45 protein-coding genes and 1 pseudogene (1 of these 46 only partly in view) are annotated in these 51,741 nt (G+C 57.3%); 34 read left to right on the top strand and 12 right to left on the bottom strand.

Annotated features, from left to right (window positions below):
• From AC3WOK_RS06980 to AC3WOK_RS06925, 12 genes and pseudogenes are all read left to right on the top strand, one after another.
• Positions 1-672 (top strand): type VI secretion system Vgr family protein (locus AC3WOK_RS06980; protein WP_492354216.1); only part of this gene is annotated, 672 nt, incomplete at its 5' end.
• A 75-nt stretch (positions 673-747) separates the two neighbouring features.
• A complete protein-coding gene (locus tag AC3WOK_RS06975; protein WP_059311640.1) occupies positions 748-1,188 on the top strand; it encodes a DcrB-related protein in 441 nt (146 codons plus the stop codon).
• Positions 1,189-1,191: 3 nt separating this feature from the next.
• Positions 1,192-5,592 carry an RHS repeat-associated core domain-containing protein gene (locus AC3WOK_RS06970; RefSeq protein WP_492354215.1) on the top strand — a complete coding sequence of 1,467 codons (4,401 nt, stop codon included), beginning with the start codon at positions 1,192-1,194 and terminating at the stop codon, positions 5,590-5,592.
• A 5-nt stretch (positions 5,593-5,597) separates the two neighbouring features.
• A complete protein-coding gene (locus tag AC3WOK_RS06965) occupies positions 5,598-5,918 on the top strand; it encodes a hypothetical protein (RefSeq protein WP_242658889.1) in 321 nt (106 codons plus the stop codon).
• A gap of 133 nt (positions 5,919-6,051) precedes the next feature.
• Positions 6,052-6,415, top strand: a pseudogene (locus AC3WOK_RS06960) (RHS domain-containing protein); the annotation flags it as partial.
• Positions 6,416-6,495: 80 nt separating this feature from the next.
• Positions 6,496-6,681, top strand: a complete 186-nt coding sequence (locus AC3WOK_RS06955; RefSeq protein ID WP_063431320.1) for a hypothetical protein — start codon at positions 6,496-6,498, stop codon at positions 6,679-6,681.
• 380 nt (positions 6,682-7,061) lie between these two features.
• Positions 7,062-7,268, top strand: coding sequence for a hypothetical protein (locus tag AC3WOK_RS06950; protein WP_063431322.1), 207 nt, complete (start codon positions 7,062-7,064; stop codon positions 7,266-7,268).
• 354 nt (positions 7,269-7,622) lie between these two features.
• A complete protein-coding gene (locus tag AC3WOK_RS06945) occupies positions 7,623-7,868 on the top strand; it encodes a hypothetical protein (protein WP_063431324.1) in 246 nt (81 codons plus the stop codon).
• A gap of 56 nt (positions 7,869-7,924) precedes the next feature.
• A complete protein-coding gene (locus tag AC3WOK_RS06940) occupies positions 7,925-8,401 on the top strand; it encodes a hypothetical protein (RefSeq protein WP_063431326.1) in 477 nt (158 codons plus the stop codon).
• 81 nt (positions 8,402-8,482) lie between these two features.
• Positions 8,483-8,863: a hypothetical protein gene (locus AC3WOK_RS06935; protein WP_063431328.1), complete on the top strand. Its 381-nt coding sequence runs from the start codon at positions 8,483-8,485 to the stop codon at positions 8,861-8,863.
• 16 nt (positions 8,864-8,879) lie between these two features.
• Positions 8,880-9,245, top strand: coding sequence for a hypothetical protein (locus AC3WOK_RS06930; RefSeq protein ID WP_032674986.1), 366 nt, complete (start codon positions 8,880-8,882; stop codon positions 9,243-9,245).
• A 101-nt stretch (positions 9,246-9,346) separates the two neighbouring features.
• Positions 9,347-9,640, top strand: coding sequence for a YciI family protein (locus tag AC3WOK_RS06925; RefSeq protein ID WP_032674984.1), 294 nt, complete (start codon positions 9,347-9,349; stop codon positions 9,638-9,640).
• A 54-nt stretch (positions 9,641-9,694) separates the two neighbouring features.
• Here the strand turns inward: AC3WOK_RS06925 and ychF are convergent, their stop codons facing one another.
• Together ychF and pth are read right to left on the bottom strand one after the other, a co-directional pair.
• Complete coding sequence (ychF, locus tag AC3WOK_RS06920) at positions 9,695-10,789, bottom strand: redox-regulated ATPase YchF (RefSeq protein WP_010432886.1); 1,095 nt, start codon at positions 10,787-10,789, stop codon at positions 9,695-9,697.
• A 126-nt stretch (positions 10,790-10,915) separates the two neighbouring features.
• Complete coding sequence (gene pth / locus AC3WOK_RS06915; RefSeq protein ID WP_023336005.1) at positions 10,916-11,500, bottom strand: aminoacyl-tRNA hydrolase; 585 nt, start codon at positions 11,498-11,500, stop codon at positions 10,916-10,918.
• Positions 11,501-11,774: 274 nt separating this feature from the next.
• Between pth and ychH the strand changes: the two genes are divergently transcribed.
• Both ychH and AC3WOK_RS06905 read left to right on the top strand, forming a co-directional pair.
• Positions 11,775-12,050: a stress-induced protein YchH gene (gene ychH, locus AC3WOK_RS06910; protein ID WP_047348210.1), complete on the top strand. Its 276-nt coding sequence runs from the start codon at positions 11,775-11,777 to the stop codon at positions 12,048-12,050.
• A 119-nt stretch (positions 12,051-12,169) separates the two neighbouring features.
• Positions 12,170-13,183 (top strand): MerR family transcriptional regulator, encoded by a 1,014-nt coding sequence (locus tag AC3WOK_RS06905; RefSeq protein WP_492354214.1) that lies wholly within the window; start codon positions 12,170-12,172, stop codon positions 13,181-13,183.
• 29 nt (positions 13,184-13,212) lie between these two features.
• On the opposite strand, the gene dauA is transcribed toward AC3WOK_RS06905, so the two are convergent.
• The 4 genes from dauA to lolB form a co-directional block, all read right to left on the bottom strand.
• Positions 13,213-14,892, bottom strand: coding sequence for a C4-dicarboxylic acid transporter DauA (gene dauA / locus AC3WOK_RS06900; protein WP_492354213.1), 1,680 nt, complete (start codon positions 14,890-14,892; stop codon positions 13,213-13,215).
• 124 nt (positions 14,893-15,016) lie between these two features.
• Positions 15,017-15,964, bottom strand: coding sequence for a ribose-phosphate diphosphokinase (gene prs, locus AC3WOK_RS06895; protein ID WP_003856663.1), 948 nt, complete (start codon positions 15,962-15,964; stop codon positions 15,017-15,019).
• A 125-nt stretch (positions 15,965-16,089) separates the two neighbouring features.
• Positions 16,090-16,959, bottom strand: coding sequence for a 4-(cytidine 5'-diphospho)-2-C-methyl-D-erythritol kinase (ispE, locus tag AC3WOK_RS06890; RefSeq protein ID WP_059311627.1), 870 nt, complete (start codon positions 16,957-16,959; stop codon positions 16,090-16,092).
• A complete protein-coding gene (gene lolB, locus AC3WOK_RS06885; RefSeq protein ID WP_059311626.1) occupies positions 16,956-17,567 on the bottom strand; it encodes a lipoprotein insertase outer membrane protein LolB in 612 nt (203 codons plus the stop codon). The genes ispE and lolB overlap by 4 nt, the downstream gene beginning before the upstream one ends.
• A 201-nt stretch (positions 17,568-17,768) precedes the next feature.
• Here lolB and hemA point away from each other — a divergent pair, with 201 nt between their 5' ends.
• Genes hemA through kdsA form a run of 6 tightly spaced genes read left to right on the top strand, consistent with a single transcriptional unit; the run spans position 17,769 to position 23,072 of the window.
• The gene (gene hemA, locus AC3WOK_RS06880; RefSeq protein WP_028018745.1) at positions 17,769-19,025 is read left to right on the top strand and encodes a glutamyl-tRNA reductase; all 1,257 of its coding nucleotides are present in this window, start codon (positions 17,769-17,771) and stop codon (positions 19,023-19,025) included.
• 41 nt (positions 19,026-19,066) lie between these two features.
• Positions 19,067-20,149: a peptide chain release factor 1 gene (prfA, locus tag AC3WOK_RS06875; protein WP_021240360.1), complete on the top strand. Its 1,083-nt coding sequence runs from the start codon at positions 19,067-19,069 to the stop codon at positions 20,147-20,149.
• Positions 20,149-20,979, top strand: a complete 831-nt coding sequence (prmC, locus tag AC3WOK_RS06870) for a peptide chain release factor N(5)-glutamine methyltransferase (protein ID WP_063431336.1) — start codon at positions 20,149-20,151, stop codon at positions 20,977-20,979. Before prfA ends, prmC begins: the two co-directional genes overlap by 1 nt.
• A 2-nt stretch (positions 20,980-20,981) precedes the next feature.
• Entirely contained in the window at positions 20,982-21,368 is a 387-nt protein-coding gene (sirB2, locus tag AC3WOK_RS06865; protein WP_492354246.1) for an invasion regulator SirB2, read from the top strand.
• Positions 21,369-21,371: 3 nt separating this feature from the next.
• Positions 21,372-22,181 (top strand): invasion regulator SirB1, encoded by an 810-nt coding sequence (sirB1, locus tag AC3WOK_RS06860; RefSeq protein ID WP_047348217.1) that lies wholly within the window; start codon positions 21,372-21,374, stop codon positions 22,179-22,181.
• Between the two features lie 36 nt (positions 22,182-22,217).
• Positions 22,218-23,072, top strand: coding sequence for a 3-deoxy-8-phosphooctulonate synthase (kdsA, locus tag AC3WOK_RS06855; protein ID WP_047348218.1), 855 nt, complete (start codon positions 22,218-22,220; stop codon positions 23,070-23,072).
• A 93-nt stretch (positions 23,073-23,165) separates the two neighbouring features.
• Here kdsA and chaA read toward each other — a convergent pair whose 3' ends face one another.
• On the bottom strand, positions 23,166-24,266 hold the full coding sequence (chaA, locus tag AC3WOK_RS06850; protein WP_047348219.1) for a sodium-potassium/proton antiporter ChaA: 1,101 nt from the start codon (positions 24,264-24,266) through the stop codon (positions 23,166-23,168).
• Positions 24,267-24,536: 270 nt separating this feature from the next.
• On the opposite strand from chaA, the gene chaB reads away from it, so the two are divergent.
• Positions 24,537-24,767, top strand: a complete 231-nt coding sequence (gene chaB, locus AC3WOK_RS06845) for a putative cation transport regulator ChaB (RefSeq protein WP_492354212.1) — start codon at positions 24,537-24,539, stop codon at positions 24,765-24,767.
• 177 nt (positions 24,768-24,944) lie between these two features.
• On the top strand, positions 24,945-25,640 hold the full coding sequence (locus AC3WOK_RS06840; protein WP_023344362.1) for a gamma-glutamylcyclotransferase: 696 nt from the start codon (positions 24,945-24,947) through the stop codon (positions 25,638-25,640).
• 30 nt (positions 25,641-25,670) lie between these two features.
• Here AC3WOK_RS06840 and AC3WOK_RS06835 read toward each other — a convergent pair whose 3' ends face one another.
• The 3 genes from AC3WOK_RS06835 to AC3WOK_RS06825 form a co-directional block, all read right to left on the bottom strand.
• Positions 25,671-25,910 carry a DUF1883 domain-containing protein gene (locus AC3WOK_RS06835; RefSeq protein ID WP_010432930.1) on the bottom strand — a complete coding sequence of 80 codons (240 nt, stop codon included), beginning with the start codon at positions 25,908-25,910 and terminating at the stop codon, positions 25,671-25,673.
• 211 nt (positions 25,911-26,121) lie between these two features.
• Positions 26,122-27,906 carry a methyl-accepting chemotaxis protein gene (locus AC3WOK_RS06830; RefSeq protein ID WP_492354211.1) on the bottom strand — a complete coding sequence of 595 codons (1,785 nt, stop codon included), beginning with the start codon at positions 27,904-27,906 and terminating at the stop codon, positions 26,122-26,124.
• A gap of 106 nt (positions 27,907-28,012) precedes the next feature.
• Positions 28,013-28,366: a DsrE/DsrF/TusD sulfur relay family protein gene (locus AC3WOK_RS06825; RefSeq protein WP_047348221.1), complete on the bottom strand. Its 354-nt coding sequence runs from the start codon at positions 28,364-28,366 to the stop codon at positions 28,013-28,015.
• A 72-nt stretch (positions 28,367-28,438) separates the two neighbouring features.
• On the opposite strand from AC3WOK_RS06825, the gene nasR reads away from it, so the two are divergent.
• From nasR to AC3WOK_RS06790, 7 genes are all read left to right on the top strand, one after another.
• Positions 28,439-29,623 (top strand): nitrate regulatory protein NasR, encoded by a 1,185-nt coding sequence (gene nasR, locus AC3WOK_RS06820; protein ID WP_059311621.1) that lies wholly within the window; start codon positions 28,439-28,441, stop codon positions 29,621-29,623.
• 228 nt (positions 29,624-29,851) lie between these two features.
• Positions 29,852-31,099, top strand: a complete 1,248-nt coding sequence (locus AC3WOK_RS06815) for a CmpA/NrtA family ABC transporter substrate-binding protein (protein ID WP_492354210.1) — start codon at positions 29,852-29,854, stop codon at positions 31,097-31,099.
• 2 nt (positions 31,100-31,101) lie between these two features.
• Positions 31,102-31,980: a nitrate ABC transporter permease gene (ntrB, locus tag AC3WOK_RS06810; protein ID WP_063956666.1), complete on the top strand. Its 879-nt coding sequence runs from the start codon at positions 31,102-31,104 to the stop codon at positions 31,978-31,980.
• Between the two features lie 9 nt (positions 31,981-31,989).
• Complete coding sequence (locus AC3WOK_RS06805) at positions 31,990-32,778, top strand: ABC transporter ATP-binding protein (RefSeq protein ID WP_047348225.1); 789 nt, start codon at positions 31,990-31,992, stop codon at positions 32,776-32,778.
• Positions 32,779-32,788: 10 nt separating this feature from the next.
• On the top strand, positions 32,789-36,778 hold the full coding sequence (gene nirB / locus AC3WOK_RS06800) for a nitrite reductase large subunit NirB (protein WP_074170320.1): 3,990 nt from the start codon (positions 32,789-32,791) through the stop codon (positions 36,776-36,778).
• The gene (locus tag AC3WOK_RS06795; protein WP_492354209.1) at positions 36,775-39,252 is read left to right on the top strand and encodes a nitrate reductase; all 2,478 of its coding nucleotides are present in this window, start codon (positions 36,775-36,777) and stop codon (positions 39,250-39,252) included. The genes nirB and AC3WOK_RS06795 overlap by 4 nt, the downstream gene beginning before the upstream one ends.
• 210 nt (positions 39,253-39,462) lie before the next feature.
• On the top strand, positions 39,463-40,869 hold the full coding sequence (locus AC3WOK_RS06790; RefSeq protein WP_492354208.1) for a YchO/YchP family invasin: 1,407 nt from the start codon (positions 39,463-39,465) through the stop codon (positions 40,867-40,869).
• A 3-nt stretch (positions 40,870-40,872) separates the two neighbouring features.
• On the opposite strand, the gene narL is transcribed toward AC3WOK_RS06790, so the two are convergent.
• Positions 40,873-41,523 (bottom strand): two-component system response regulator NarL, encoded by a 651-nt coding sequence (gene narL / locus AC3WOK_RS06785; RefSeq protein WP_008499531.1) that lies wholly within the window; start codon positions 41,521-41,523, stop codon positions 40,873-40,875.
• Entirely contained in the window at positions 41,516-43,312 is a 1,797-nt protein-coding gene (gene narX / locus AC3WOK_RS06780) for a nitrate/nitrite two-component system sensor histidine kinase NarX (protein ID WP_059311616.1), read from the bottom strand. The genes narL and narX overlap by 8 nt, the downstream gene beginning before the upstream one ends.
• A gap of 309 nt (positions 43,313-43,621) precedes the next feature.
• On the opposite strand from narX, the gene AC3WOK_RS06775 reads away from it, so the two are divergent.
• The 5 genes from AC3WOK_RS06775 to narI all read left to right on the top strand — a co-directional run.
• Positions 43,622-45,019, top strand: a complete 1,398-nt coding sequence (locus tag AC3WOK_RS06775; protein ID WP_492354207.1) for a NarK family nitrate/nitrite MFS transporter — start codon at positions 43,622-43,624, stop codon at positions 45,017-45,019.
• 379 nt (positions 45,020-45,398) lie between these two features.
• On the top strand, positions 45,399-49,142 hold the full coding sequence (locus tag AC3WOK_RS06770; RefSeq protein ID WP_492354206.1) for a nitrate reductase subunit alpha: 3,744 nt from the start codon (positions 45,399-45,401) through the stop codon (positions 49,140-49,142).
• Entirely contained in the window at positions 49,139-50,674 is a 1,536-nt protein-coding gene (gene narH, locus AC3WOK_RS06765) for a nitrate reductase subunit beta (RefSeq protein ID WP_492354205.1), read from the top strand. Before AC3WOK_RS06770 ends, narH begins: the two co-directional genes overlap by 4 nt.
• Positions 50,671-51,381 carry a nitrate reductase molybdenum cofactor assembly chaperone gene (gene narJ / locus AC3WOK_RS06760; protein ID WP_059311614.1) on the top strand — a complete coding sequence of 237 codons (711 nt, stop codon included), beginning with the start codon at positions 50,671-50,673 and terminating at the stop codon, positions 51,379-51,381. The genes narH and narJ overlap by 4 nt, the downstream gene beginning before the upstream one ends.
• Positions 51,381-51,741, top strand: the 5' portion of a protein-coding gene (gene narI / locus AC3WOK_RS06755) for a respiratory nitrate reductase subunit gamma (protein WP_047348232.1). Its footprint extends 317 nt past the window's final position; 361 of the gene's 678 nt are visible here — the first part of the coding sequence; its start codon is at positions 51,381-51,383; its stop codon lies off the right edge, out of view. Before narJ ends, narI begins: the two co-directional genes overlap by 1 nt.

The following is a 51,741-nucleotide window of genomic DNA, read 5'->3' as shown; positions in this document are numbered from 1 at the left end:
GGCGGGGTGCAGATCCCGCGCGTGGGCGATGAGGTGGTGGTGGACTTTATCAACGGCGACCCGGACCGGCCGATAATTACCGGTCGCGTGTACAACGACGCGAGCATGCCGCCTTGGGCGCTGCCGGCGGCGGCGACGCAGATGGGCTTCATGAGCCGGACGAAAGACGGCTCGGTCGACAACGCCAACGCCCTGCGCTTCGAGGACAAGGCGGGCGCGGAGCAGGTGTGGATCCAGGCCGAGCGGAATATGGACACCAGCGTTAAAAATGATGAAACGCACAGCGTCGGCGGCGAGCGCAGCCACTACGTGAAGAAAAACGAGCTGCATCGCGTGGAGGCGAATCAGATCCAGGCGGTGAAAGGCGGAACCGAGATCCTGACGGGGAAAGGCAAGCTGGATGCGGCGGTGGAACAGTACGTTATCGCTTCCGGAACAAAGCTGAGGCTGGTCTCCGGCGAGAGTGCCATTGAGCTTAACGCGAACGGCAAAATTAGCCTGATCGGCAAAGAGTTTAACTTCTTTGTTGAAGGGGATGGCCATATCACGACGGGCGGTAAGCTGCACCTGAATACTTCTGGCACGAAACCGGGCACCACGGCGCCGGGCGCGGGGCACAAAGGAGATATTGATGCGGCAGTTCAGGCGAAATTCACGCCGCCGAAAGAATAACCGCTTACTGTCTACCGCCATGTTGTCCATAACGGCCCTTAAAATCCTTCAGCAATCTTAGACGCGGATTCCCCAATGAAATATACCCTCCAGGAAGGTTCGTTTTCCCTTTTCCCTGCGGCCTGGCAGGATAACAGCATGAACATTATTCGCGATGACGAAAGCGGGTTGTCCGTGGTGGTCAGCCGCGGCGTTATCCCGGATGGCAGCGATTATGAGAAAGAGTTCCATCGCCAGTGGGACGTGATGCGCCCTCAGATGGGCGAGGTCGTTCAGAGCGAGTTCCAGCGTGTGAAAGCCGGGCCTGACGGCACCATCAGCGGTCTGGAAGTTGAAACCAACTTTGACCATAACGGCCAGCGCCTGTGGCAAAAACAGCTGGCAGTCCAGACGCCGGGCAAACCGGTGTTGATGATTTTTACCCTCTCAGCGCTCCGAGCATTCACTGAAGAGGATGAGGTGCGCTGGAGCGCGCTTAAGCAGAGTCTGACGCTGAACGACAACCGGAATGTGTAAGGCATGAGCGATAACAACGCGGCCCGTAAGGGCGACGAGATTATTCACTCCAGCATTTTTGCGGACATCACCAGCATTGTGGCGGAAGGCGCCGCTTATGCGGTGATCGGCGCGGCGGTGGGGGCAGCAGCTACCGTGGCAGCGCCATTGCTGGGGGCAGGGGCAGCCGCCGCAGGCGTGGCGGCGATTGGCTCCAGCTGTCTGTTAAGCGGCATCATAGGCGGCGTGCTGGCAAACGTGGCGGGGATCACAGACGATATCAGCAGTGCCGCCGAAGGGTTAGGCAACGCGATTTTCCCGCCGTCGCCTGCGGGTAAAATTACTACCGGTTCGAATAACGTTCTGACCAATGCGATCCCCGCCGCGCGCGCGGCCGGGACGCTGACGCCAGCAGATACCCCTTCACCTGAGCCGCAGTCTCCGGGCAGCTTTGCCGATTACGCGGGCATGCTGCTTTCCGCTGCCGGACAGTTTGGCAGCGAAATGTGGCAGCCGAGCGTGGCGTCTGCCGCCGCGGGGACCTCACCGCTGGAAGAAGACAAGGTGGCGTGTGAAAAGCACTCCGGACCGCAGTATCTGGCTGAAGGTTCGAAAAGCGTCTTCATCAACGGCCAGCCTGCGGTGCGTGCGAAAGATCGCACCACCTGCGAAGGGACCGTTTCCGACGACGTCTCTCCGAACGTGATCATCGGCGGCGACACGCTCACGGTTCGCGATATCAAAAGCGGCAAAACGCCGGGGCTGGCGCTGGGGATGATTGCGCTCTCTCTGCTGCGCGGCCGTCCGGGCAAGATTTTGAAAAACATGCCCTGCGCGCTGGCGGCGGCCGGCGGCGGGATGCTGGCCGATATGGCCGTCAATGCCGTGTTTGGCTCCTCGCACCCGGTGCATGCCGCCACTGGCGTGAAGGTGCTGAATGACGATGATGAACTCGATTTCTCGCTGCCGGGCCGCTTCCCGCTTCGCTGGCAGCGCAGCTACAACAGCCTGACCACCCGCGAAGGGCTGTTTGGCCTGGGCTGGGCTACCGCCTTTGACAGCTATCTGACGCTGGAAGAAAACAACGCCACCTGGTACGACGAAACCGGGCGCGAGCTGAGCTTCGAGCTGCCGCCTGTTGACCGCGCGTTTTACAGCGTCAGCGAAGGCATCATTATCCGCCGTAATGAGAGCGGCGACGTGGCGATTGCTGACGATGACGGCGCGGTGTGGCGTCTGTATAAACCTACCCGAGCGAATCCATCCATCCTGCGTCTGGCCTCCCTCAGTGACGAGTACGGCAACGCGCTGCTGACAGAGTGGGACGAGCACGGCAGGCTGGTTGGTCTTCACGACGAGCCGCGGGCGATAGACGTCACCCTGCGCTATGAAGACGAACGATTCCCGCAGCGCGTGACCGCCGCCAGCCATTTTGACGGCAGTCGTACCTGGCCGCTGATGCAGTGGGGCTACGATGCGCGCGGCCAGCTGGCGAGCGCGACGGATGCCTCTGGCGTCGTCACCCGCGAATACCGCTATAACGACCACGGCCTGATGGTCTGGCACCGCCTGCCTGGCGGGCTGGAGAGCGAGTACCGCTGGAAAAAATTTGACCACTGGCGCGTGGTGGAAAACCGCACCAGCACCGGCGACGGCTGCCGCTTTACCTATGATTTAGCCGCCGGGCTAACGACCGTCGAGCACTATGACGGGCAGACGCGTCGTCACTACTGGAACGCACAGAGCCTGATCGTCCGCTACGTTGACGAACGCGGTGAAAACTGGCGCTACGAGTGGGATGACAACGAGCTCCTGACCCGCCGCATCGATCCGCTCGGGAATGCCGTTACCTTCGTTTATGACGAGATGGGCAACCGGGTGCAGGAGATCGACGCCGACGGCAATGCCCGCGCAACGAACTGGCTTGAGCACCGCGCGCTGCCGTCAGCCATCGTTGAAGCCGACGGCAGCGCCACCCGGTTCTGGTACGACGAACATCACGGCCTGAAGCGCGTGGTGGACCCGATGGGACAGACCACACAGCTGCGCCGGGACGAGTTTGGTCAGGTCGTTGAGGAGGTCGATGCCGCCGGCAACAGCCGCTACCAGGAGTACAACGAGGCGGGAAAGCTGGTGCGCGCGACGGACTGCTCTGGCCGCACGACCCGGTATCACTATCATCCGCTGGGCTGGCTGGTGACCGAGACTGGGGCCGACGGTGAAGAGACGCGCTATCGCTACGACGCCGCTGGTCGCCCGGTGCAGCTCGATCGCCCGGAAGGCTGGACGGAGTCGCTCAAATGGAACGAACGCGGCCTGCCGGTGAAGCATGCTGGCGCGGATGGTAAAGAAAGTGAGTTCAGATACGATGAGGCAGGACGCTTAACCGCCACGCGTAATACTCAGGGTGAGGAGGTTCGCCGCCGCTGGGACAGCCGGGGGCGTCTGGTTGCTCTTGAAAACGAAAACGGCGAAGCGTATCAGTTCCGCTGGGGGGCTGACTCGCTGCTGCTGGAAGAGACGGGGCTCGATGGCGTGGCCTCGCAGTATCGCTACGACGCCTGCGGGCGCACGATAGCGCGTACCTTTGCCGCCGGTCATCCCGAAGCCATTACCCACGCCTTTGCATGGAGCGCGAGCGGCCAGCTGGTCGCGCGCACCACGCCGGAAGGACAGACCCGCTACCACTACACGCCGTCAGGGCTGTTAAGCCGGATTGGGCTGCACCCTGCGCTTTCAGCGGACGCGTGGAGCACCGAGGCAGAGCAGGAGCTTGCCTTTGACTATGACGCGCTCGGTCGCGTGACGCGCGAAGCGGGCGAGCACGGTGAGCTGGCGTGTGAGTATGACACGCTTGGCAACCGCACCTCCGTCACGCTGCCCGATGGCCGTGAGCTGAAGCAGTTCTACTACGGCAGCGGACATCTGCTCAGCATTGCTCTCGATAAGCTGTCGGTCTCCGATTTTACCCGCGACGAACTCCACCGGGAGACCAGCCGTACCCAGGGGCTGCTGACCACCCGCAGCGAGTACGACCGTCTCGGCCGCCTGCATCGCCGTGACGTCTTTACCGGCAATGCCCAGCGCCCGTCTCCGCGCCGCTGGTCCCGACGCTGGGATTACGATTACCGCAATAACCTGGTGCGGGAAGAGCGGGACGATAACCCGTTCAGCTGGTACCGCTGGCAGTACGACAGCGCCGGGCGTCTGCTCGTTCAGGACGGTACGCTGCCCGGCCAGGAGCAGTGGCGCTGGGATGCGGCCGGTAACCCGCTCGAAGGCTCTGCTGAGAAGGTCACGCACAACCGCCTGACGCAGTTGAACGGCATTCGCTGGCGTTATGACATCCACGGCCGCACCGTGGAGAAGGATAACGGTCAGACGCGCTGGCACTACCGGTACGACGGCGAGCACCGCCTGACGGAAGTGATTAGCCAGCCGCGGGACCGCAACAGGCCGCAGACGCAGGTCAGCTTCCGCTACGATCCGCTTGGACGCCGCATCAGCAAAACGCGCCAGCAGATGTTGGGCGGTCAGCCAGCCGGCAAGCCGGTCACTACCCGGTTTGTCTGGGAAGGGTTCCGCCTGCTGCAGGAGCTGCACGGGGATGTGCCGCTGACCTACGTCTACAGCGACCAGGACAGCTACGATCCGCTGGCGCGTATTGACGGCGTTGATACCCCGGAGATCTTCTGGTTCCACTGCCAGCCCAACGGCACGCCGGAGCGGATGACGGATGTCGAAGGGCAGGTGCGCTGGGAAGGCGTTAACAGCGCCTGGGGCAAGCTGTTGCGGGAAAGCGAGACGCAGCTATCAGGATATTCCCAGAACCTGCGTATGCAGGGGCAATACCTGGACCGTGAGACAGGGCTGCACTACAATCTGTTCCGGTATTATGACCCGGACTGCGGAAGGTTTACGCAGCAGGACCCGATAGGGCTGGCGGGGGGGATAAACCTTTACCAGTATGCGCCGAATGCGCTCAAGTACATTGACCCGCTTGGATTATGTAAGGCTGAAAGAGCAAGAGCGCGCCAAGCTAAAATGCTAAAAGATGATGTAGGATATAATATTAGTCCAAAAAGTTGGGACCAATATCCTGCAATCGGTCGAGATGGTACATTTATTACAGACAAAAAAGGGGCGTTGAAATATTTCAATGGAATTGAAGATGGAGATGTAACTATATCTAAATCTCTTGCTTCAAAAATTGAAAAAGACATGGGTTTATACCCAGGATCTTTAAGTGAAGGATTTAATATAAGAAAGATTGGCGGCATCTCTAATATGCAGCCACGAAGCCCATTAAGTGGTAATGATTATTTCTTAGGTCCAGGCCAACATTTACCTGGCGGGGCTCCAGAAATGGTGATAAATTCCGTACCAACATCAACTCCAGTAGCTATAAGGGTGAATGTAAATTGAATAAGATGCCAAATGAAGCGATTATCGTTATTGATATAGCTGGGAACATTATTAAAACTCGGGTTTTTGGCCAGCATTTTATTAAAAAAATGCAGATGATAGGTTTTTCATTAAAAGATGAGTTTATGGTTAGACCTGTAAGCGATGATCTGGATAAACAAAGGATTATAAAAATTCTAATTGGCGATGGTGCTCTTTTTTTATATGGGAATGGTTGGTATCCATCAGAAGTGATGGAATATTACAAAGATCAAGGCATAAATTTTGGCAAATATAAGGTTATATATTGGAGTGATAAAGATACGTACCATATAGAGGAAAGATAATCCTCCAGAATAAAAGATGTAAAATATATCCAAGGTATTTATGGATTTTATTTTATATGCCACTCATTTCGCCTGATTTCCTTCTCTTGATTTTATTCACCATCCGCTCGCCGCTTAGTATAACCTGCTCTAAGGGGGGATTGAGAAAATTATCCATAACCGCCTGACGCAGCTGAACGGCATTCGCTGGCGTTATGATATCCACGGCCCCATCGTGGTGAAGGATAACTGTCAGACCCACTGGCATCACCCGGTTTGTCTGGGAAGGGTTCCGCCTGCTGCAGGAACTGCACGGGAACGCGCCGCTGACCCACGTCTACAGTAACCAGGACAGCTACGACCCGCTGGCGCGTATTGACGGCGCTGATGCTCAGGAGATCTTCTGGTTCCACTGCCAGCCGAACGGCACGCCGGAGCGGATGACGGATATCGAAGGGCAGGTACGCTGGGAAGGAGTTAACAGCGCCTGGGGCAAGCTGCTGCGGGAAAGCGAAACCAATAAAAAACAGCACCTCTATTCATTATATCTATAATTGATTCTGATTTGTTGCGTTTTAATTAAGAGTTTATATGAAAAATGAAAATAACTAATCAACTGAAAAAGAAGATATTAGTTCTGGATGGCATTGATAATGACTTTATAGATTATAGCGCAGAAATAGCATACCCTGAAGGCGGCCAAGGTAATGTTCAACAGCGGCATGCTGAAAACAGAGTTATTAATTTTGACAAGATTGATATTCTGTCAGAGGAACCATGGTAAATTTACAATCTTATAATGAAGTGTTAGATTTCCTGGAACTGTTTTTTCAAAAAATATATTCTTGATTCTAATTCTCTTCAGGATATGCAATCTATTTTAGATGGTTGTCGAAAAGAAAAAATAGTGGCTATTCGAGCTATAAACTCATGTTTTTTGGAATATAGGCGAAAGACTCATGATTATAGAGTCCCTACTCATGAGGAACAGGAGATATGGAAACAGTTGTTCAATATATGGCAGTAAAATATTAAATAAAAAACGGCTGGATGGGTTTTTACTTAATATCCCGTATTAATTTTCTAAGGTTATGCTATTACCATCGATGTCAGGAGGTGATCTGTTTTTTTTGAATGTGTTATTATAATTCAGGAGTAAAATGAATGACAGAAGAAGAGCTACGAAGGAATCTTGTTTTTTTAATAAAACAATATGTTCGGAAGGAACAGTGGGAGGTATTTTATGATGAAATATCAAAGCCTTATGTGCCAGTAAAAGGTATTTTAGCTGACTTTAATAAAGTCAAAACAAGAACCGTTGATGAAGCGGATGGAAATTTGATACGTGAAATTTACTTTTATTTTTGCTGACAAATAAATAAATGGGATATGAAATTTTTCAGATTGTTTATTATATTTTTTTGTGGCGAATGAACCGGTTGAAGCATGGCGCAGGGTAATTGACTCTTGACTCGCCCCAATCCTTACCTTCCTCTCTGAGAGATATTGTAATTATATTAATTACAGTTTTTATATATCACGCATTACGCCTGATTCCCTTCTTTTCACTTTATTCACAACCTGTTTGCCGCTGATGATAATTCGCTCGAAGGGGCGAACGGAGCCTGCAATAAGCTACTGCTGGAAAGCGAGACGTAGCTATCAGGATATCCACAGAATTGGATGTGCCAAACAAATCAGTGTATGAAGTCAGGAATGCCTATCATGAATTACGATTCATATAATGAAGTACTCGATTATCTCAATGTTTTTTTCAACGAAAGAGTGGATTCATCAATTTATTTAGAAAAACTAATGACTTTGATTGAAAGTTCTCGCTCTGAAAACACCGTGACTATAAGAGATATTTATGAAACGTACATGCAGTATGTAAAAGAAAATAGGGATAATATTAAAGTTATCTCTGGAGAAAAAGAAATGTGGATTGATTTATTGCACCATTGGCAATAAGGCTTTATTGTCATGTAGATTAGATTGAAATCACTTCCAGACAAGGTGGTTTAGATATGTTAGAAATGAACCTTGATGTTCATACTGGTTTTGCGGCAATTAACAATTACCCTCTCGAATTAAAAGATGTTGATACTTTTAAAAATTCCGCATTTTACAAGTTCTTCTCGCCACTGACTAAAATAGGTTATTTTTATTACTCTATCGATAATATTAAATGGAAAGATCAAATTTTCATTTTGGAACTGAGGCCTTCAGTATTTTCTTTTACTCCATCATTATTCCTTACTAGTAAGGATGGGAATTTTTATAAAACGCTAGAGGATTGGGATAAAAGGGCTAGCCTGAGTAATTTATCGGATGAGCAGCAGCGTTTGACAGCATGGGTTGAGAGTGAAATAACCTCAAAGCCTAAGCTTAAAATTACAACCCCCCCATATGGAATTCAATGGGAGCATGAATGGGGAAGTATTGTTGTACAGTCTAATGAAAAAAGCTTCGATTGTGGTATTTATATCGAATGGAATGTTTGACTAAACAATGTTATTAATTAATAAAACCCCTCATTTTCTTCTCGCCTTACTTTTTTATTAATAAAGTTAAAATATAAAAAAATGAAAATAACTAATCGACTGAAAAAGAAGATATTAGTCCTGGATGGCATTGATAATGACTTTATAGATTATGGCGCAAAAATAGCATGCCCTGAATGCGAGGGTGTAATAGTCTATTCCATCGTAAACTCATATGAGTTTGACTCGCTCTCTGAAGAGGTAAAATATTTTTTGGTTAAGAAAATGAGAGGAGTGAAGCTTGTTAGCGAACATAATGAATTTAGCTATGATGAAAGCCAATTACATGTTTCGAAAAAAGCTTGTTCAAATTGTTTAAAAGAATTTTCTATTGTATTAACGTATAAAGAGGTACAGCCAGCCCGATACCGGGTATATCTTATGGGGCTTTTTAAAGGTGACTTGAAACAGATCAAACTTTAAAAATTGAGGTTTACCAATGATTACAAATCTCATTTGCATTAAAGAAAATGACCTGGTTCAATGGGCGTGTGGTGAAAGTAACATAATGGTTAGTATGCCATTTTTAGACTATGCAATGGTCGACTCAACTCGCCAGTTAGTCTTTACGTTAAGCGAGCCAAAGCCACTACCAACCGTTTTGACCATCTTCAATGCGCAGGGTGAACAACTATTTTGGTCTGCACCCCCTGAAGGCGCATTTTTCTATTACTTAACTTTCAACCTGTCAAAGGAAGTGGTTGTAGTCTGTAGCTATGCGGAAAAGCAAAACGGCTGGCATGATTGGTTTTATTCCTGGGATATGAAGCGTAATGCTTTGTCTCAATTGGGCCCTGCGTATTAACATCAAAAGCGCCAAAAAACGATAACAATAAACGGTGGCAAAAGAGGGACTGTATCAGCAGTTCCAACAAGCGGTTTAAAAGCAGAGCTAGGAGGCAAAGGATGAGCACGGTTTACATTGTCATATTGACCTATATAAAACCCCTTGAAGAGATTGACGCAGCGATTCCCGCTCATGTTGAGTGGCTAAAAAAAGGGTATGCTGAGGGGATATTTCTGGCTTCCGGAAGACGGATCCCAAGAACCGGTGGAGTCATTCTCGCCAAATCTGAGAGTCTTGCCGCTCTTGAAGAGCGCTTGCGCGAGGATCCTTTTCAGGCGTTAAAGCTTGCGACTGCCGAAATCATTCCCTTTGAACCCAGCATGAAGACAGATCTCTTAGACAATGTGTTTTGACGCCGCAATAAAAAAATCCACGCCAGGGCGTGGATTTTTTTGACTCAAGACGAATCAGACGTTAAACAGGAAGTTCATTACGTCGCCATCTTTAACGATATAATCTTTCCCTTCCGCACGCATCTTGCCTGCTTCTTTCGCGCCTTGCTCACCCTTGTAGGTGATGAAGTCTTCAAACGCGATGGTCTGCGCACGAATAAAGCCTTTCTCGAAGTCGGTGTGGATTTTACCCGCCGCCTGAGGTGCAGTTGCACCCACAGGGATGGTCCACGCACGCACTTCCTTCACGCCAGCGGTGAAGTAGGTCTGCAGGTTCAGCAGCTCATAGCCTGCGCGGATCACGCGGTTCAGGCCCGGCTCTTCCAGACCCAGCTCGGCCATGAACTCTTCACGGTCGGCATCGTCCAGCTCGGCGATATCGGATTCAACGGCAGCGCACACGGCAACAACCACAGAACCTTCAGCCGCCGCAATTTCACGCACTTTGTCGAGGTACGGGTTGTTCTCGAAACCGTCTTCGTTAACGTTGGCGATGTACATGGTTGGCTTCAGGGTCAGGAAGCTCAGGTATTTGATTGCCGCTTTGTCTTCTTCAGTCAGGTTTTTCAGCGCGCGCAGCATGCCGGCGTTTTCCAGCTGTGGCAGACATTTTTCCAGCGCAGCCAGTTCCGCTTTCGCGTCCTTGTCGCCGCCTTTGGCTTTCTTCTGCACGCGGTGAATCGCGCGTTCGCAGGTGTCGAGGTCAGAGAGCGCCAGCTCGGTGTTGATGACGTCGATGTCGTCGGCCGGATCCACTTTGTTGTTGACGTGGATAATGTTGTCGTTCTCGAAGCAGCGCACAACGTGGCCGATCGCTTCGGTTTCACGAATGTTGGTCAGGAACTGGTTGCCCAGGCCTTCACCTTTGGATGCGCCTTTTACCAGGCCCGCGATGTCCACGAATTCCATGGTGGTTGGCAGAATGCGCTGCGGCTTAACGATTTCCGCGAGCTGATCCAGACGCGGATCAGGCATTGGCACAACGCCGGTGTTAGGTTCGATGGTACAGAACGGGAAGTTCGCCGCTTCGATACCCGCTTTGGTAAGCGCGTTAAACAGGGTGGATTTGCCCACGTTTGGCAGACCGACGATACCGCATTTGAATCCCATTTCTAAATCACCTTAATATCTTGATAATCAATCCGTTAACGATAACCGACTGATGAAAAGTAAATAACTACGCCTATTATACACGTAACCCGCATGACGCGCGGTAAAAATGCCGGATCGGACAGATTATTGCGCTTTGAAAGCGTGTAAGCGGTTTGTCGCTTTGGTTAGCCCGTCTTTCAGCCAGATTTCGGTGCAGCGCGCCGCTTCGTCTACCGCTTCGTCAATCAGTTTCTGCTCAGAAACCGGGGGCTTACCGAGTACGAAACCGACAACTTTGTTTTTATCGCCCGGATGGCCGATTCCGACGCGCAAACGGTGGAAATTCGGATTATTTCCCAGCTTGCTGATGATGTCTTTAAGACCGTTGTGGCCGCCGTGCCCGCCGCCCAGTTTGAATTTTGCCACGCCAGGCGGGAGATCCAGCTCATCGTGGGCAACCAGAATTTCATCCGGATTAATGCGATAAAACGTCGCCATCGCCGCCACCGCTTTACCGCTCAGGTTCATAAACGTGGTGGGCACCAGCAGGCGAACATCCGCGCCTGCAAGGTTGATACGTGAGGTATACCCGAAGAATTTAGGTTCTTCACGCAGGGGAGCACGTAACCGCTCGGCCAGCAGATCGACGTACCATGCCCCGGCATTGTGGCGGGTGGCCGCATACTCTGCGCCCGGGTTGGCGAGGCCGACAATCAGTTTAATCGTCACGATTCAATTCCTAATGGGTTCCAGATCTGGCGCGTAGTTTACTGTCTGGCGCGCCGCTTGACAAAATTCTGCGATCTTCACAGTGAAATACGAATAATTACCTATTTGAACAATTAGAATTTCAAGCTGTTCAAAGTCTTATTTGTAAACTTTTGTTTGGGAGTTATCTGTAATTGTGATCATTCACGCAACTCATAAAAGGGGCGTTGTCTATACTTTACACACAAGGATTAGGGGCTTTTCCCCTGACGACCCAAAGTTCCGGAGGTGACACATGAAACGCAAAAACGCTTCGTTACTCGGTAACGTGCTGATGGGATTGGGGCTGTTCGTGATGGTAGCCGGCGTGGGTTATTCAATTTTAAACCAGTTGCCGCAGTTTGACCTACCGCAATACTTTGCGCATGGCGCAATATTAAGCATCTTTGTTGGCGCAGTATTGTGGCTGGCAGGGGCTCGCGTGAGCGGCCATGAGGAAGTGTGTGACAAATACTGGTGGGTGCGCCACTACGACAAACGCTGTCGTCGCGACCAGCATAAGCACAGCTAGTGCTGCGATATCGAACACCGAAACGGCTCCCGAGGGAGTCGTTTTTTTTGCATCAAGGGTTGACCCTCACGTAACGTAAGGCTCCAGAGTGACGGCACTGGCAAAGAAAAGGAGCAGTTATGTTGATTCAGGTGGGTGAGCTGGCAAAACGGGCCGGCATCACCGTGCGAACATTGCATCACTATGAGCAAACAGGGTTGTTGCTGCCTTCTGCCAGAAGCGCGGCAGGTTACCGGCTTTACAACCTGGCGGATGTTCAGCGTCTGCACATGATCCAGGCGCTGGCAAAAGCGGGGCTGGAACTTGCTGAAATCAGGGATTTTCTGGAACAGGAGTCGCTAACGTTAACGGAGCTCCTCGATGCGCAAATCAGCCTGCTGGATAAGCAGCTGCGCAGCATAAATACGCTGCGCGACCGGCTGATGGATTTACGCACCGGGCTTCTCGACGATGCGACCCCGGATCTGGAATCCTGGCTACAGACTCTGGAGTTGATGAATATGTACGATCGCTGGTTTAGCAAAGAAGAGTTACAGCAGCTGCCGTTTGTGGTGCAGAAGGATGCGCTGGCGGCTATCTGGTCGGGGCTGGTTGCGGAGGCCAGCGCGCTGCTGGAACAACGTGTACCCGTGACTGACGCGCGGGCGATGGACCTGGCTACGCGCTGGATGGCTCGCCTGGAGCAGGACACGGCGGGCAGGCCGGAGTTTCTCACCCGGCTGAACGACATGCACAGCGTTGAGCCACAGATGCAGGCGCAGACCGGCATTACGCCGGAGATGACCGATTACATTACGCGGGCGTTTGCCGAATCGAAGCTTATTATCTGGGAGAAATATCTCTCTGCCGAAGAGATGGCATTTACCCGTAAGCACTACTTTGACCGCATGATGGAGTGGCCGCCGCTGGTGGCGAAGCTGCACCAGGCGCAGCGGGAACATCTCGACCCTGCCTCTGACGATGCGCAAAAGCTTGCCGAAAACTGGCTGGCGCTGTTCCAGTCTTACGCGGGCACGAACCCGGAGACCCAGCAAAAGTTTCGCGTGGCCATGCAGAAGGAGCCGCATCTGATGAAGGGAACATGGATGACGCCTGCCGTGCTTGGGTGGCTGCAGCAGGCTACCGGGGTGTGATGCAGAGACGTTTCTCTGCATCAGGTGGCTCACAGATCCGCTAACGCGGCTTCACGGTTTGGGTAGAAGGAGAGTCGGCCAGGGATAGGCTGCACGCCCGCGCGCGCCATGGTGCGCAGGGGCTGGAACTCCAGGTTACTCACCCGCAGCTCGCAGCCTTCCGGCAGACGTTTCACAAAGCGCTGGAAGGCATCCAGCCCGCCGGCATCCAGCACCGGTACGGCATCCCACTTCAGCACCACAATCCGCTTGCCCGCGATGCGGGACTCCAGATCGCTGAACAATCCTTCCGCCGCGGCGAAAAACAGCGGGCCAATCACGCGCAGCACCAGCACGTCATCAGGCACCTCCACGTTAACCGGGGAGAGGCGCGTCATCTGCGCAATGCGGCGCATAAACAGCAGGGAAGCGAGCACGATCCCTACGCTGATGGCGATGACCATATCGAACAGCACGGTCAGCGACATGCAGATTAGCATCACGATGATGTCGTCCTTCGGCGCGCGGCGCAGCAGGTTCACCACCTTATGCGCCTCACTCATGTTCCACGCCACCATCAGCAGCAGCGCCGCCATTGCAGAGAGCGGGAGCCAGGAGAGCCACGGAGCTAGAATGAGTAGGGCGAGGATCACCAGCACGGAGTGGATAACCGCAGAAACCGGTGAGGTTGCCCCGGCGCGCACGTTTGCCGCAGAACGGGCGATAGCCGCCGTGGCCGTAATACCGCCGAAGAACGGCGCGATGAGGTTGCCTAATCCCTGGCCGACCAGCTCGCCGTTCGCTTTGTGCTTTGTGCCGGTCATGCCGTCGAGCACCACGGCGCAGAGCAGGGACTCAATCGCCCCCAGCATCGCCATAGAGAACGCCGCAGGAAGCAGGGCGCGAAGGGAGTCCCAGCTTAGGGTAAAGCTGGAGCCGGGCATGTCCCACGGCAACACCAGCTGCGGTAACAGCTGCGGAATGCCGCTGCCCTGTGAACCGTCCGCCAGAACATAGTGGAACTGCGAGCCGATGGTGGCAACGTGTCCGCCGAGCATATTCACGACGGCCATCACCGCACAGCCCAGCAGCAGCGCGGGCAGATGGCCCGGCAGTCGAATGCCCAGACGGGGCCAGACGATCAGCGTGCCCAGCGTCACAATCCCGATGGCGGCGTCGCCCAGGTTCGCAGTCGGCAGCGCCATAAACAGCGTGCCCACTTTTTGCAGGTAGTGTTCAGGAACGTGAGCCATTTGCAGGCCCAGGAAATCCTTGATTTGCATCGTCCCGATGGTGATACCGATCCCGGAGGTGAACCCCAACGTCACGGAAAGGGGGATGTACTCGATCAGGCGCCCAAAGCGGGCCAGGCCAAACAGAATTAAAAAGACCCCGGACATCAGGGTGGCGACCAGCAGGCCTGCCAGACCAAACTGCTGCGAAACGGGGTAGAGGATCACCACAAAAGCGGCGGTCGGGCCGGAGACGCTAAAGCGTGAACCGCCGGTCAGGGCGATGACGATCCCTGCAACGGCCGAGGTGTACAGGCCGTACTGCGGTGCAACGCCGCTGCCAATCGCCAGCGCCATCGCCAGCGGGATGGCGATAATGCCGACGGTGATCCCGGCAATCAGGTCACGTACAAAGCGTGACGAGGTGTACTTCTCTTTCCAGCAGGCGTCGATGAGGGCGCGAAAGGGCAGAACATGTGAGGAGGTTACGTTTTTCACAATTATCTATCATCCGTATGCGCATCATCTGTCATATGAATGGCAGGTGAAGGAGGCATTAATCATACAAATAAAACCCAGAGACAAAAAAACCCGCCGCAGCGGGTTTTTGGGCCGTGTCCGATTAGTGTTCGAACATTGCAGAGATGGATTCTTCGTTGCTGATACGACGAATCGCTTCGGCCAGCATCCCGGACAGGGTCAGGGTACGCACGTTTGGCAGTGCCTTGATCTCGTCGCTCAGTGGGATGGTATCGCATACTACAACTTCGTCAATAACGGAGTTGCGCAGGTTGTTTACCGCATTGCCGGAGAAGATCGGGTGGGTCGCGTAAGCGAACACGCGCTTGGCACCACGCTCTTTCAGCGCTTCAGCGGCTTTACACAGCGTACCGCCGGTATCGATCATGTCGTCAACCAGCACGCAGTCACGGCCAGCCACGTCACCGATGATGTGCATCACCTGAGAAACGTTAGCGCGCGGACGGCGTTTGTCGATGATTGCCATGTCGGTATCGTTCAGCAGCTTAGCGATAGCGCGAGCACGTACCACGCCGCCGATGTCCGGAGAAACCACGATTGGGTTGTCCAGGTTCAGCTGCAGCATGTCTTCCAGCAGGATTGGGCTGCCGAATACGTTATCAACCGGGACGTCGAAGAAGCCCTGGATCTGCTCTGCGTGCAGGTCAACGGTCAGTACGCGGTCAACGCCGACGCTGGACAGGAAGTCAGCGACAACTTTAGCGGTGATTGGCACACGCGCGGAACGAACGCGACGGTCCTGACGGGCATAGCCGAAGTAAGGAATAACAGCAGTGATACGGCCTGCTGAAGCACGACGCAGGGCGTCGACCATAACAACCAGTTCCATCAGGTTGTCGTTTGTTGGAGCACAGGTGGACTGGATGATGAAAATATCACCACCGCGTACATTTTCGTTGATTTGTACGCTGACTTCGCCGTCGCTAAAGCGACCTACGGCGGCGTCGCCGAGGGAAGTGTACAGGCGGTTGGCAATACGTTGTGCTAGTTCCGGGGTGGCGTTACCAGCAAAAAGCTTCATATCAGGCACGAGAAGAACCTCAGGCATGCGTCCAGTGGTGGATAGCGTTCGCCGCAAACTGTGCGGGCCAGGCGAAGGCTATCCAGGCGGTGTATTAAAGAGCGCGATGCAACGTCTGGAACAGGGTGACGTTGTCACCGAAACTCAGTCTGCGCCAGAATGGCGTGCTGCAGGGGGGACGTGTTCATCCCGCGCGCTACAAAACCATGCAGCCAAACCGGCGCTTGCTCAAGCACCTGACGAGCGGCGGATTCGGTGTCAAATTCAGCAAAGACACAGGCCCCTGTACCAGTCAGGCGCGACGGCGCGTATTCTAACAGCCAGGAAAGCACCGCATCAACCTCGCGAAAACGTTTTCTTGCGATATCCTCGCAATCGTTGCTGAATTCACAATTTAATAACGTTTCTATTGACCGAACCGGGGTATCTCTTTTCAGGTCTGGATCTTTAAAGATGACCGGGGTCGGAATGCTTACGCCAGGGTGGGCCACCAGATACCATTTTTCCGGCGGTTCAACCGGGGAGAGGATCTCACCCACGCCCTCGGCAAAGGCCGCGTGACCGCGCACAAATACCGGGACATCCGCGCCCAGCGTCAGGCCTAAAGCGGCCAGCTCGTCCTGCGACAGCCCGCAACCCCAGAGGTGGTTCAGGGCAACCAGCACCGTGGCGGCGTTAGATGAGCCACCGCCCAGCCCGCCGCCCATCGGCAGACGTTTCTCGATGCGGATGTTCGCACCGCTTCCTGCCGGCAATCGTCCGGCGTCTGCCGCGGCTTTCATCAGCAGGCGCGCAGCGCGAACGATCAGGTTGTCCTCATGCGCCACGCCTTCGACCGGCGTCAGGAGGCAAATCTGCCCGTCCTGGCGCAGCTCGATAGAGATCGTATCGCCGTAGTCAATAAACTGAAACAGCGTCTGCAGGGTGTGGTACCCGTCAGCACGCTGGCCGGTAATGTATAAAAACAGGTTTAGTTTTGCCGGAGAGGGCCAGTGGGTCATCATTTAACGATCCAGTTGTCCATTTTCAGCTTGATGCGCTGGCTGCCCTGGGTCAGTTCCATATTCGATGGCAGCGACGGTTTACTCTTGCCGTCATAGTCGTTGTACACCACTTTCCAGGTTTTGCCGTTCTGCGTGTAGCTCATCTGGCTCAGGCGGTATTGATCGTCAAGCGTGTAGTCGGTTGCCTCACCCGGCAGGCCAAGGATCCACTGGCGCAGGCTGTTGAGCGGGATAGGCATTCCGGTCAGCTTGCCGATCATCTCTTCGGCATCGGCCGCGGTGTAGTGCTGGCCTTTATTATCGGTGATCTGCGCTTCGCCCGGCTTAGCGATAAGCTCCAGCTCGGTGCTGCCCAGCGGGTTCAGCAGCAGCAGGCGATAGTTGTCCTGACCCGTTTGCTGCCAAAAGAAACGTGCATAAACCTTTTGCTCGTCAGAGAGATAGGCGAAGGCGCCGCGGGTCTGGTACTGGCTCAAATTACGGACGTCCTGCTGGTGCTGACGCCACTGCGGTGAATCAGGGCTTTTGCCCGGGCCTTTTGGTTGGGTGACGGTACATGCGGTCAGAACCAGTGCCGCCAGCGGCAGCAGGCGAATCAGTCGGGTCATAATGAGGACAAATCCTTGAGATACGTTGCAGTTATGACTGTTAATGCTAGCGTCGAAGGGGGCTACCGTCTACGTTCAAATTATCTCAAAGCGTGGCGTAAGCTATTACTCCGAAAGGGGGCAGTCCCTTTTATTGATCTCGCGCATCCTGTATGATGCGTTCTGCTAACCTTATTAACGCTGGTACTACTCCCGCTCAACATGACCCTATTAGCACTCGGCATCAACCACAAAACGGCCCCGGTTTCGCTGCGAGAACGCGTTACGTTTTCGCCGGATACGCTTGACCTGGCGCTGGACAGCCTGCTTGCACAGCCGATGGTGCAGGGTGGCGTGGTGCTCTCGACGTGCAACCGTACCGAACTGTATTTAAGCGTGGAAGAGCAGGATAACCTGCATGAAGCGCTGATCCGCTGGCTATGCGACTACCACAACCTCAACGAAGACGAGCTGCGCAACAGCCTGTACTGGCATCAGGACAACGATGCCGTCAGCCATCTGATGCGCGTCGCCAGCGGGCTGGATTCGCTGGTGCTGGGCGAGCCGCAAATTCTGGGTCAGGTGAAAAAAGCGTTTGCGGATTCGCAAAAAGGGCACCTGAAGGCCAGCGAGCTGGAGCGCATGTTCCAGAAATCGTTCTCCGTGGCGAAGCGTGTGCGAACCGAAACCGACATTGGTGCCAGTGCGGTTTCTGTTGCTTTCGCTGCCTGCACCCTTGCGCGCCAAATCTTTGAATCCCTCTCAACCGTCACCGTAATGCTGGTGGGAGCGGGCGAAACCATCGAACTTGTGGCGCGCCATCTGCGCGAGCATAAAGTGAAGAAGATGATTATCGCCAACCGCACCCGCGAACGCGCGCAGGTGCTGGCGGATGAAGTGGGGGCAGAGGTGGTTGCCCTGAGCGACATCGATGAACGTCTGAAAGAGGCGGACATTATTATCAGCTCTACCGCCAGTCCGCTGCCGATCATCGGTAAAGGGATGGTGGAGCGCGCGCTGAAGTCCCGTCGTAATCAGCCTATGCTGCTGGTGGATATCGCCGTTCCGCGCGATGTGGAGCCGGAAGTCGGCAAGCTGGCTAACGCCTACCTCTACAGCGTGGATGACCTGCAAAGCATCATTTCGCACAACCTCGCTCAGCGTAAAGCGGCGGCGGTTCAGGCGGAAACCATTGTCGAGCAGGAAACCAGTGAGTTTATGGCCTGGCTGCGCGCGCAAAGCGTCAGCGAGACCATCCGCGAGTACCGCGGGCAGGCGGAGCAGGTGCGTGACGACCTGACTGCCAAAGCGTTAGCGGCCCTTGAACAGGGTGGCGACGCACACGCAATAATGCAGGATCTGGCGTGGAAACTGACCAACCGCCTGATCCATGCGCCAACCAAATCTCTTCAGCAGGCAGCCCGTGACGGGGATGATGAACGCCTGACTATTCTGCGCAACAGCCTCGGGCTGGAATAGCGCCCTATACCCATTTTCTAAGACAAGGTGCACTTACGCCTATGAAGCCTTCTATCGTCGCTAAACTGGAAGCTCTGCACGAGCGCCATGAAGAAGTACAGGCGCTGCTCGGCGATGCCGGGACCATTGCGGACCAGGAACGTTTTCGCGCGCTTTCACGTGAGTACGCGCAGTTAAGTGATGTTTCTAAATGCTTTACCGACTGGCGACAGGTTCAGGAAGATATCGAAACCGCGCAGATGATGCTCGACGATCCTGAAATGCGCGAGATGGCGCAGGAAGAGTTACAGGATGCGAAAGCGCGTTCTGAAGAGATGGAGCAGCAGCTTCAGGTTCTTCTGCTGCCGAAAGATCCGGACGATGAGCGTAACGCGTTTGTTGAAGTTCGCGCCGGTACCGGCGGTGACGAAGCGGCCCTGTTTGCCGGGGATCTGTTCCGCATGTACAGCCGCTACGCCGAATCGCGTCGCTGGCGCGTGGAGATCATGAGCGCCAACGAAGGCGAGCATGGCGGCTACAAAGAGGTTATCGCCAAGATCAGCGGCGACGGCGTGTACGGCCGTCTTAAGTTTGAATCCGGCGGCCATCGCGTGCAGCGCGTGCCGGCTACTGAATCCCAGGGTCGCATTCACACCTCAGCCTGTACGGTGGCGGTGATGCCGGAGCTGCCGGAAGCGGAACTGCCGGACATCAACCCGGCCGATCTGCGCATCGACACCTTCCGTTCCTCCGGGGCGGGCGGTCAGCACGTTAACACCACCGACTCCGCCATCCGAATTACCCACCTGCCGACCGGCATCGTCGTCGAATGTCAGGACGAGCGTTCGCAGCACAAAAACAAAGCCAAAGCGCTGTCCGTGCTGGGCGCGCGTATTCACGCGGCGGAAATGGCGAAACGCCAGCAGGCGGAAGCGTCTACGCGTCGTAACCTGTTAGGCAGCGGCGATCGCAGCGACCGTAACCGCACCTACAACTTCCCGCAGGGCCGCGTGACCGACCACCGTATCAACCTGACGCTCTACCGTCTGGACGAGGTGATGGAAGGTAAGCTCGATATGCTGATTGAGCCTATCGTGCAGGAATACCAGGCCGACCAGCTGGCGGCGCTGTCCGAGCAGGAATAATGGATTTCCAGCGCTGGTTACGCCAGGCCACCGGTGAGCTTTCAGAAAGCGAAAGTCCTAAGCGCGACGCCGAAATTTTGCTTGAGTACGTGACGGGCAAAGCCCGCACGTATCTGCTGGCCTTCGGTGAAACCGAACTCACCGCAGAGCAGGAGGCGCAGCTGGCCGCGCTGCTCGCCCGCCGTAAAACCGGCGAGCCGGTGGCGCATCTTGTCGGGGAGCGCGAGTTCTGGTCATTACCCCTGTTCGTCTCAGCGGCGACGCTGATCCCGCGCCCCGACACCGAGTGTCTGGTGGAGCATGCGCTGGCGCGTTTACCCGCAGAGGCCTGCCGCATTCTCGACCTCGGTACCGGCACCGGTGCTATCGCGCTGGCGCTCGCCACCGAGCGGCCCGATAGCGCGGTAACGGCGGTCGATGTGATGCCCGACGCGGTGGCGCTGGCGCAGCGTAACGTGGAGCGACTGGGCGTGGCTAACGTGACCGTGCTGCAGAGCAGCTGGTTTAGCGCGCTGGAGAAGCAGACGTTCGGAATGATTGTCAGTAACCCGCCCTATATCGACGAGCAGGACCCGCACCTGGCGCAGGGGGATGTTCGCTTCGAACCGCTGACGGCGCTGGTTGCCGCCAACGCCGGGTTAGCCGATCTTGACCATATTGTGACAACGTCACGACAGCATTTACGTCCCGGCGGCTGGCTGCTGGTGGAGCATGGCTGGACGCAGGGTGAAGCCGTGCGCGCGCTCTTTACGCAGGCGGGTTACGCCGCCGTCGAGACCTGCCGCGACTACGGCGGAAACGAGCGCCTGACGCTGGGGCAGTGGCCGTGAGCCTGTTTACCATACTTATTACCGTCCACCTGATTTCCGTTGCGCTGACCATCGGCTTTTTCATCGTGCGTTACTGGTGGCGCTACAGCAATAATCCGCTGATGAATGCCCGCTGGGTGCGTGTCGCGCCGCACTGTGTCGACACGGTGTTGTTCCTTTCCGGTGCCGGGCTCATGTGGAAGACCGGCTATCTGCCATTTACTGATAAAGGCGCATGGCTGACTGAAAAGCTGTTTGGCGTTATCATCTACATCGTTTTGGGTTTTATCGCGCTTGGGCGTCGTCGCCCGCGCAGCCAGCAGGTTGGTTTTATCGCCTTTCTGCTGGGTCTGGTGGTGCTGTACATCATCATTAAACTCGCCACCACAAGAATACCGTTACTGGGGTAAGTCATGAGGTCCTTAGCCGATTTCGAATTTAATAAAGTGCCGCTCTGCGATGGCATGATCCTGATTTCGGAGATGATCCGCGACGATTTTACGTCGCAGTATGTCTACGATGAGCTGGAGAGTCTGGTTAGCCTGGCGCGCGAAGAGATCAATCAGGCGCGTCCGCAGGACTGGCAGCTGGAGAAGCTCCTTGAGCTTTTCTACGGCGAATGGGGTTTCTGCGACACGCGTGGCGTGTACCGCCTGTCTGACGCATTATGGCTGGACCAGGTCTTAAAAAATCGTCAGGGTAGCGCGGTTGCGCTGGGCTCTATTTTGCTGTGGGTCGCGCACCGTCTGGATATTCCGCTGGTGCCGGTCATTTTTCCAACGCAGATGATCCTGCGTGCAGAGTGGCTGGACGGTGAGATGTGGCTCATTAATCCGTTTAACGGCGACACGCTGGATGAGCATACGCTGGATGTCTGGCTGAAAGGCAATATCAGCCCGGTGGCCGAGCTCTTTAATGAAGATCTCGATGAAGCCGACAACGCTGAAGTCATCCGCAAGCTGCTGGATACGCTGAAGTCCGCCCTGATGGAAGAGCGTCAGATGGAGCTGGCCCTGCGCGCCAGCGAAGTGTTGCTGCAGTTTAATCCGGAAGATCCGTACGAAATTCGCGACCGCGGGCTGATTTATGCCCAGCTCGATTGCGAACACGTGGCGCTGAACGACCTGAACTATTTCGTCGAGCAGTGCCCGGAAGATCCGATCAGCGAAATGATCCGCGCGCAGATCAACGCGATCTCGCACAAGCAAATTACACTGCATTAATCTTAATTCCGATTCACACCTGAATAAGGCGATCCTATGAAACAAAAAGTGGTTAGCATTGGTGATATCAACGTGGCAAACGACCTACCGTTCGTGCTGTTTGGCGGTATGAACGTGCTGGAATCCCGCGATCTCGCTATGCGCATCTGCGAACACTACGTGACCGTGACCCAGAAGCTGGGCATCCCGTACGTGTTTAAAGCCTCTTTTGACAAAGCCAACCGCTCCTCCATTCACTCTTACCGTGGCCCGGGCCTGGAAGAGGGGATGAAAATCTTCCAAGAGCTGAAACAGACCTTTGGCGTGAAAGTGATCACCGACGTGCACGAAGCCTCTCAGGCGCAGCCTGTGGCTGACGTGGTGGACGTGATTCAGCTCCCGGCGTTCCTGGCTCGCCAGACTGACCTGGTCGAAGCGATGGCGAAAACGGGCGCGGTGATCAACGTGAAAAAACCGCAGTTCGTGAGCCCTGGCCAGATGGGCAACATCGTCGATAAGTTTATCGAAGGCGGCAACGACAAAGTTATCCTGTGCGACCGTGGCGCTAACTTCGGTTACGACAACCTGGTTGTGGATATGCTGGGCTTCAGCGTAATGAAGAACGTCTCTAACCAGTCTCCGGTTATTTTCGACGTGACCCACGCGCTGCAGTGCCGCGACCCGTTTGGCGCTGCGTCTGGCGGCCGTCGTGCGCAGGTAACCGAACTGGCGCGCGCCGGTATGGCGACCGGCCTGGCAGGTCTGTTCATTGAAGCGCACCCGGATCCGGATAACGCGAAATGCGACGGCCCGTCCGCGCTGCCGCTGGCTAAGCTGGAGCCGTTCCTGAAACAGATCAAAGCGATTGACGATCTGGTGAAAAGCTTCGACGAGCTGGATACCAGCAAATAATAAAAAACCCGCTTCGGCGGGTTTTTTTATGTTTTCTCCCTCTCCCTGTGGGAGAGGGTTGGGGTGAGGGCATCAGGCCGCACCGGATCCATCCTACGCAAATATCGTCATCAGATACGCAATAAACAAGGCCATATGCGCCGCCCCGTTCAGCACGTTGGTGCGCCCGGTAGAGAACGAAATCTGACACAGCAGTAACGATGCCACCATCACAATCATCTCTGGTGCGCCCAGCGCAAACTGCAGTTCGTTGCCGGTCATAAAGGCAATCAGCGTCACCACCGGTACGGTGAGTGAAATGGTCGCCAGTACCGAGCCGAAAAAGAGATTCATTGCGCGCTGAACCTGATTGTTCAATACGGCCTTCAGCGCGCCCAGCCCTTCAGGGGACAGAATCAGCAGCGCCACCAGGAAGCCGGTAAACGCCACCGGCGCGTTCAGCTCGGTTAACAGTGTCTCGAGCGGGTTGGCGTTCATCTTGGTCACGGCAATCACCGCAATCAGATGTACGATCAGCCAAACCGTATGCCACGCGCTGCTGTGGGCCGACGGCTTACCGTGGTGCGGGTCATCGTCGTCGCCGTCGTCTTCATGCTCGTACACAAACAGGCTCTGGTGCGTTTTCGTCTGTATCAGCAGGAATACGCCGTACATGGCGGCGGAAATGAGCGCGACCAGCAGCGCCTGGCCGGTAGAAAAGTTTGCGCCCGGCAGCGCCATCGGGAAGACCAGCACAATAATCGCCAGCGGGAAGAGGGCAATCAGATACTGTTTAATGCCGAACAGGTTCATATACTGAGTCGCGAATTTGCGTCCACCCAGTAACAGAGAGAAGCCCACCAGGCCGCCCGTCACAATCATAATGATTGAGTAGAGCGTGTCGCGCATCAGCGTCGGCGCGGCGTCACCGGTCGCCATAAGGGCGGAAATCAGGCTGACTTCGAGAATAACAACGGAAAGGCTGAGAATTAACGATCCGTACGGTTCGCCGAGACGGTGGGCCAGTACGTCCGCATGGCGAACAACGCTAAATGCGCTGGTTAAAATACCGACCAGAGCCAGAATATTGATACCAACCACCACTGGCAGTGACTGACTGCTTCCCCAGAAGAGCAGCACAGCCAGTGCCAGAACCGGGAAAATGAGTGACGACTCCTTGTGGCGGGTCTTTACCGCCTCGTGTGTTGCTGTCATGTGCTTCTCCATCAATGCAGGTGCTTGTAATTATAGATACATTTTTGAGGTCATTAAATTAACAGATCTCTGTTAAATACCCTTTATTTTTTACTTAATTTTACCCTTTTTCATAATTTTACTGCTTGATGTCTATAATGCGTAATTTTCATTTAATACTCTTTAAATAACAGTAAATTATAATTTATAGCTATCCATAAATTTCTGTCGGGTGGCACCCTGACGTATCGTCGTCCACACTTATCTCTTTAGCCAAAAGAGAGGTTAGTGATGCCCTATAAAACGAAACGCGAATTACCGGATAACGTACAAAACGTGCTTCCCGCTCACGCGCAGGATATCTACAAAGAGGCGTTTAACAGCGCCTGGGATCAGTACAAAGATAAGGACGATCGCCGGGATGATGCCAACCGTGAAGAGACGGCGCACAAAGTCGCCTGGGCCGCAGTAAAACATGAATATGAGAAAGGGGACGATGATAAATGGCATAAAAAGAAATAGCCGTGAAATTATTCGCTGCCTTCATTTTGACTTTTCAGGCGGTTGAACTTTCGTTGTATTGCAACTGGTCCGCTAATTGCTTATCGTTATTTAACTGCTGGCAAAATGACCAGCACCTAAGGCCGGGAAGGCGAATTACAGATGTCGCAAGGAAGCATGCAGTGGCGGAGGTGGAAAGTGTTAACGCGTGATTTCTTAATGAAGGCAGATTGTAAGACGGCATTTGGTGCTATTGAGGAATCGCTTCTCTGGTCAGCTGAACAACGTGCGGCGTCGCTCGCTGCCACGCTTGCCTGCCGCCCGGATGATGGCCCGGTATGGATTTTTGGCTACGGTTCGCTGATGTGGAACCCGGCTCTGGAATTTGTCGAATCGGCAACGGGTACGCTCCCTGGCTGGCATCGGGCATTTTGCCTGCGCCTGACGGCCGGGCGCGGCAGCGCGTGCCAGCCGGGACGCATGCTTGCACTGAAAGAGGGCGGACGCACCACGGGCGTAGCGTATCGCCTTCCGGATGCCACGCTGGAAGAGGAGCTCACGCTGCTCTGGAAGCGTGAAATGATCACCGGCTGCTATATGCCAAGCTGGTGCAAGCTGGAACTGGATGACGGACGCACCGTCAATGCGCTGGTCTTTATTATGGACCCGCGCCACCCGCTGTATGAAGCGGACACCCGCACGCAGGTGATTGCCCCGCTAATTGCCGCTGCCAGCGGGCCGCTGGGCACCAACGCGCAGTATCTCTTCTCCCTCGATCAGGAGCTAACCCGCCTCGGCATGAAGGACGATTGTCTGAATGAGCTGGTGGTAAAGGTGAAGGCGCTGCTGGAAGGGAACCCGCTCAACGGTACGCTGCGACCAGGTTTTGCCTGATAATACGCCCGGCTTGCCGGGCGTTAGATTTTATGCGGCCACGTAGCTGACGGAATGCTCCAGCGACTGACTGTGGCTGTCGATCAGCACATCCCACGTGCCGGTATACGGCACGGTAAGCCAGGCCTTATCGTCCTGTACGGTCAGAATATCCGCCTGGGACTGTTTTTGCGCTTTCGAACTCATCAGATGAATACGACAGCGTTCTGAGCAACGCACCACTACCGTATCCCCGCCAAACAGTTTCAAACTTGTTTTTACCAGTGCCATTTTTTACCCCGTAGTCTTAAACAACGCTCTCCCTGCTGCCATATCCGAGCGTGATGTTGTTCACAATTCACTCATGGCATAACACCAAAGGGGGAGGGTCGGGATGCTGATTTTGATCAAAAAATGGCATAACGATTAAACAAAAATGACAAAATTCCTCAAAATTTCCGCTGGCGCGCGTTTTACCCGCTAAACGCGCGCCGGAAGAACATTAAATGCGGAAATGACCGGCGGTTTCAGCAAGGTCGCCCGCCTGGCTCTGCAGGGCACCCGCGGCGGCGGCGGATTCCACCACCAGTTCGGCGTTCTGCTGCACCATGCGGTCGAGATGGGTCACCGCATGGTTGATCTCGTGAATGCCTTTCATCTGCTCGCTGGTGGCGATGGAGATTTCGCGCATGATGCCGGAGACGCTGCCGATGCTGGAGCGGATCTCATCCATGCTTTCGCCTGCCAGATGTACGTAGCGGGAGCCGGTAGCCACGCTGTCGGTGGTGGAATCAATCAGCGATTTGATCTCTTTCGCCGCCTGGGCGCTGCGGCTCGCCAGGTTTCGTACTTCGCCTGCCACCACGGCAAACCCGCGACCCTGCTCCCCGGCACGGGCCGCTTCTACAGACGCGTTCAGCGCCAGGATGTTGGTCTGGAAAGCAATACCGTCAATCACGCTGGTGATATCGCCAATTTTTGCCGACGCGACTTCAATGGACTGCATGGTGCTGATCGCCTGCGATACCACCTCACCGCCGCGCGCTGCGGCCGCGGAGGCCTTGCTTGCCTGGTCGTTCGCTTCGGCTGCCGATTCATTGGACTGCGTCACCGAGGCGGTGATCTGCTCCACGGCGCTCGCCGTCTCGCGCAGGCTGGACGCTGCTTGCTCGGTACGCCCGGAGAGATCCTGGTTACCTGCGGCAATCTCCTGCGCGGCATTTTTCACCGATTCACTGGCATCACGAAGCTGTACCATCACCACCGAGAGCTTATCGCTGAAGGCGTTAAAGGCCTGAGCAATCTGCGCAACTTCGTCCTCGCCGCTGTCGGGAAGGCGCTGCGAGAGATCGTTGGTCCCGTTGGCAATATTGTGCATCGCGTCGCGAATATCAGACAGACGCTTCAGCAGACGGGCAATCAGGAAATGGACGATGGCCGCGCTCAGCAGCGCCAGGATCACCAGCGAAATCGCCGACGCTTTAAGCAGGGAATGCATGCCGGAGGTGGCGTCGCCGCTGTCGAGAGCGACGACCAGCAGCCAGTTCATGCCCGGCACGGCCGTCGCCACGAAGGTTTTCTCGACGTCGTTCAGCGTTCCGTCGACCGGATTACCGCCTTTCAGCGCAGCAAAATCGATGCCCTTGATCGTCTCAGCAAACGGTTTAAGCGTCAGGGCCGGATCGTTAGCCGCAATAACGCTGCCATCGCTGTTCAGAAGTAACCCGCTGCTGGCCGGGGTCGGATGGATCCCGCGTACGTTAGCCACCACGCTGTCCATGGCCACATCGCCCGCCACAACCGCTTTCAGGGTGCCGTTTTCCTTCACCGGCACGGCGAAGGTCACCACCAGTTTGCCGGTACCGGCGTCAACGTAGGGCGCCGTGACGACCGGGCCGTCCGTGCTGACCACCTGCTGATACCAGGGGCGAATGGTCGGGTCATAATCCGCCGGGACGCCCGCAGGCTCGGAGAATTTTGCCGTTTTGCTGGCGTAGCCTACATAGACGTTGGTGAATCCACCCGCCTGCGCGAGCTGTTTAAACGCCGGAACCGGGTCGTCACTCAGCGCAACGCTCTGCGCGGAGGCGATGACCATCATCTTGCTTTTTACCCAGTCGGCAATCGCCGTGCTATGGCTGGCGCTGGTGCTGGTCAGGATATCGCGCTGGGACTGCTGGTTATCCTGGCGCGTGACCTGGAAGTTGATAACGGTATTCAGGAGAAGGGCGACGACCAGACAGCCTGCCGTCGCGACGATGATGCGTGCACGAATGGATCTGAACATAAGTGAAATACCTGCTGTGTTGTTTCCATGCCTATCGGCAACCCCGCAGGTAAACTTGATGCTGAAACCGCGTCCATAAGAAAATAATATTTTTACGGGTTTATTATTAAAAAGTTAATACTTTATCTGCGGACAGCGTCCACTCGGCCAGCTCAACCAGCGTACCAATTTCGACACCCTCAATCAGCGGCAGGCCGGTAACGCCGCGCCCGTCGGTGCAGGTCTTGCACAGCTTCACCGGCACGTTTTGCGCGGTCAGGATCTCCAGCATCTGCTGAATGTTATAGCCCTCGGCCGGTTTCTGGCCCTTCAGCCCGGCGGTGACCGCGTCCGACATCAAAAAGAGGCGTAACGCCAGGTCGCTCTCTTTTTCACGCAGCGCAATGGCCAGACGCAGGCTGTTAAAAAGGGATTCGCTGCCGTAGGCCGCACCGCTGGCGACGATCACAATCTTTTGCATGTTGACTCCTGTTCTTATAAAGGCACGAATATTGCTTAACTTTCCCGAGTTTCGCTGTTCTGGAGAGTAAGCATGACATTAATGGCTGGCATTTCGCCAGGGGCTGCCGAATGGCTCCAGCGCGCAAAGGTGATGCGCCGGGAGCAGCTCAGCAAGCTGGCACAGCTCGGCGTGCTTGTGCATGGCATTAGCCAGCTTGCGCACATGTTACAGTGCGAGCGCGGGGCGTCCAACGTCTGGCTCTGCTCACAGGGTAAGCTTTACGCCCCTGAATGCAAGGCCAGCCGGGCGCTGGTGGATGAAAACCTCGCTGCACTTTACGGCACGCTTGAAGCACAGTCTCCGATCCCGGGAAGTTCCGTTTGCGAACGCATCGGCGGGGCGCTGCTGAGCCTGGAGATGCTCCCCGCGCTGCGTGACGGTGTGATTAAGCAAACGGTAACCGCACCGCAGGCGATGGAGCACTACTCCCGCATGCTTCGCCATTTGCTCAGTATCGTGCCGCAGCTCAATGACAGCATTGACGATCCGCAAATCGCCGGGCGTTTTGTTGCCCTTTATAGCCTGATGCAGGGAAAAGAGCTGGCGGGACAGGAGCGGGCGCTGGGGGCGATTGGCTTCACGCAGGGCTTTTTCGATGATGTTACCCGCCAGAGGCTGGTTGACCGCATCGACGGTCAGCAGGCCTGCTTTGAGATCTTTCTCTCGCACAGCGCCGCCGACGTCCAGACCGCTTTTTCTCTGAACTGCCAGCCCGATCGTGAAACGGAGCAGCTGAGGCGCGTGGCCTGCACCCGCCAGCCTGCCGCAGACGATGGCCATACCGCGCTGGCCTGGTTTGCCCTACAAACCGCGCGACTTGAACATCTGCGCGCGCTGGAGGAGACGATCATCGCCGATCTGATAGTCGCGGTAGACGAGCGTATTTACCGTGACGAGGCGTACGCGCCTCCCGCCGATGAGCAGGACGAGCCGCCTGTCCGCTACCCGGAAAAACCCTTACTGACCCTGGTGCGCCAGCAGGCGCGTGAGATAGAGCAGCTTTCGCGCCAGCTTGCATCCCTGCGCGATACGCTTGAAGAGCGCAAAACCATTGATAAAGCGAAAAGCGTGCTGATGACTCATCAGAATATGAGTGAGGAACAGGCCTGGACGGCGCTGCGTAAAATGGCGATGGACAAGAACCAGCGGATGGTGGATATCGCCCGGGCGCTGCTCATGGTGAAGAAGCTTTGGCAGGTAACCCCAAAGGAGTAGCTGCACGGTTAACGGGCATTTTGTGCCTGATTGAGGTGCGTGAAGGCGGGAGAATTGCCGTTAGCGCCGCGGAAACAGCGTGTTAAAACCTGGCATTCCCTTTGCATTATCTGATTAACCATTTTTGACGGTGCGCCAACGGCGGTGCATTCGTCTTCGGGATAAAGGCGTCCAGCGGTGCTTCGGCACTGTCGGGCGCTTTTTTTTGGCTTTTTTTCAGGAGTGGTCATGGCGGATTTGTCGAGACGGCGGTTTTTGCAGGCCAGTATGCTGGCGAGTGGCACAATGCTGTTACCGGGTGTCATGCAGGCCGCGTGGGCGGCAGGCTCGGATAAACCGGAGCAGGAAACGGTACGCATCGGGTTTATCCCGCTGACCGACTGCGCGCCGGTGGTTATCGCGGCGCTGAAAGGGTTTGATAAAAAATATGGCATTACCATCGTGCCCACCAAAGAGGCGAGCTGGGCGGCGGTGCGCGACAAGCTGGTGGCGGGCGAGCTGGATGCCGCGCACATTCTCTACGGTCTGCTGTACGGGCTGGAGCTGGGTATTGCCGGTAAGCCGCAGCAGATGGCGAACCTGATGACCCTTAACCAGAACGGCCAGGCGATTACCCTCTCAGGCGATCTGGCGGAGAAGGGCGTTCGCGACCTCGACGGCCTGAAAAAACTGATTGGACAGCAGGCGCCCGGCACCTACACCTTCGCGCACACCTTCCCGACGGGGACACACGCCATGTGGCTTTACTACTGGCTGGCCAGTGCGGGCATTAACCCGTTCGACGATGTCCGCACCGTGGTGGTACCGCCGCCGCAGATGGTGATGAACATGCGCATCGGCAACATGGTCGGCTTTTGCGTCGGCGAGCCGTGGAACGCGCGCGCCATCAACGACCGCATCGGCTTTACCGCCGCCACGTCGCAGTCCATCTGGGCCGACCATCCGGAAAAAATCCTCGGCACGCGTCGCGAGTGGGTGGAGAAAAACCCGCACACCGCGCGGGCGCTGGTCAGCGCGGTGCTGGAGGCGGCGCGCTGGATTGATGCTTCCCCGGAAAACAAACGCGAGACCGCGCAGATTCTCTCCCGCCGGGCGTGGCTGAATACCAAAGAGCAGTACCTCACCGGGCGGATGCTGGGCGAGTACGACAACGGCCTGGGCACGCGCTGGCAGGACGCCCACCCGATCCGCTTCTTTAACGAAGGGGCCGTCAGCTATCCGTATCTTTCCGACGGCATGTGGTTCTTAACCCAGTTCCGCCGCTGGGGTTTGCTTAAATCCGCTCCGGACTATGCGGGCATTGCACAGCGCATTAACCAGACCGCGGTCTGGCAGGATGCCGCCGCGGCGGTAGGAAGCATTACCTCACCGGCGTCACCGCTGCGCAGCAGCACACTGATGGACGGCACCGTCTGGAACGGTACCGACCCGGAAGAATACGCCAACCGTTTCGCCATTCATCGTAAAGGGGCCTGATTATGCAGCAACTGCAAAAGACGACATCACACGAGACGCCGGAGAGTGGGGAGGTGATTATTCTGCCTCCGGTGCAGATTCGCCGCCGTACGCCGACGTTCGCGCGCCGGATTAACGGCATCCTTCAGCGCATCATCCCGGCGTTTCTGGGGCTGGGGCTGCTGGTGGTGCTCTGGCAGCTGGCCGCGATCAACAGCAAAGGATTCCCGACGCCGCTCAGCACCCTGGATTCGGCACTCACGCTGTTCGCCGATCCGTTTTACCGTGACGGACCCAACGACATGGGCATCGGCTGGAACGTGCTCGCCTCGCTGCAGCGCGTGGCGGTGGGTTTTGGTCTGGCCGCGCTCGCCGGGATCCCGCTAGGCTTCCTGATTGGCCGCTTCACCTTTTTCTCGCGCATGTTCAGCCCGCTCATCGCGCTGTTGCGCCCGGTCAGCCCGCTGGCCTGGCTGCCTATCGGCCTGCTGCTGTTCCAGAAAGCGGAACCGGCCTCCAGCTGGACCATTTTTATCTGCTCAATCTGGCCGATGGTGATCAACACCGCCGAAGGGGTGCGCCGCATCCCGCAGGACTACCTCAACGTCGCCCGCGTGCTGCAGCTCTCCGAGTGGACCATCATGCGCCGCATTCTCTTTCCCGCGGTGCTGCCGGCGGTGCTGACCGGGGTGCGCCTGTCCATCGGCATTGCCTGGCTGGTGATTGTCGCCGCCGAGATGCTGACCGGAGGCTTAGGGATTGGCTTCTGGATCTGGAACGAGTGGAACAACCTTAACGTCGAAAACATTCTCATCGCCATCGTCATCATTGGCGTGGTCGGGTTACTGCTGGAGCAGGGGCTGATGCTTATCGCCCGCCGCTTTAGCTGGCAGGAAAAATAAGGAGCGAAGATGAAACCGATAATTCAGGTCCAGGCCGTGAGCCAGCGTTTTTCCACCGCCAGCGGCGAGTTTCTGGCGCTGCAGAACGTCTCTTTTGATATTCACGAAGGCGAAACCGTGAGCCTGATTGGCCACTCCGGCTGCGGCAAATCGACGCTGCTGAACCTTATCGCCGGCATTACCCTGCCGACGGAAGGCGGGCTGATTTGCGACAACCGTGAAATTGCCGGGCCAGGGCCGGAGCGTGCCGTGGTCTTTCAGAACCATTCGCTGCTGCCGTGGCTTACCTGCTTCGACAACGTTGCCCTGGCGGTGAATCACGTGTTTCGCCACACCATGAGCAAGGCGGAACGCCGGGAGTGGATTGAACACAATCTCGATCGCGTGCAGATGGGGCACGCCATGCATAAGCGCCCGGGGGAGATCTCCGGCGGCATGAAACAGCGTGTCGGGATTGCCCGCGCGCTGGCGATGAAGCCGAAAGTGCTGCTGATGGACGAGCCGTTCGGCGCGCTGGACGCGCTGACCCGCGCCCATCTGCAGGACTCGGTGATGCAGATCCAGCAGGCGCTCAACACCACCATTGTGCTTATCACCCACGACGTGGACGAGGCGGTGCTGCTCTCCGATCGCGTGCTGATGATGACCAACGGCCCGGCGGCGACCGTCGGGGAGATCCTGAACGTTGACCTGCCGCGCCCGCGTAACCGGGTGCAGCTGGCGGACGACAGCCGCTATCACCATCTGCGTCAGCAGATCCTGCATTTCCTCTATGAAAAACAGCCCAAAGCGGCGTAACGAGGCAGCCATGACGCGACTGATCGTTATCGGCAATGGGATGGCAGCAGCGCGGCTGATTGCCTCGTTGACGGAGCGTGCTCCCGGTCGCTTCGCGATTACCGTGCTGGGCGACGAGCCTGAACACGCATACAACCGCATCCTGCTCTCTCCGGTGCTGGCCGGGGAAAAACAGGCGGAGCAGATCCGCCTGCAGGATGACGCCTGGTATGAGGCCCGGGGGGTGACGGTGCGAAGGGGAGAAAAGGTGCTAGCGGTAGATGTGGCGAAGCGACAGGTCCGTACTGCACACACCACGCTGGCCTGGGATGAGCTGGTGTTTGCCACCGGTTCCACGCCGTTTGTGCCCCCCATCCCCGGCGGCGACGCGTCTCATGTGTTTACCTTTCGTCGGCTGGCGGATATCGACGCGATTCAGACCCTCTCCGGCCCGGCGGTGGTGCTGGGCGGCGGCGTGCTCGGCGTTGAGGCTGCGGCGGCGCTTGCAAGCAGTTGTGACAACGTCACGCTGGTGCATCGCGGGGCGTGGCTGATGGAACAACAGCTGGATCGGAAGGCTGGCTTCCTGCTCGAGGAGGCGCTGGCGGAGCGCGGGGTGCGCTGCGCGCTGTCGTCCGGGATTGCGTCCATCGCGGCGGATTCGGTGACGTTATCTGACGGTAAGCGAATGAGCGCCGCACGGGTGGTGTTGACAACGGGGGTACTGCCCAACATCTCACTGGCAAAAGCCAGCGGCGTCCGCTGCGCCCGCGGCATTGTGGTTAACGCGCAGATGCAGACCTCCGCGGCGAACGTCAGCGCTATTGGTGAATGCTGCGAGATCGACGGCCAGACCTTTGGCCTGGTTGCGCCCTGTCTGGCGCAGGCGGATATCCTCGCCGCCCGGCTGGCCGGTGAAGGTGGAGCGTCTTTTGCCCCAGCGGACAGCGGGATGCGGCTCAAGGTGACGGGAATCGAACTGTTCACCGCCGGTCGCGTCGCGGAGCAGGCGGACGACGTGGTCTGGAGCGCATGGGATCCGCTGACCCGCCACTACCGACGTTTATTGATTCATCGCGGCGCGCTGGCTGGCGTGCTGCTGATGGGCGACTGCCGCAGCGCGGCGACATTTACCGATTTACTGGCAACGGCTGCGCCCGCCCACGCGGACTGGCTGTTCGATCGTTTCACTACGCAACCGCAGGTTGCAGGACAGAACGCTATGACAAAACCTACTCTGGTGGTGGTTGGGCACGGTATGGTCGGCCATCATTTCCTCGAAGATTGCGTCAGCCGCAATTTGCATCAGCAGTATCAGATAGTCGTCTTTGGCGAGGAGCGCTATGCCGCCTACGACCGCGTGCATCTCTCCGAGTATTTTGGCGGCCGCAGCGCGGAGTCGCTCTCGCTGGTGGAGGGCGATTTCTTTGCCGACAACGGCATTGAGCTGCGCCTGTCGCAGCAGATCGTCGCTATCGATCGCGACGCGCGTGTGGTGCGCAGCGCCAGCGGGCATGAAACCCACTGGGACAAACTGGTGCTGGCGACCGGCTCATACCCGTTCGTCCCACCCGTACCGGGCAACGATCTGCCGGGCTGCTTTGTCTACCGCACCCTTGACGATCTGGACGCGATTGCGGCCCATGCGGCAGGCTCCCGCCGCGGCGTGGTGATTGGCGGTGGGTTGCTCGGGCTGGAAGCGGCTAACGCCCTGAAACAGCTGGGCCTGGAAACCCACGTGGTGGAGTTTGCCCCCAATCTGATGGCGGTCCAGCTCGACGGCGACGGCGCAGCGATGCTGCGCAAAAAAATCGAGGCGCTGGGCGTCGGCGTTCACACCCGTAAAGCGACGACGGAGATCGCCTCTGCGGATGGCGGGCTGGTGCTGCGCTTCGCCGACGGCGAACAGCTGGAAACGGACATGGTGGTCTTTTCTGCGGGCATTCGCCCCCAGGACGCGCTGGCGCGCAGCAGCGGGCTGGCTATCGGCGAGCGCGGTGGGGTCTGCATTGACGACGGCTGTCGTACCTCCGATCCGGACGTGCTTGCCATCGGCGAATGCGCGCTGTGGGAGGGGAAAATCTTCGGACTGGTCGCGCCCGGCTATCAGATGGCGCGGGTGGCCGCCGCCGCGCTGGCGGGTGAGGATAAAACCTTTACCGGCGCGGATATGAGCACCAAACTCAAGCTGCTGGGCGTGGACGTGGCCTCGTTTGGCGACGCGCACGGGCGCACGCCGGGGGCGCTGAGCTATCAGTGGACGCACGGTCCGCAGCAAATCTACAAGAAAATGGTGGTGAGCCACGACGGAAAAACGCTGCTTGGCGGCGTGCTGGTGGGCGATGCCAGCGAATACGCCACCCTGGTGCAGATGATGCTCAACGGGATAGCTCTGCCAAAAGAGCCGGAGACGCTGATTTTACCCGCGTCGTCCGGCAGCGCGCCAAAAGCGCTCGGCGTGGCGGCGCTGCCGGAAAGCGCGCAGATCTGCTCCTGTCATAATGTCAGCAAAGGCGATATCTGCCGGGCGGTGAGCGGCGGTGCGACGGAGATGGGGGCCATTAAACAGTGTACGAAAGCAGCCACCGGCTGCGGGGGCTGTAGCGCGCTGGTGAAGCAGGTGATGGAGTTCCAACTTGCCGCGCAGGGCGTGGAGGTGAAAAAGGATATCTGCGAGCACTTCCCGTACTCGCGCCAGGAGATTTACCACCTGGTGCGCGTTAACCATATCCGCACCTTCGACCAGCTGATTAGCCGCTACGGGCAGGGGCACGGATGTGAGATCTGCAAGCCGCTGGTGGGCTCGGTGCTGGCCTCGTGCTGGAATGAATACCTGCTGAAACCGTCGCACCTGCCGCTGCAGGATACCAACGACCGCTATTTTGCCAATATCCAGAAGGACGGCACCTACTCCATCGTGCCGCGCATGCCCGCAGGGGAAGTGACCGCCGACGGGCTGATTGCCATCGGCCAGATTGCGAAACGCTACAGCCTTTACAGCAAAATCACCGGCGGCCAGCGTATCGACCTCTTCGGTGCCACCCTTGAGCAATTGCCGGAGATCTGGCAGGCGCTGGTGGAGGCCGGGTTTGAAACCGGGCATGCCTACGGGAAATCCCTGCGCACGGTGAAATCCTGCGTAGGGTCGACGTGGTGTCGCTACGGGGTGCAGGACTCCACCGGCCTCGCGGTCAGGCTGGAGCACCGCTACAAGGGCCTGCGCGCCCCGCACAAAATCAAAATGGCCGTCTCGGGCTGTACCCGCGAATGCGCCGAGGCGCAGAGTAAAGACGTTGGGGTCATCGCCACGGACAAAGGCTGGAACCTCTATCTGTGCGGCAACGGCGGCATGAAGCCGCGCCATGCGGATCTCTTCGCCAGCGATCTGGACGACGAAACGCTGATCCGCACCGTAGACCGTTTCCTGATGTTCTACATCCGCACGGCAGATCGCCTGCAGCGCACCAGTACCTGGATGGATAATCTGGAAGGCGGTCTCGACTATCTGCGGGAGGTGATCCTTAACGATAGCCTGGGCATCGCCCACGAGCTGGAGCAGGAGATGGCCCGGGTGGTGGAAACCTACCAGTGCGAATGGCAGACCACGCTTAACGATCCGAACCGTCTGGCGTTGTTCCGCACCGCTGTGAATGACGCCGCAGTGGATCGCAACGCGCGCTGGCAGGAAATTTGCGGCATCGACGACATTCCGGAGCAGGCGGGCATTGGCGCGCGGCTTGGGCGTAAGCCGATTGCGCTGTTCCGCTTTGGCGAGTTCGTTTACGCCCTCGACGATCGGGAGCCGGGCAGCAGCGCGAACGTGCTTTCCCGCGGCATTCTTGGCGATGCGGCGGGGGAGCCGGTGGTGATCTCTCCGCTGTATAAGCAGCGCATTCGCCTGCGCGACGGCTGTCAGGTGGAGAGCGGCGAACCCGCGGTGCGCGCGTGGCCGGTCAAAATTGAAGACGGCAAAGTGTGGGTCGGAAACGACGCCCTGGTGATGCGTGCGGAGGCCTCATGACGGAAACCCGGACAACGTGCCCCTACTGCGGGGTCGGCTGCGGCGTGGTCGCCCGCGTGGAAGGCGAAACGGTCACCGTTCGGGGGGATGAAGCCCATCCCGCGAATGCGGGACGGCTGTGCGTGAAAGGGTCAGCCCTGGGGGAAACGACGGGCCTGCAGGGACGATTGCTGCACCCGGTGGTTGACGGCGTTGAGGTGGGCTGGGCGCAGGCGCTGGGGGCGGCAGGCGAACGGCTGCGGGACATCATCGACGCTTATGGGCCGCAGGCGGTGGCGTTTTACGCGTCCGGGCAGTTGCTTACCGAGGACTACTACGCCGCCAATAAGCTGATGAAAGGGTTTATCGGCGCGGCGAACATTGATACTAACTCCCGGCTGTGCATGTCGTCGGCGGTTGTCGGCTATAAACGCGCCTTCGGTGAAGACGTCGTGCCGTGCAGCTACGAGGATGTGGAAAGCAGCGATCTGGTGGTGCTGGCTGGCTCAAACGCGGCCTGGACGCATCCGGTGCTGTATCAGCGGCTGGTGCAGGCAAAGCACAACAATCCGGAGATGAAGGTGGTGGTCATCGACCCGCGCAGAACCGCCACCTGTGACATTGCTGACCTGCATCTGGCGCTCGCGCCCGGCAGCGACGCCGGGCTGTTTGTCGGTCTGCTTAACGTGATTCAGGGAACGGACGCGTGGCCGATATCCCGCGTGGCGGCGTTTTGCGGCCTCTCTCCGAAGGATATTGGCACGTTTTACGACTGGTTTATGACGGCGCCCCGGGCCGTCACGCTCTACACCATGGGGATCAACCAATCCTCCAGCGGCAGCGACAAATGCAGCGCCATCATTAACGTTCACCTTGCCAGCGGGAAATTTAACCGTCCGGGCTGCGGCCCGTTTTCGCTGACCGGACAGCCTAACGCGATGGGCGGAAGGGAAGTGGGCGGGCTGGCAAATCAGCTGGCGGCGCACATGCACTTTGAGCCTGAGGATCTCTCGCGGGTGGCGCGTTTCTGGGGAACGGAACGGCTTGCGCAAACCCCTGGACTGATGGCGGTGGAGCTGTTTGACGCCATTGCCCGCGGCGAGGTGAAGGCGGTGTGGATCATGGGCACCAACCCTGCCGTCTCGCTGCCGGACAGCCACGCGGTGTGTCAGGCGCTGGCAGGCTGCCCGCTGGTGATTGTCTCTGAGGTGATGAACGATACCGACACCGGTCGGTTTGCCCATATTCGCCTTCCGGCGCTGGGCTGGGGAGAAAAGGACGGCACGGTCACTAACTCGGAACGGCGCATTTCGCGCCAGCGCGCGTTTCTGCCCGCGCCGGGCGAGGCAAAGCCAGACTGGTGGATCGTCGCGCAGGTGGCAAAGCAGCTGGGCTACGGCGACGCGTTTGCCTGGCAACATCCGCACGAAATTTTTTGTGAGCATGCCGCGCTGACGGCCTTTGAAAATGACGGCGCGCGGGCGCTAAATCTTCATGACCTGGCTGCGCTGACCCGTGAGGAGTGGCAGCGGCTTGAGCCTTATCAGTGGCCGACGGGGGATTTCCCTCGCCGAAGCATCGTCCCCGTTAACCCTCTGCCGCACGGTGCGACGGTCAGCGCATTATATCCGCTGATTCTCAACTCCGGGCGCATCCGCGATCAGTGGCATACCATGACCCGAACGGGATACGTGGCCAGACTGATGCAGCATATTGCCGAACCGTTTGTTGAGGTTTGCCCCGCCGACGCCGTTCGGTTTTCACTGTGCGACGGCCAGCTGGCGCGCATCAGCTCGCCGCGCGGCGTCATGGTGGCCAGAGTCCGCGTCAGCGGCGGACAGCGCGAAGGGGAGGTTTTTGCCCCGATGCACTGGAACGCCGGGTTTGCCCGCCAGGGAAAGGTGAATGCGCTCGTGGAAGGGCGCTGCGATCCGGTTTCGGGCCAGCCGGAGAGTAAACAAACCGCCGTCAGAATCATGCCCTGGCGGCCCGCCTGGCAGGGAGAACTCTACGCCCGCGAACGGCTGGGAATGCCCGCTTCGGTTTACTGGTGGCGCAAGGCGTCACGCCTGACGGTGGCGGGCGATAAACCGCTGCTGTCGTGGATAATGGATTACGCCAGCGACCGGGGCTGGCAGCTGCAGGTTGCTCAGACCGGTGAGCGCAGCAGCGTGCTGGCCTGGCATGAAGGCCAGCTGATGCTGGGTTTCTGGGAGGGCACCGCGCTACCGGCGCTGGCGCATGCGGTGATAGAAGCCGCTTTTCAGTCGCCACCCTCAACGCCTGCTGCGCGCCATGCGCTGCTGAACGGCCAGGGTACCGGCACGGCGGCGGACCCGGGGCGCATTGTCTGTAGCTGTTTCAGCGTCGGGGAAAACGCGATACGGGAGGCGATTGCCGGAGGGTGTGGCTCCGTCACCGCGCTGGGGGCGACGCTGCGCTGTGGTACGAACTGTGGTTCCTGCGTGCCGGAGCTGAAAGGGCTGTTTGGATAGCGGTGTAAGGGTGTAAGGGTGTCAGGTGGCGGCTGCGCCTTACCTGACCTACAAATTCGTGCCGCCCCGTAGGTCGGGTAAGGCGCAGCCGCCATCCGACAATAATGTTCAGGATAATCCTGGATTTTCCGTTAAGCCTGCATTTCACTGCTTATCGCGTTAACATAAAAAGAATTGCCTTATGAACACAGGTCCTTATATACGACGTTGATGGCTGTATCGTCCCGCATTCGTTTGCTTTTTTTACTCCCCCTTCTTACGGCCGGAGCCGTTCACGGTGCGCCGAATTCCTTTATGCATCAGGCGCAGAATCCCTTTGATAATAATGGGGATAGTTTGCCTGACCTCGGCATGGCGGCGCCAACGGGCGAGGGAGAGAAGCACCTGGCCGAAATGGCCAAAGCGTTTGGTGAAGCCAGCATGACCGACAACGGCCTCACCACCGGCGAGCAGGCGCGGCAGTTCGCGTTTGGTCAGGTGCGCGACGCGGTGAGCGGCGAAGTGAACCAGCAGATTGAGTCCTGGCTTTCGCCCTGGGGAAACGCCAGCGTGAAATTACTGGTGGATAACGACGGTAAATTTAACGGCAGCAGCGGGAGCTGGTTTATCCCCTGGAATGATACTAACCGCTACCTCAGCTGGAGCCAGCTTGGCCTGACGCAGCAGACGGATGGCCTGGTCAGCAATGCCGGAATAGGGCAGCGCTGGGTCGCCGGGAAATGGCTGCTGGGCTACAACACCTTTTACGATAACCTGCTGGATGAAAACCTGCAGCGTGCCGGGCTGGGGGCGGAAGCGTGGGGGGAGAATCTGCGGCTGTCAGCGAACTATTATCAGCCCTTTGCCGGCTGGCGCGAGCGCTCAGACGTTCAGGAGCAGCGCATGGCGCGCGGGTACGACGTGACGGCCAACGCCTGGCTGCCGTGGTTCCATCACCTGAACACCAGCGTCAGCTTCGAGCAATACTTTGGCGATAACGTCGACCTGTTCAACAGCGGAACCGGCTATCACAACCCGGTGGCCGTCAACCTGGGTCTCAACTATACCCCCGTTCCGCTGGTCACGCTGACCGCCGCGCACAAGCAGGGCGAGAGCGGCGAGAGCCAGAATAACCTCGGGCTGAAGCTTAACTACCGTTTTGGCGTGCCGCTGTCCAAGCAGCTTTCGGCCAGTGAAGTCGCCGCCACGCGTTCCCTGCGCGGCAGCCGCTATGACTCGCCGGAGCGCAGTAGCCTGCCGGTGATGGAGTTCCGTCAGCGCAAAACGCTGTCCGTCTGGCTGGCAACGCCGCCGTGGGATCTGAAAGGGGGCGAGACCGTCATGCTGAAGCTGCAGGTTCGCAGCACGCACGGCATTCGCCAGATCCACTGGCAGGGGGATACCCAGGCGTTAAGCCTGACGTCGCCAGCCAAAAGCAGCAGCAGCGACGGCTGGAGCGTGATTATGCCTGCCTGGGATGGTAGCGAAGGGGCGACAAACCGCTGGCACCTGTCGGCGGTGGTGGAAGATGAGAAAGGCCAGCGCGTCTCGTCCAATGAGATCGTGCTGACCGTGGTACAGCCGCTGGTCTCATTACCTGACAACGACCCGCGCTGGAAGCTGCTGCCCGAGGAGTAGTCCTTAGAAAATGCGTTCCTGATGGACCCACACGGCGGCCTCAACGCGGGATTTTAATTTCATTTTCTTCAGCATATGTTTCACATGTACTTTGACCGTGCTTTCGGTGATATCCAGGCGGCGGGCGATCATTTTGTTCGGCAGCCCCTGGGCAATGAGCTTGAGAATGTCGCGCTCGCGCGGCGTTAGCTGGCTGACGTCACGGTCGGAGGTGGCGCGGTTTGCCCGCAGGCTGGCGGCCAGGACCGGCGTTAAGGCCTCGCTGAGCACCATCTCGCCCGCCGCAGCCTGCTGCAGCGCCTTAAGCAGATCTTCCGGCTCCATATCCTTCAGCAGATATCCATCCGCCCCGCGCTTCAGCGCCGTGACCACATCCTCTTCATGGTTCGACACGCTAAAGACGACGATGCGGCCGGAAAGCGATTTCTCCCGCAGCTTGTCGAGGGTTTCCAGACCGTTCATGCCCGGCATGTTCAGATCGAGCAGGATCAGATCGGGATCGAGGGATTCGGCAAGCTCAATGCCCTGTTCGCCGTTGCTGGCTTCGCCAACCACGGTGATATCGGGCGCCATGCTGACCAGCTGTTTTACGCCAGTACGCAGCATCGGATGGTCGTCGATCAACAGGATGGATGCCGGTTCCTGATTAGTCATGGGTTTCTCCTTGAGCAGTTATGAGCGGTTTCTCGGGAATAAAGGTGACGACAACTTCCGTGCCACCCGTCTCTCTCCGGCGAACCTGGCAATCACCGCGCAGGCTTTGGGCGCGGTCTCGCATAATAATTAAACCGTAGTGGTTCGTTCGTTCGGCATTTTCCGGCACGCCGCGGCCGTTGTCGTGAACCGTCAGCTTCACCTGATTGTTGTGCTGGCTGACGGTGACCGTTACCGCCGTCGCGTCGGCATGCTTAAGCACGTTGCTCAGCGCTTCACGGGCGATCTGCAGTAAATGTATGGCCTGATGGGAGGGGACAAACCGCGGCGGCAGCTGGTAGTCCAGCTTCACCGGGAACCCCAGCCGGGCGCTAAATTCGTGACAGCTGGACTCCAGCGCCGGGCGCAGGCCCGGCTCGGTCAGCTGGAGACGGAAGGTGGTCAGCAGCTCGCGAAGCTGTATCCAGGAGGTGTTCAGCTCGTTGCGGATCTGGCTGAGCAGCTGCTTATTGCTTTCCGGCATCTCCGCATCCTGCATCTGCAGGCAGCTCACCTGCATTTTCATACAGGAGAGCGACTGGGCGATAGAGTCGTGGAGCTCGCGGGCGATGGTCGCGCGCTCTTCCATGACGATCAGTTGCTGCTGCTTTTCCTGATGTCTGTCGAGCGCCAGCGTGGCCGTTAGCTGTTCGACCAGCGTATCGACCAGCTGCTGCTGGTCGTGGCTCAGGTGACGCCCCGCCGGCAGGGTTGCCAGCAGAATACCGTACTGGGTGTGGCTGTCCGTCAGCCGCCACTTCAGGGTGGTGCCGCTGGAGGTGAGCGGCGGCAGGCCGCGAGGGCAAAGATGGCAGCCTTTGTCATCGCAGGACATATCGGACTGACAGGTAAATTCCTGATGGTTATCTTCGTCTTCGACATCGTAGACCCGCAGCTCAAGGTCGTGAAGCAGGGTCAGATTTTGCAGGCCGTTCAGCACCGGCGAGAGGCGTTCGCATAGCGGCACCTGCATGTGCAGACGACGGTTGGCCTGCCACAGGAAGGAAAGGATCTCGTTTTTCTGCTCAAGCCCCGCCGTTTTTTCCTGAACGCGCTGCTCCAGCACCGCGTAGCTCTCGGAGAGTTCAGCCGACATGGTATTCAGCGCCTGGCCGAGCATGGCCATCTCGTTGCGCCCGCTGATGTGCGTGCGCTGCGTAAAATCGCGTGCGGTGACCGCGCGGGCCATCGCCAGTAGCTGTTTCCAGGGATTCAGGAGCCGCGCGCGGAGCCAGACGATGGTGAAGATCAGCAGTAGACCCATAAACAGCGCCATCGCGCGGTGTACCATCACCACCCGGTCGATGCGGAGTTCGGTAGTTTGGTCAAAAGCGGAGACCAGCGCATCAATGCGCGAGACGAACCCCGCCACGTCCTGCGCAACGGCCGCGGTACTGCGCGCCTGTCTCAGGCCCGGCTGCAGCTGGGTGTGCCAGTACCCCTGAAGGGCTTTAAGCTGAGATTGTTGACCGGCGCGAATGGCGGCATTTTCCAGCTCGGGGCTGAACGCCGTGCGCTCCATTTCATCAAGCAGGGGCCTGTCGTCCTGCGTCAGGGGAACCGATGCCAGCAGACGATAACTCTGCATGCGTAGCGAGCCTGCCTCATTAATGGCATGCGCATTACCCTGTACCCCCTGTACCAGCCAGCCGGAGATCGCCATGCCGGTCACGCCGATGGCGGTGGACAGTAAAACGATCAGAGCGACCTGATTCACGAGCGTCAGCGGTGATAAACATCTTTTTAACATAGCGTGGGCGTGCTCCTGACGTGGCCTGCTTGCAGGAATGGCGCTATTCTGGTGCATACCCTGGAGTATACCCATACCAATAAAGGATTACCCCTAAATTGCCAATGGAGTAGGGGGAAGGTGGTGGGGGTAGCAAGGAGCCGTCAGTACCGTGAAAAACCACGTCTTTTTTAGCGAATTAACCTACTCACTAAGGATAACACCTTTTTTTGCGCCGCAAATCCTCCCACTTTTCCTTTGATTTATATCAACTTACCGCCGCCCTAAAACCCTAATGTTTGCAGCATCATTCGAGAATCAGAGGTGTCTATGAGTCACTCATCCGCTCCCGAAAGGGAAAATGGTGCCGTTATTACAGACTGGCGTCCAGAGGATCCGGCGTTCTGGCAACAGCGCGGCCATCGTGTAGCAAGCCGGAATCTTTGGATTTCCGTTCCGTGTTTGTTATTAGCGTTTTGCGTATGGATGTTGTTTAGTGCGGTGGCGGTTAACCTGCCAAAAGTTGGATTTACGTTTACGACCGATCAGCTGTTTATGCTGACCGCGCTTCCGTCGCTGTCAGGCGCGCTGCTGCGTGTACCTTACGCGTTTATGGTGCCGGTCTTTGGTGGCCGTCGCTGGACGGCGTTCAGTACGGGCATCATGATCGTCCCGTGCGTGTGGCTCGGCTTCGCGGTGCAGGATACCTCCACGCCGTTCAGCGTGTTCGTGATTATCTCCCTGCTGTGCGGTTTTGCGGGCGCGAACTTCGCCTCCAGCATGGCGAACATCAGCTTCTTCTTCCCGAAAGCGAAGCAGGGCGGTGCGCTGGGCATTAACGGCGGTCTGGGGAATATGGGCGTCAGCGTAATGCAGCTCATTGCCCCGCTGGCGATCTCGGTCTCCATTTTTGCGGCCTTTGGCGGCGGTGGCGTTGAGCAGGCGAATGGTTCTTACCTGTACCTGCAAAACGCCGCGTGGATTTGGGTGCCGTTCCTCGTGATCTTCACCCTCGCATCCTGGTTCTTTATGAATGACCTGTCCGCGTCGAAGGCGTCGCTGAGTGAACAGCTGCCGGTGCTGAAGCGTGGACACCTGTGGGTGATGGCGCTGCTGTATCTGGCAACCTTCGGTTCGTTTATCGGCTTCTCTGCGGGCTTTGCGATGCTGTCGAAAACCCAGTTCCCGGAAGTTCAGATCCTACAGTTTGCCTTCTTCGGACCGTTTATTGGCGCCCTGGCGCGTTCGCTGGGCGGTATGGTGTCTGACCGCCTGGGCGGTACCCGCGTGACGCTGGTTAACTTCGTTCTGATGGCAGTCTTCTGTGCGCTGCTGTTCCTGACGCTGCCCGTCGACGGACAGGGCGGTAACTTCATCGCCTTCTTCGGCGTGTTTATGGTGCTGTTCCTGACGGCCGGGCTGGGAAGTGCGTCTACCTTCCAGATGATCTCCGTGATCTTCCGCAAGCTGACCATGGACCGCGTGAAGGCGCAGGGCGGAAGCGATGAGCAGGCAATGCGTGAAGCGGCGACCGATACGGCTGCGGCGCTGGGCTTTATCTCTGCCATCGGCGCGATTGGCGGCTTCTTTATCCCGAAAGCGTTCGGTATCTCTCTGGACCTGACCGGCTCTCCGGCGGGTGCAATGAAAGTTTTCCTCGTCTTCTATATCGCCTGCGTCGTGATCACGTGGCTGGTATATGGCCGGAATAACAAGAAAAATAAGTAAGTATGATTATCCGTTTACGCGGCCTTCGGGCCGCGTTTTTTTGGGGTAACAATAGTTACAACATACTGACAGGCCTGCAGCGGAAGCCTGCGGGTAACACCGTGATGGCCATCGCTTTACGGGGCGCTCTACCCCTTAATACCCAAGATGTTAAATTTCACCCTGCCTTTTGTACGATAAAATAAAAATAACTATATATTTCATATTGATACGGAATTTATAAAGATACCGCTTTGGTGGTATTTGATATAACCCCTCGCCAGAAAGTCCCTCGTCGTCTTGATCGTTATCAATTCTCCCTCTCTTTCAGGGCGTTACCTTCGCTGCAAATCAGCAATGTCGATTTAGAGAGCCACAGGCTCCACACAGGAGATACCCGATGAGCAAATTTTTGGACCGGTTTCGCTACTTCAAACAGAAGGGTGAAACTTTTGCCGATGGGCACGGCCAGGTTCTGGATACCAACCGGGACTGGGAAGACGGTTACCGCCAGCGCTGGCAGCATGACAAAGTCGTCCGTTCAACCCACGGCGTGAACTGCACTGGCTCATGTAGCTGGAAGATTTTCGTAAAAAACGGTCTGGTGACCTGGGAAATGCAGCAGACCGACTATCCCCGCACCCGCCCGGATATGCCAAACCACGAACCGCGCGGCTGCCCGCGCGGCGCCAGCTACTCCTGGTATCTCTACAGCGCTAACCGCCTCAAATACCCTCTGATGCGCAAGCGCCTGATGAAAATGTGGCGTGAAGCGAAGGTGCAGCACAGCGATCCGGTTGATGCCTGGGCGTCTATTATCGAAGACGCGGACAAAGCGAAAAGCTTCAAGCAGGCTCGCGGCCGCGGTGGCTTTGTGCGTTCTTCCTGGAAAGAGGTGAACGAGCTGATTGCCGCCTCTAACGTCTACACCGTTAAAACCTACGGTCCTGACCGCGTGGCGGGCTTCTCGCCCATCCCGGCGATGTCGATGGTCTCTTACGCCTCCGGGGCGCGCTACCTGTCGCTTATCGGCGGTACCTGCCTGAGCTTCTACGACTGGTACTGCGACCTGCCGCCGGCGTCTCCGCAGACCTGGGGCGAGCAGACCGACGTGCCGGAATCCGCCGACTGGTACAACTCCAGCTACATCATCGCCTGGGGCTCTAACGTGCCTCAGACCCGTACGCCGGACGCGCACTTCTTTACCGAAGTGCGTTACAAAGGTACCAAAACCGTGGCGGTCACCCCGGACTACGCCGAAATCGCCAAGCTGTGCGATCTGTGGCTGGCACCGAAACAGGGTACCGATGCCGCGATGGCGATGGCGATGGGCCACGTCATGCTGCGTGAGTTCCATCTTGATAAGCCAAGCCAGTACTTCACCGACTACGTCCGCCGCTACACCGACATGCCGATGCTGGTCATGCTCGAAGAGCGTGACGGTTACTATGCCGCTGGCCGCACGCTGCGCGCTGCCGATCTGGTGGATGCGCTGGGTCAGGAAAATAATCCTGAGTGGAAAACCGTCGCGTATAACAGCAACGGCGAGCTGGTGGCGCCAAACGGCTCTATTGGCTTCCGCTGGGGCGAGAAGGGCAAGTGGAACCTTGAGCAGCGTAACGGCACGACCGGCGAAGAGACTGAACTGCGCCTGAGCATGCTGGGTAGCCAGGACGAAATCGCCGAGGTGGGCTTCCCGTACTTCGGCGGCGAAGGCTCCGAGCACTTCAACAAGGTTGAGCTGCAAAACGTCCTGATGCATAAGCTGCCGGTCAAACGCCTGCAGCTGGCCGACGGGTCGACCGCGCTGGTTACCACCGTCTACGATCTGACCATGGCGAACTATGGCCTGGAACGCGGTCTGGGCGATGAAAACTGCGCAACCAGCTATGACGACGTGAAGGCCTACACTCCGGCCTGGGCAGAACAGATCACCGGCGTTCCTCGCGGGCATATTACCCGCATTGCACGTGAATTCGCAGAAAACGCCGACAAGACCCACGGCCGTTCGATGATCATCGTCGGTGCGGGTCTGAACCACTGGTATCACCTCGATATGAACTACCGTGGTCTGATCAACATGCTGATCTTCTGCGGCTGCGTTGGTCAGAGCGGCGGCGGCTGGGCGCACTACGTAGGTCAGGAAAAACTGCGTCCGCAGACCGGCTGGCAGCCGCTGGCGTTCGCCCTCGACTGGCAGCGCCCTGCGCGCCACATGAACAGCACCTCCTACTTCTATAACCACTCCAGCCAGTGGCGCTATGAAACGGTCACCGCGCAGGAGCTGCTGTCGCCGATGGCGGATAAATCCCGCTACAGCGGCCACCTGATTGACTTCAACGTGCGCGCAGAGCGCATGGGCTGGCTGCCGTCTGCGCCTCAGCTGGGTACCAACCCGCTGCGCATCGCGGAAGAGGCGAAGAAGGCGGGCATGTCGCCGGTGGATTACACCGTTACATCCCTCAAGGACGGCTCAATCCGTTTCGCGGCTGAACAGCCGGAAAACGGTAAAAACCATCCGCGTAACCTGTTTATCTGGCGCTCCAACCTGCTGGGCTCGTCCGGTAAAGGCCACGAGTACATGCTGAAATACCTGCTCGGTACCGAAAACGGTATCCAGGGTAAAGATCTCGGCAAGCAGGGCGGCGTGAAGCCGGAAGAGGTGGAGTGGAAAGACAACGGCCTCGACGGCAAGCTGGATCTGGTGGTGACGCTCGACTTCCGTCTGTCCAGCACCTGCCTGTACTCCGACATTGTGCTGCCAACCGCGACCTGGTACGAAAAAGACGACATGAATACCTCGGATATGCATCCGTTTATTCATCCGCTGTCTGCGGCCGTTGACCCGGCGTGGGAGTCGAAAAGCGACTGGGATATCTACAAGGACATCGCGAAGAAATTCTCTGAAGTCTGCGTGGGACACCTCGGCAAAGAGACCGACGTGGTGACGCTGCCAATCCAACACGACTCCGCTGCCGAACTGGCGCAGCCGCTTGACGTGAAGGACTGGAAAAAAGGCGAATGTGACCTGATTCCGGGCGTGACCGCGCCGCACATTATTCCGGTTGAACGTGATTACCCGGCTACGTACGAACGCTTTACCTCTATCGGCCCGCTGATGGAGAAAATCGGTAACGGCGGGAAGGGGATTGCCTGGAACACCCAGAGCGAAATGGATCTGCTGCGCAAGCTCAACTACACCAAAGCGGACGGCCCGGCGAAAGGTCAGCCAATGCTGAACACGGCGATTGATGCGGCAGAGATGATCCTGACCCTGGCGCCGGAAACCAACGGCCACGTCGCGGTGAAAGCCTGGGCGGCGCTGAGCGAGTTTACCGGCCGCGACCATACGCACCTGGCGAAGAATAAAGAGGAAGAGAAAATCCGCTTCCGCGATATTCAGGCGCAGCCGCGCAAGATTATCTCCAGCCCGACCTGGTCTGGCCTCGAAGATGAACATGTCTCTTATAACGCTGGCTACACCAACGTTCACGAGCTGATCCCATGGCGCACCCTGTCCGGTCGTCAGTCGCTGTATCAGGATCACCAGTGGATGCGCGACTTCGGTGAAAGCCTGCTGGTGTACCGTCCGCCAATCGACACCCGCTCCGTGAAAGCCGTGATGGGGGCGAAATCGAACGGTAACCCTGAGAAGGCGCTCAACTTCCTGACGCCGCACCAGAAGTGGGGTATCCACTCCACCTACAGCGACAACCTGCTGATGCTGACCCTGTCGCGCGGTGGTCCGATTGTCTGGATGAGCGAAACGGATGCCAAAGATCTGGGTATTGAAGATAACGACTGGATCGAAGTGTTCAACAGCAACGGTGCCCTGACGGCGCGTGCGGTGGTGAGCCAGCGCGTACCGGCCGGGATGACCATGATGTACCACGCGCAGGAACGTATCGTTAACCTGCCGGGTTCAGAGATCACCGAGCAGCGCGGCGGGATCCACAACTCCGTGACCCGCATTACGCCGAAGCCGACCCATATGATCGGTGGCTATGCGCAGCTGGCCTACGGCTTTAACTACTACGGCACCGTAGGATCGAACCGCGATGAGTTCGTGGTGGTACGTAAGATGAAAAATATTAACTGGTTAGACGGTGAAGGTAATGACCAGGTACAGGAGAGCGTAAAATGAAAATTCGTTCACAAGTCGGCATGGTGCTGAATCTGGATAAATGCATCGGCTGTCATACCTGCTCGGTCACCTGTAAAAACGTCTGGACCAGCCGTGAAGGTATGGAGTACGCCTGGTTCAACAACGTGGAAAGCAAGCCGGGCACCGGCTTCCCGACCGACTGGGAAAACCAGGAGAAGTGGAAGGGCGGCTGGATCCGTAAAATCAACGGCAAGCTGCAGCCGCGCATGGGTAACCGAGCGATGCTGCTGGGTAAAATCTTCGCTAACCCGCATCTGCCGGGCATCGATGATTACTACGAGCCGTTTGACTACGACTACCAGAACCTGCACAACGCGCCGGAAAGCAAACACCAGCCGATCGCCCGTCCGCGCTCGCTGATCACCGGTCAGCGCATGGACAAAATTACCAGCGGTCCAAACTGGGAAGAGATTCTGGGCGGCGAGTTCGAAAAACGCGCCAAAGACCAGAACTTCGAGAACATGCAGAAGGCGATGTACGGCCAGTTCGAAAACACCTTCATGATGTATCTGCCGCGCCTGTGCGAGCACTGCCTCAACCCGGCGTGCGTGGCGACCTGCCCGAGCGGCGCCATCTATAAACGTGAAGAAGACGGCATTGTCCTGATCGACCAGGACAAATGCCGCGGCTGGCGTATGTGCATCACCGGCTGCCCGTACAAAAAAATCTACTTCAACTGGAAGAGCGGCAAGTCTGAGAAGTGCATCTTCTGCTACCCGCGTATTGAAGCCGGTATGCCGACCGTCTGCTCCGAGAGCTGCGTAGGCCGTATCCGCTACCTCGGCGTGCTGCTGTACGACGCGGACGCGATTGAAAATGCCGCGAGCACCGAGCACGAGAAAGATCTGTATCAGCGTCAGCTGGACGTGTTCCTCGATCCGAACGATCCGAAAGTGATTGAGCAGGCGCTGAAGGATGGCATTCCGCAGAGCGTCATTGACGCCGCGCAGCAGTCTCCGGTGTACAAAATGGCGATGGACTGGAAGCTGGCCCTGCCGCTGCACCCGGAATACCGCACGCTGCCGATGGTCTGGTACGTGCCGCCTCTGTCACCGATTCAGTCAGCCGCGGATGCGGGCGAGCTGGGCAGCAACGGTATTCTGCCGGACGTGGAAAGCCTGCGTATCCCGGTCCAGTACCTGGCAAACCAGCTGACCGCAGGCGATACCCAGCCGGTACTGCTGGCGCTGAAGCGTATGCTGGCGATGCGCCACTTCAAGCGTGCCGAAACCGTGGACGGCGTGACCGATACCCGCGCGCTGGAAGAGGTCGGTCTGACCGAAGCGCAGGCGCAGGAGATGTACCGCTACCTGGCGATTGCTAACTACGAAGACCGCTTCGTGGTGCCGAGCAGCCACCGTGAGCTGGCCCGCGAAGCCTTCCCGGAGAAAAACGGCTGTGGCTTTACCTTTGGCGACGGCTGCCACGGGTCAGACAGCAAATTCAACCTGTTCAACAGCCGCCGCATCGACGCCATGGATGTGACCAGTAAAACGGAGCCGCACTCATGATTGAACTCGTCATTGTTTCGCGTCTGCTCGAGTACCCGGATGCTGCGCTTGCGCAGCATCAGCAGGAGCTCTTTGATGCACTTACGGCATCTGAAAACCTGGATAAAGAGGATGCCCAGCGGCTTGGCGTTTTCCTCCGCGACCTGTTAGCGCGCGATCTTCTCGATGCGCAGGCGGACTACAGCCAGCTGTTTGACCGCGGTCGTGCAACCTCATTGCTGCTGTTTGAACACGTTCACGGCGAGTCCCGTGACCGCGGCCAGGCGATGGTTGACCTGATGGCGCAGTATGAGCAGCATGGCCTGCAGCTCGACAGCCGCGAGCTGCCGGACCATCTGCCGCTCTATCTGGAATATCTGGCGCAACTGCCGAAAGAGGAGGCGCTGGGTGGTCTGCAGGACATCGCGCCAATTCTGGCGCTGCTCGGCGCGCGTCTTCAGCAGCGCGAGAGCCGCTACGCGGTATTGTTCGATCTGCTGGTGAAGCTGGCCAACGCGTCGGTCGACAGCGAAAAAGTCGCGGAGAAGATCGCCGATGAGGCCCGCGACGATACTCCGCAAGCGCTGGATGCCGTCTGGGAAGAAGAGCAGGTGAAATTCTTTGCTGACCAGAGCTGCGGCGAGTCTGAAATCTCTGCTCACCAGCGTCGTTTTGCCGGAGCCGTTGCCCCGCAATATTTGAATATCTCTAACGGAGGACAGCAATAATGCACTTCCTGAATATGTTCTTCTTTGACATCTACCCGTATATCGCGGGCACCGTGTTCCTGGTGGGAAGCTGGCTGCGTTATGACTACGGCCAGTATACCTGGCGCGCTGCCTCCAGCCAGATGCTGGATCGTAAAGGGATGCACGTGGGCTCTAACTTGTTCCACATCGGTATTCTGGGCATTTTTGCCGGCCACTTCCTCGGGATGCTGACGCCGCACTGGATGTACGAAGCGTGGCTGCCAATTGAGGTGAAGCAGAAGATGGCGATGATCGCCGGCGGTGCCTGCGGCGTGATGACCCTGGTCGGGGGGCTGCTGCTGTTGAAGCGTCGTCTGTTCAGCCCGCGGGTGCGTGCAA

The organism is Enterobacter sp. FW301-JW81 (assembly GCF_058788735.1).
Note: the sequence above shows the minus strand (reverse complement) of the source record. Positions and strands in the feature narration are given on the sequence as shown.

Excerpts from the sequence above, each read along its gene's own strand:
- AC3WOK_RS06975 (WP_059311640.1), top strand. The coding sequence starts at position 748 with ATGAAATATACCCTCCAGGAAGGTTCGTTTTCCCTTTTCCCTGCGGCC.
- AC3WOK_RS06970 (WP_492354215.1), top strand. The coding sequence starts at position 1,192 with ATGAGCGATAACAACGCGGCCCGTAAGGGCGACGAGATTATTCACTCC.
- AC3WOK_RS06965 (WP_242658889.1), top strand. The coding sequence starts at position 5,598 with ATGCCAAATGAAGCGATTATCGTTATTGATATAGCTGGGAACATTATT.
- AC3WOK_RS06955 (WP_063431320.1), top strand. The coding sequence starts at position 6,496 with ATGAAAATAACTAATCAACTGAAAAAGAAGATATTAGTTCTGGATGGC.
- AC3WOK_RS06950 (WP_063431322.1), top strand. The coding sequence starts at position 7,062 with ATGACAGAAGAAGAGCTACGAAGGAATCTTGTTTTTTTAATAAAACAA.
- AC3WOK_RS06945 (WP_063431324.1), top strand. The coding sequence starts at position 7,623 with ATGAATTACGATTCATATAATGAAGTACTCGATTATCTCAATGTTTTT.
- AC3WOK_RS06940 (WP_063431326.1), top strand. The coding sequence starts at position 7,925 with ATGTTAGAAATGAACCTTGATGTTCATACTGGTTTTGCGGCAATTAAC.
- AC3WOK_RS06935 (WP_063431328.1), top strand. The coding sequence starts at position 8,483 with ATGAAAATAACTAATCGACTGAAAAAGAAGATATTAGTCCTGGATGGC.
- AC3WOK_RS06930 (WP_032674986.1), top strand. The coding sequence starts at position 8,880 with ATGATTACAAATCTCATTTGCATTAAAGAAAATGACCTGGTTCAATGG.
- AC3WOK_RS06925 (WP_032674984.1), top strand. The coding sequence starts at position 9,347 with ATGAGCACGGTTTACATTGTCATATTGACCTATATAAAACCCCTTGAA.
- ychF (WP_010432886.1), bottom strand. The coding sequence starts at position 10,789 with ATGGGATTCAAATGCGGTATCGTCGGTCTGCCAAACGTGGGCAAATCC.
- ychH (WP_047348210.1), top strand. The coding sequence starts at position 11,775 with ATGAAACGCAAAAACGCTTCGTTACTCGGTAACGTGCTGATGGGATTG.
- AC3WOK_RS06905 (WP_492354214.1), top strand. The coding sequence starts at position 12,170 with ATGTTGATTCAGGTGGGTGAGCTGGCAAAACGGGCCGGCATCACCGTG.
- ispE (WP_059311627.1), bottom strand. The coding sequence starts at position 16,959 with ATGATGACCCACTGGCCCTCTCCGGCAAAACTAAACCTGTTTTTATAC.
- lolB (WP_059311626.1), bottom strand. The coding sequence starts at position 17,567 with ATGACCCGACTGATTCGCCTGCTGCCGCTGGCGGCACTGGTTCTGACC.
- hemA (WP_028018745.1), top strand. The coding sequence starts at position 17,769 with ATGACCCTATTAGCACTCGGCATCAACCACAAAACGGCCCCGGTTTCG.
- prfA (WP_021240360.1), top strand. The coding sequence starts at position 19,067 with ATGAAGCCTTCTATCGTCGCTAAACTGGAAGCTCTGCACGAGCGCCAT.
- prmC (WP_063431336.1), top strand. The coding sequence starts at position 20,149 with ATGGATTTCCAGCGCTGGTTACGCCAGGCCACCGGTGAGCTTTCAGAA.
- sirB1 (WP_047348217.1), top strand. The coding sequence starts at position 21,372 with ATGAGGTCCTTAGCCGATTTCGAATTTAATAAAGTGCCGCTCTGCGAT.
- kdsA (WP_047348218.1), top strand. The coding sequence starts at position 22,218 with ATGAAACAAAAAGTGGTTAGCATTGGTGATATCAACGTGGCAAACGAC.
- chaA (WP_047348219.1), bottom strand. The coding sequence starts at position 24,266 with ATGACAGCAACACACGAGGCGGTAAAGACCCGCCACAAGGAGTCGTCA.
- chaB (WP_492354212.1), top strand. The coding sequence starts at position 24,537 with ATGCCCTATAAAACGAAACGCGAATTACCGGATAACGTACAAAACGTG.
- AC3WOK_RS06835 (WP_010432930.1), bottom strand. The coding sequence starts at position 25,910 with ATGGCACTGGTAAAAACAAGTTTGAAACTGTTTGGCGGGGATACGGTA.
- AC3WOK_RS06830 (WP_492354211.1), bottom strand. The coding sequence starts at position 27,906 with ATGTTCAGATCCATTCGTGCACGCATCATCGTCGCGACGGCAGGCTGT.
- AC3WOK_RS06825 (WP_047348221.1), bottom strand. The coding sequence starts at position 28,366 with ATGCAAAAGATTGTGATCGTCGCCAGCGGTGCGGCCTACGGCAGCGAA.
- nasR (WP_059311621.1), top strand. The coding sequence starts at position 28,439 with ATGACATTAATGGCTGGCATTTCGCCAGGGGCTGCCGAATGGCTCCAG.
- AC3WOK_RS06815 (WP_492354210.1), top strand. The coding sequence starts at position 29,852 with ATGGCGGATTTGTCGAGACGGCGGTTTTTGCAGGCCAGTATGCTGGCG.
- ntrB (WP_063956666.1), top strand. The coding sequence starts at position 31,102 with ATGCAGCAACTGCAAAAGACGACATCACACGAGACGCCGGAGAGTGGG.
- AC3WOK_RS06805 (WP_047348225.1), top strand. The coding sequence starts at position 31,990 with ATGAAACCGATAATTCAGGTCCAGGCCGTGAGCCAGCGTTTTTCCACC.
- nirB (WP_074170320.1), top strand. The coding sequence starts at position 32,789 with ATGACGCGACTGATCGTTATCGGCAATGGGATGGCAGCAGCGCGGCTG.
- AC3WOK_RS06795 (WP_492354209.1), top strand. The coding sequence starts at position 36,775 with ATGACGGAAACCCGGACAACGTGCCCCTACTGCGGGGTCGGCTGCGGC.
- AC3WOK_RS06790 (WP_492354208.1), top strand. The coding sequence starts at position 39,463 with ATGGCTGTATCGTCCCGCATTCGTTTGCTTTTTTTACTCCCCCTTCTT.
- narL (WP_008499531.1), bottom strand. The coding sequence starts at position 41,523 with ATGACTAATCAGGAACCGGCATCCATCCTGTTGATCGACGACCATCCG.
- narX (WP_059311616.1), bottom strand. The coding sequence starts at position 43,312 with ATGTTAAAAAGATGTTTATCACCGCTGACGCTCGTGAATCAGGTCGCT.
- AC3WOK_RS06775 (WP_492354207.1), top strand. The coding sequence starts at position 43,622 with ATGAGTCACTCATCCGCTCCCGAAAGGGAAAATGGTGCCGTTATTACA.
- AC3WOK_RS06770 (WP_492354206.1), top strand. The coding sequence starts at position 45,399 with ATGAGCAAATTTTTGGACCGGTTTCGCTACTTCAAACAGAAGGGTGAA.
- narH (WP_492354205.1), top strand. The coding sequence starts at position 49,139 with ATGAAAATTCGTTCACAAGTCGGCATGGTGCTGAATCTGGATAAATGC.
- narJ (WP_059311614.1), top strand. The coding sequence starts at position 50,671 with ATGATTGAACTCGTCATTGTTTCGCGTCTGCTCGAGTACCCGGATGCT.